This window comes from Cryobacterium flavum, assembly GCF_900103805.1.
Classification (GTDB): domain Bacteria; phylum Actinomycetota; class Actinomycetes; order Actinomycetales; family Microbacteriaceae; genus Cryobacterium; species Cryobacterium flavum.
Window position 1 is genome coordinate 1 of sequence record NZ_FNIB01000010.1, and the last position, 56,832, is coordinate 56,832.

General features: G+C 63.8%; 57 protein-coding genes and 1 tRNA gene (1 of these 58 only partly in view). 17 read left to right on the plus strand and 41 right to left on the minus strand.

Features of this window, described 5'->3' with window-relative positions; genetic code table 11:
* Nucleotides 1–79 precede the first annotated feature (79 nt).
* Nucleotides 80–220, minus strand: coding sequence for a hypothetical protein (locus tag BLS91_RS19985; protein WP_159433872.1), 141 nt, complete (start codon nt 218–220; stop codon nt 80–82).
* A 196-nt stretch (nt 221–416) separates the two neighbouring features.
* Here BLS91_RS19985 and BLS91_RS14400 point away from each other — a divergent pair, with 196 nt between their 5' ends.
* Complete coding sequence (locus BLS91_RS14400) at nt 417–626, plus strand: hypothetical protein (RefSeq protein WP_092341460.1); 210 nt, start codon at nt 417–419, stop codon at nt 624–626.
* A 31-nt stretch (nt 627–657) separates the two neighbouring features.
* On the opposite strand, the gene BLS91_RS14405 is transcribed toward BLS91_RS14400, so the two are convergent.
* From BLS91_RS14405 to BLS91_RS14415, 3 genes are all read right to left on the minus strand, one after another.
* Nucleotides 658–1,830, minus strand: coding sequence for an HNH endonuclease family protein (locus tag BLS91_RS14405; RefSeq protein ID WP_092341461.1), 1,173 nt, complete (start codon nt 1,828–1,830; stop codon nt 658–660).
* A complete protein-coding gene (locus BLS91_RS14410) occupies nt 1,827–3,026 on the minus strand; it encodes an adenine-specific methyltransferase EcoRI family protein (RefSeq protein WP_092341462.1) in 1,200 nt (399 codons plus the stop codon). The genes BLS91_RS14405 and BLS91_RS14410 overlap by 4 nt, the downstream gene beginning before the upstream one ends.
* Nucleotides 3,027–3,139: 113 nt before the next feature.
* Complete coding sequence (locus BLS91_RS14415) at nt 3,140–3,541, minus strand: hypothetical protein (protein ID WP_134505243.1); 402 nt, start codon at nt 3,539–3,541, stop codon at nt 3,140–3,142.
* A 205-nt stretch (nt 3,542–3,746) separates the two neighbouring features.
* On the opposite strand from BLS91_RS14415, the gene BLS91_RS14420 reads away from it, so the two are divergent.
* Complete coding sequence (locus BLS91_RS14420) at nt 3,747–4,226, plus strand: hypothetical protein (protein ID WP_092341464.1); 480 nt, start codon at nt 3,747–3,749, stop codon at nt 4,224–4,226.
* Nucleotides 4,227–4,506: 280 nt separating this feature from the next.
* Here the strand turns inward: BLS91_RS14420 and BLS91_RS14425 are convergent, their stop codons facing one another.
* The 7 genes from BLS91_RS14425 to BLS91_RS14455 form a co-directional block, all read right to left on the minus strand.
* Nucleotides 4,507–6,189, minus strand: a complete 1,683-nt coding sequence (locus BLS91_RS14425) for a UvrD-helicase domain-containing protein (RefSeq protein ID WP_092341465.1) — start codon at nt 6,187–6,189, stop codon at nt 4,507–4,509.
* A complete protein-coding gene (locus BLS91_RS14430) occupies nt 6,190–7,794 on the minus strand; it encodes an ATP-dependent nuclease (RefSeq protein WP_092341466.1) in 1,605 nt (534 codons plus the stop codon).
* 240 nt (nt 7,795–8,034) lie between these two features.
* Nucleotides 8,035–8,937 carry a type II secretion system F family protein gene (locus BLS91_RS14435; protein ID WP_092341467.1) on the minus strand — a complete coding sequence of 301 codons (903 nt, stop codon included), beginning with the start codon at nt 8,935–8,937 and terminating at the stop codon, nt 8,035–8,037.
* Between the two features lie 13 nt (nt 8,938–8,950).
* The gene (locus BLS91_RS14440; RefSeq protein ID WP_092341468.1) at nt 8,951–9,808 is read right to left on the minus strand and encodes a type II secretion system F family protein; all 858 of its coding nucleotides are present in this window, start codon (nt 9,806–9,808) and stop codon (nt 8,951–8,953) included.
* Nucleotides 9,805–11,037, minus strand: a complete 1,233-nt coding sequence (locus BLS91_RS14445; protein WP_092341469.1) for a TadA family conjugal transfer-associated ATPase — start codon at nt 11,035–11,037, stop codon at nt 9,805–9,807. Before BLS91_RS14445 ends, BLS91_RS14440 begins: the two co-directional genes overlap by 4 nt.
* 158 nt (nt 11,038–11,195) lie before the next feature.
* Entirely contained in the window at nt 11,196–12,005 is an 810-nt protein-coding gene (locus tag BLS91_RS14450) for a 3-hydroxybutyrate dehydrogenase (protein WP_092341470.1), read from the minus strand.
* A gap of 99 nt (nt 12,006–12,104) precedes the next feature.
* On the minus strand, nt 12,105–13,511 hold the full coding sequence (locus BLS91_RS14455) for an MFS transporter (RefSeq protein WP_092341471.1): 1,407 nt from the start codon (nt 13,509–13,511) through the stop codon (nt 12,105–12,107).
* A 159-nt stretch (nt 13,512–13,670) separates the two neighbouring features.
* Between BLS91_RS14455 and BLS91_RS14460 the strand changes: the two genes are divergently transcribed.
* The 4 genes from BLS91_RS14460 to BLS91_RS14475 all read left to right on the plus strand — a co-directional run bounded on the left by BLS91_RS14460 (nt 13,671) and on the right by BLS91_RS14475 (nt 16,231).
* Nucleotides 13,671–14,597 carry a LysR family transcriptional regulator gene (locus tag BLS91_RS14460; RefSeq protein ID WP_092341472.1) on the plus strand — a complete coding sequence of 309 codons (927 nt, stop codon included), beginning with the start codon at nt 13,671–13,673 and terminating at the stop codon, nt 14,595–14,597.
* 15 nt (nt 14,598–14,612) lie between these two features.
* Nucleotides 14,613–14,694, plus strand: a tRNA-Leu gene (locus BLS91_RS14465).
* A gap of 1 nt (nt 14,695) precedes the next feature.
* The gene (locus BLS91_RS14470; RefSeq protein ID WP_092341473.1) at nt 14,696–15,373 is read left to right on the plus strand and encodes a DedA family protein; all 678 of its coding nucleotides are present in this window, start codon (nt 14,696–14,698) and stop codon (nt 15,371–15,373) included.
* A 123-nt stretch (nt 15,374–15,496) separates the two neighbouring features.
* The gene (locus BLS91_RS14475) at nt 15,497–16,231 is read left to right on the plus strand and encodes a DedA family protein (protein ID WP_174774970.1); all 735 of its coding nucleotides are present in this window, start codon (nt 15,497–15,499) and stop codon (nt 16,229–16,231) included.
* Between the two features lie 22 nt (nt 16,232–16,253).
* Here BLS91_RS14475 and BLS91_RS14480 read toward each other — a convergent pair whose 3' ends face one another.
* The 4 genes from BLS91_RS14480 to murI form a co-directional block, all read right to left on the minus strand.
* Entirely contained in the window at nt 16,254–17,162 is a 909-nt protein-coding gene (locus tag BLS91_RS14480) for a cation diffusion facilitator family transporter (RefSeq protein WP_092341475.1), read from the minus strand.
* A gap of 75 nt (nt 17,163–17,237) precedes the next feature.
* Nucleotides 17,238–17,834 carry an RdgB/HAM1 family non-canonical purine NTP pyrophosphatase gene (rdgB, locus tag BLS91_RS14485; RefSeq protein WP_092341533.1) on the minus strand — a complete coding sequence of 199 codons (597 nt, stop codon included), beginning with the start codon at nt 17,832–17,834 and terminating at the stop codon, nt 17,238–17,240.
* Entirely contained in the window at nt 17,834–18,568 is a 735-nt protein-coding gene (gene rph / locus BLS91_RS14490) for a ribonuclease PH (protein ID WP_092341476.1), read from the minus strand. The genes rdgB and rph overlap by 1 nt, the downstream gene beginning before the upstream one ends.
* A 9-nt stretch (nt 18,569–18,577) precedes the next feature.
* A complete protein-coding gene (murI, locus tag BLS91_RS14495; RefSeq protein ID WP_092341534.1) occupies nt 18,578–19,447 on the minus strand; it encodes a glutamate racemase in 870 nt (289 codons plus the stop codon).
* A 42-nt stretch (nt 19,448–19,489) separates the two neighbouring features.
* On the opposite strand from murI, the gene BLS91_RS14500 reads away from it, so the two are divergent.
* A complete protein-coding gene (locus BLS91_RS14500) occupies nt 19,490–20,851 on the plus strand; it encodes a nicotinate phosphoribosyltransferase (protein WP_255410036.1) in 1,362 nt (453 codons plus the stop codon).
* Between the two features lie 8 nt (nt 20,852–20,859).
* Here BLS91_RS14500 and BLS91_RS14505 read toward each other — a convergent pair whose 3' ends face one another.
* From BLS91_RS14505 to BLS91_RS21195, 3 genes are read right to left on the minus strand one after another with little or no spacing between them, the layout of a single operon-like run.
* The gene (locus BLS91_RS14505) at nt 20,860–21,144 is read right to left on the minus strand and encodes a DUF3039 domain-containing protein (RefSeq protein ID WP_092341477.1); all 285 of its coding nucleotides are present in this window, start codon (nt 21,142–21,144) and stop codon (nt 20,860–20,862) included.
* A 25-nt stretch (nt 21,145–21,169) separates the two neighbouring features.
* A complete protein-coding gene (locus BLS91_RS14510; RefSeq protein WP_092341478.1) occupies nt 21,170–22,744 on the minus strand; it encodes a hypothetical protein in 1,575 nt (524 codons plus the stop codon).
* Nucleotides 22,720–24,183 carry an ATP-binding cassette domain-containing protein gene (locus BLS91_RS21195; protein ID WP_420838508.1) on the minus strand — a complete coding sequence of 488 codons (1,464 nt, stop codon included), beginning with the start codon at nt 24,181–24,183 and terminating at the stop codon, nt 22,720–22,722. Before BLS91_RS21195 ends, BLS91_RS14510 begins: the two co-directional genes overlap by 25 nt.
* Nucleotides 24,184–24,443: 260 nt before the next feature.
* On the opposite strand from BLS91_RS21195, the gene BLS91_RS14520 reads away from it, so the two are divergent.
* The 4 genes from BLS91_RS14520 (at nt 24,444) to idi (ending at nt 26,439) form a co-directional block, all read left to right on the plus strand.
* Entirely contained in the window at nt 24,444–25,163 is a 720-nt protein-coding gene (locus BLS91_RS14520) for a phosphocholine cytidylyltransferase family protein (RefSeq protein WP_255410035.1), read from the plus strand.
* A gap of 208 nt (nt 25,164–25,371) precedes the next feature.
* Nucleotides 25,372–25,557: a hypothetical protein gene (locus BLS91_RS14525; RefSeq protein WP_092341479.1), complete on the plus strand. Its 186-nt coding sequence runs from the start codon at nt 25,372–25,374 to the stop codon at nt 25,555–25,557.
* Nucleotides 25,554–25,829, plus strand: a complete 276-nt coding sequence (locus BLS91_RS19675; RefSeq protein WP_134505244.1) for a hypothetical protein — start codon at nt 25,554–25,556, stop codon at nt 25,827–25,829. The genes BLS91_RS14525 and BLS91_RS19675 overlap by 4 nt, the downstream gene beginning before the upstream one ends.
* A 52-nt stretch (nt 25,830–25,881) precedes the next feature.
* Complete coding sequence (gene idi / locus BLS91_RS14530) at nt 25,882–26,439, plus strand: isopentenyl-diphosphate Delta-isomerase (protein WP_241983096.1); 558 nt, start codon at nt 25,882–25,884, stop codon at nt 26,437–26,439.
* A gap of 242 nt (nt 26,440–26,681) precedes the next feature.
* On the opposite strand, the gene BLS91_RS14535 is transcribed toward idi, so the two are convergent.
* The 10 genes from BLS91_RS14535 to BLS91_RS14580 all read right to left on the minus strand — a co-directional run bounded on the left by BLS91_RS14535 (nt 26,682) and on the right by BLS91_RS14580 (nt 36,474).
* A complete protein-coding gene (locus tag BLS91_RS14535; RefSeq protein ID WP_420838509.1) occupies nt 26,682–28,031 on the minus strand; it encodes an MFS transporter in 1,350 nt (449 codons plus the stop codon).
* Nucleotides 28,032–28,118: 87 nt separating this feature from the next.
* Complete coding sequence (gene ygfZ, locus BLS91_RS14540) at nt 28,119–29,291, minus strand: CAF17-like 4Fe-4S cluster assembly/insertion protein YgfZ (RefSeq protein ID WP_092341481.1); 1,173 nt, start codon at nt 29,289–29,291, stop codon at nt 28,119–28,121.
* 64 nt (nt 29,292–29,355) lie between these two features.
* Nucleotides 29,356–29,907: a putative Fe-S cluster assembly protein SufT gene (gene sufT / locus BLS91_RS14545; RefSeq protein WP_092341482.1), complete on the minus strand. Its 552-nt coding sequence runs from the start codon at nt 29,905–29,907 to the stop codon at nt 29,356–29,358.
* Nucleotides 29,908–29,910: 3 nt separating this feature from the next.
* Nucleotides 29,911–30,411, minus strand: a complete 501-nt coding sequence (gene sufU, locus BLS91_RS14550) for a Fe-S cluster assembly sulfur transfer protein SufU (protein ID WP_092341483.1) — start codon at nt 30,409–30,411, stop codon at nt 29,911–29,913.
* Complete coding sequence (gene sufD, locus BLS91_RS14555) at nt 30,408–31,733, minus strand: Fe-S cluster assembly protein SufD (RefSeq protein WP_198412784.1); 1,326 nt, start codon at nt 31,731–31,733, stop codon at nt 30,408–30,410. Before sufD ends, sufU begins: the two co-directional genes overlap by 4 nt.
* Complete coding sequence (gene sufC, locus BLS91_RS14560; protein WP_092341484.1) at nt 31,730–32,506, minus strand: Fe-S cluster assembly ATPase SufC; 777 nt, start codon at nt 32,504–32,506, stop codon at nt 31,730–31,732. The genes sufD and sufC overlap by 4 nt, the downstream gene beginning before the upstream one ends.
* Nucleotides 32,506–33,969: a Fe-S cluster assembly protein SufB gene (gene sufB, locus BLS91_RS14565; RefSeq protein ID WP_092341485.1), complete on the minus strand. Its 1,464-nt coding sequence runs from the start codon at nt 33,967–33,969 to the stop codon at nt 32,506–32,508. The genes sufC and sufB overlap by 1 nt, the downstream gene beginning before the upstream one ends.
* Nucleotides 33,970–34,019: 50 nt before the next feature.
* On the minus strand, nt 34,020–34,340 hold the full coding sequence (gene fdxA / locus BLS91_RS14570; RefSeq protein ID WP_092341486.1) for a ferredoxin: 321 nt from the start codon (nt 34,338–34,340) through the stop codon (nt 34,020–34,022).
* Nucleotides 34,337–35,716: a SufS family cysteine desulfurase gene (locus BLS91_RS14575; protein WP_092341487.1), complete on the minus strand. Its 1,380-nt coding sequence runs from the start codon at nt 35,714–35,716 to the stop codon at nt 34,337–34,339. The genes fdxA and BLS91_RS14575 overlap by 4 nt, the downstream gene beginning before the upstream one ends.
* Complete coding sequence (locus tag BLS91_RS14580) at nt 35,713–36,474, minus strand: helix-turn-helix transcriptional regulator (protein WP_092341488.1); 762 nt, start codon at nt 36,472–36,474, stop codon at nt 35,713–35,715. The genes BLS91_RS14575 and BLS91_RS14580 overlap by 4 nt, the downstream gene beginning before the upstream one ends.
* Before the next feature lie 117 nt (nt 36,475–36,591).
* Here BLS91_RS14580 and BLS91_RS14585 point away from each other — a divergent pair, with 117 nt between their 5' ends.
* Entirely contained in the window at nt 36,592–37,113 is a 522-nt protein-coding gene (locus BLS91_RS14585) for a LysR family transcriptional regulator (RefSeq protein ID WP_276326813.1), read from the plus strand.
* Between the two features lie 26 nt (nt 37,114–37,139).
* Nucleotides 37,140–37,772 (plus strand): NAD-dependent formate dehydrogenase, encoded by a 633-nt coding sequence (locus BLS91_RS14590; RefSeq protein WP_276326814.1) that lies wholly within the window; start codon nt 37,140–37,142, stop codon nt 37,770–37,772.
* Nucleotides 37,773–37,942: 170 nt separating this feature from the next.
* Here BLS91_RS14590 and BLS91_RS19680 read toward each other — a convergent pair whose 3' ends face one another.
* From BLS91_RS19680 to mvaD, 8 genes are all read right to left on the minus strand, one after another.
* Nucleotides 37,943–38,098, minus strand: coding sequence for a hypothetical protein (locus BLS91_RS19680; protein ID WP_167552441.1), 156 nt, complete (start codon nt 38,096–38,098; stop codon nt 37,943–37,945).
* Between the two features lie 116 nt (nt 38,099–38,214).
* Nucleotides 38,215–39,744: a dipeptide ABC transporter ATP-binding protein gene (locus BLS91_RS14595; RefSeq protein ID WP_092341489.1), complete on the minus strand. Its 1,530-nt coding sequence runs from the start codon at nt 39,742–39,744 to the stop codon at nt 38,215–38,217.
* Nucleotides 39,741–40,601, minus strand: a complete 861-nt coding sequence (locus BLS91_RS14600; RefSeq protein WP_241983099.1) for an ABC transporter permease — start codon at nt 40,599–40,601, stop codon at nt 39,741–39,743. The genes BLS91_RS14595 and BLS91_RS14600 overlap by 4 nt, the downstream gene beginning before the upstream one ends.
* On the minus strand, nt 40,598–41,566 hold the full coding sequence (locus BLS91_RS14605) for an ABC transporter permease (RefSeq protein ID WP_241983100.1): 969 nt from the start codon (nt 41,564–41,566) through the stop codon (nt 40,598–40,600). The genes BLS91_RS14600 and BLS91_RS14605 overlap by 4 nt, the downstream gene beginning before the upstream one ends.
* Nucleotides 41,563–43,215 carry an ABC transporter substrate-binding protein gene (locus tag BLS91_RS14610; protein WP_092341490.1) on the minus strand — a complete coding sequence of 551 codons (1,653 nt, stop codon included), beginning with the start codon at nt 43,213–43,215 and terminating at the stop codon, nt 41,563–41,565. Before BLS91_RS14610 ends, BLS91_RS14605 begins: the two co-directional genes overlap by 4 nt.
* Nucleotides 43,216–43,342: 127 nt before the next feature.
* Entirely contained in the window at nt 43,343–45,625 is a 2,283-nt protein-coding gene (locus BLS91_RS14615) for a hydroxymethylglutaryl-CoA reductase, degradative (RefSeq protein ID WP_092341491.1), read from the minus strand.
* Nucleotides 45,622–46,620, minus strand: coding sequence for a mevalonate kinase family protein (locus BLS91_RS14620; protein ID WP_159433873.1), 999 nt, complete (start codon nt 46,618–46,620; stop codon nt 45,622–45,624). The genes BLS91_RS14615 and BLS91_RS14620 overlap by 4 nt, the downstream gene beginning before the upstream one ends.
* Before the next feature lies 1 nt (nt 46,621).
* Nucleotides 46,622–47,614, minus strand: a complete 993-nt coding sequence (gene mvaD, locus BLS91_RS14625) for a diphosphomevalonate decarboxylase (protein WP_092341493.1) — start codon at nt 47,612–47,614, stop codon at nt 46,622–46,624.
* Nucleotides 47,615–47,777: 163 nt separating this feature from the next.
* Between mvaD and BLS91_RS14630 the strand changes: the two genes are divergently transcribed.
* Entirely contained in the window at nt 47,778–49,253 is a 1,476-nt protein-coding gene (locus BLS91_RS14630) for a hydroxymethylglutaryl-CoA synthase family protein (protein WP_092341494.1), read from the plus strand.
* Between the two features lie 45 nt (nt 49,254–49,298).
* Here BLS91_RS14630 and BLS91_RS14635 read toward each other — a convergent pair whose 3' ends face one another.
* On the minus strand, nt 49,299–51,287 hold the full coding sequence (locus tag BLS91_RS14635) for an aconitate hydratase (protein ID WP_092341495.1): 1,989 nt from the start codon (nt 51,285–51,287) through the stop codon (nt 49,299–49,301).
* Between the two features lie 177 nt (nt 51,288–51,464).
* Between BLS91_RS14635 and BLS91_RS14640 the strand changes: the two genes are divergently transcribed.
* Nucleotides 51,465–52,265 carry an ABC transporter permease gene (locus tag BLS91_RS14640; protein ID WP_233197408.1) on the plus strand — a complete coding sequence of 267 codons (801 nt, stop codon included), beginning with the start codon at nt 51,465–51,467 and terminating at the stop codon, nt 52,263–52,265.
* 29 nt (nt 52,266–52,294) lie between these two features.
* Nucleotides 52,295–53,038 (plus strand): ABC transporter ATP-binding protein, encoded by a 744-nt coding sequence (locus BLS91_RS14645; protein WP_174774971.1) that lies wholly within the window; start codon nt 52,295–52,297, stop codon nt 53,036–53,038.
* A 2-nt stretch (nt 53,039–53,040) separates the two neighbouring features.
* Here BLS91_RS14645 and BLS91_RS14650 read toward each other — a convergent pair whose 3' ends face one another.
* Nucleotides 53,041–53,355 carry a helix-turn-helix domain-containing protein gene (locus tag BLS91_RS14650; RefSeq protein ID WP_092341497.1) on the minus strand — a complete coding sequence of 105 codons (315 nt, stop codon included), beginning with the start codon at nt 53,353–53,355 and terminating at the stop codon, nt 53,041–53,043.
* A 150-nt stretch (nt 53,356–53,505) separates the two neighbouring features.
* Between BLS91_RS14650 and BLS91_RS14655 the strand changes: the two genes are divergently transcribed.
* Nucleotides 53,506–54,351 carry a hypothetical protein gene (locus BLS91_RS14655; RefSeq protein ID WP_369827292.1) on the plus strand — a complete coding sequence of 282 codons (846 nt, stop codon included), beginning with the start codon at nt 53,506–53,508 and terminating at the stop codon, nt 54,349–54,351.
* 92 nt (nt 54,352–54,443) lie between these two features.
* Here BLS91_RS14655 and BLS91_RS14660 read toward each other — a convergent pair whose 3' ends face one another.
* The 3 genes in view from BLS91_RS14660 to BLS91_RS14670 are tightly spaced (at most 19 nt apart) and all read right to left on the minus strand, a layout consistent with a single transcriptional unit that may run on beyond the window.
* Nucleotides 54,444–55,718 carry a CDP-glycerol glycerophosphotransferase family protein gene (locus BLS91_RS14660; protein ID WP_092341498.1) on the minus strand — a complete coding sequence of 425 codons (1,275 nt, stop codon included), beginning with the start codon at nt 55,716–55,718 and terminating at the stop codon, nt 54,444–54,446.
* A 19-nt stretch (nt 55,719–55,737) separates the two neighbouring features.
* Nucleotides 55,738–56,625: a glycosyltransferase family 2 protein gene (locus BLS91_RS14665; RefSeq protein ID WP_092341499.1), complete on the minus strand. Its 888-nt coding sequence runs from the start codon at nt 56,623–56,625 to the stop codon at nt 55,738–55,740.
* A protein-coding gene (locus BLS91_RS14670; protein WP_092341500.1) for a CDP-alcohol phosphatidyltransferase family protein crosses the window boundary here: on the minus strand, nt 56,612–56,832 show its final stretch. 604 nt of this gene lie beyond the right edge of the window; 221 of the gene's 825 nt are visible here — the last part of the coding sequence; its start codon lies off the right edge, out of view; its stop codon occupies nt 56,612–56,614. The genes BLS91_RS14665 and BLS91_RS14670 overlap by 14 nt, the downstream gene beginning before the upstream one ends.

Below are 56,832 nucleotides of genomic sequence, written 5' to 3' on the forward strand. Positions count from 1 at the left end.
GGGCAGATCTGTTGGCCATGACTGGGCAGTTTTCATGGCCACCAGCGGGCATTTCTAGTGGCCGCCAGTGGGCCGTTCCTCATGGCCCTTGACACACCGGCTGGCTGTCGCGTTCGAGCTGCTCGAGAACGATGCGTCCGCCTTCAACGACGATGATGCAGGCGTCGTAGCGGTCGCTGACATCGATGAGCAGGGTGGGGTTGGTTTTACTAACGGTCATGCTGCGTCCTTTTACGAATAGAGAAGCGAGGCCGGATGGCCCCATGTGATCTCTATGCGCGCTCGCCAAAATCGGCTGGGAGTCGGGCCGGGTCGAGTTACGAGTCGCTGGTGATCTTCGGGCTGGGAGTCGGGCCGCGTTGCGGGTGTGTGCAGCTCAATTCCAGCCGATTTCGCGCTGTGCGCATAGAAACCGCATGGACACGATCACCGCACACATCATCCCCGAGCCCGGAACTACCAACATCGCTATCGCGGCATCTGTAGCCAATGCAACTCAGACGACGGCCGCAGCCGCGTGGGTGGCACGCACCCTTGCGACGGCGCCGCCCTTCACCGAAGAACGGCGGGCTCGGCTCGCCACCATTCTCCGACCGGCGCCGCTCACGCTACATGTTGTCGTGTGACCCGACTACGCGCGCGTTAGCGCGCAAGACCCTACCTGTTTCCTTTTGAACGGTTGTGGGGCACGCACAACATTTCGCAGTTCCCCGAGTCGGTCTTGCCGCCCTTTGACCAAGCCGTGACATGATCTGCATCCATCTCGCTCAGCTTCCATGTGCGCGCTCTGTTGGAGTTGGTGCTGATGGCGCAGTACGGGCAGTTCGAGACGTCCTGGGCTTTAGCCTTCGCGGCATCGGTCTGCTTTTTGTAAGCCAGCGCCTTGATTTTTTCGTCAAACAGCCGGATTGAAAGAAGCTGGGTCTTGATCTCGCCACCAAGTACAAACTCGTAGATATTCCTCCGAGTGTGGACATATGGATCGTCTCGCAACTCTTGAACCCGCGCCTCGACGGTGGACGCGCTGTAAGCCGTCGAATGCCATTGCTCGTAGAAGCTCCCCCAATCCAGCCCACGCATCTCCTTGTCGGGAGGGCGCGAGAAGACGTTACTCACCCAGTCGATCACCGCGGTGAAATACATCGTCAACTCGGTAATGTTCTCATCGTGGCGGTGTAGCGCTAGATATGCGTCGACACTGAGATCGGCTGAGGACGCAACCCAATGCAGCGCTTCGGCCAGAATTTCCTGGCGCTTGGGATCGCCAGAGATATAGGACTGCCACTTCTGCATCTTGGCGTTGTTCGAGTTGCTGTACGCGGCCTTAGCCGCCGTAATGAACGGGCCAGAGTAGATGGCATTGAGCAGCTCCTGCTTGTTGAGCGGCACGCCAGCAATGTTGATCGTTTCGAACCATTGCTTAATTTCGGCTTCGGTACCCTCGCATGTGTAGATGTCGAGCTTGGTATCCAGGATCTTTTGTTTCAAGTCGGCCGGCAGCGACGAGAACGTCTGTTCTTTCCCGTCCACCTTGATGGCGAAGTCACCCGTCACGAAGCGGCCGAAGCTGGTTATACGTTGCTGCCCATCGAGGACTTCGAACTGTTCGCCTTCGACGTTGAAGTAGATCAGCCCCAGGGGGTAATCCTTGAGCATTGAGTCGATGACCGCGACGTCGCGTTTGCCGTCGTTGTAGATATAGTTTCGCTGGTACTCAGGCTGAATGACAAGCTTGCCGTCTAGGCCGAAGAGGCCTTTCCCTTCATGTGCGTTGTAGATGAAACCTTCGAGGATCTCCTCGACCGTGTGATGTATTAGATTAGCTTTCACTTTGCATCCTTGCGGCGAATGAGAATGCGCTTGTACGTCGTGTAATAGCGGGGTTTCGTCAATCCGAGCTTGCGGTGACCGACGCTGATTCCACCGGTACCGCCTCCTGCGAAGTACGCTTGCACGAAGTCGGGACCGAGCATGGATACGCCCAGGTCTCGCATCGCGGCCATATCCTCGGCGCTGGCAACGATCTCAAATTGGTCCGGATTATATTTGTCCAAAAAGGTGATCGGGACACCCATGATCCCGTCGAAGTCACTAGGAATTGCGTCAACGTACGAAACCTCGATGGCATCGGGGAAGTTGTAGTACCGCTGGTACCCGACGCCGCGTATCTCCTTGTGCTTGCTGTACTTTATATGGTCTTCGATGGTCAAGAGCTGAAGTGGTTCGTGACGGCGGCCATGGTCAATATTCGTGAACCAACAGGCGTTGCCCAACCGCGTGAAGTCATGATCATCGTTCGGCGGGTACCCAAGCCTTTCAGCCTTGAGACGATCGGCTTCCTTGATAGTCGCGCCTTTCGGCACACCGAAGACCATGTCAGTCGCGTTGGCCGTGGCCCCCTTCCACAGTTTGTTTTCTTTTATCGGAGGAAAGATCTCGACGTATGTGGTGGCGTTGTTATTGCCGATTACCGAGAACTTTTTGCCCCCTTCCATTAGCCATCCGACGAAGTCACGAAAGAGGCTAAAAGGAGGGTTGGTGATCACAATGTCTGCTTCATCGCGCAAGGCAGTCACCTCGAGGCTGCGGAAGTCGCCGCTACCCTCCAGGTACTCCCATTGCAGGTCGTCGATGTTGACGACACCGTCCCCGTTGATGTCGTTGCGCTCCAGTACAAACTTCTTCCCGTTGAGACGCGTCTTGGTCTCGTCATACTTCGGATTTTCGGTCTCAAAAAGAGTCGGCTGGTAGAGGTCGCCTGCCGGATTACTTTCCGGCGCGTACGAAGTAGAGATGAGTTTCTTCAAGCCGAAGTCGACAAAATGGAGCGCGAAGAACTTCGCGAAGTTTGACCATTCCGGATCGTCGCACGGAAGTAACACCACCTTGTTGCGGAAGACATCAACGTCGTACTGGCGGTACGCGTTCATCTCCCGCTCGATGTCGGCCCACTGTGTGTAGAACTCGTCATTCTTCACAGCCTTAGCTGCGTTCAGGTTGGAAGTCTTGTTCTCTACTATCGACATGGCGCGGTTTCGATCCCCCGGTATGCGCACCAAAAGATTTAAGTGCGTTTCACGTCCTCATCCTATCGATGGTGCACGAGGCCGGCCTTGCATGCAGGTGCGATGGAGGCCGCCTAAAGGCCGATCCGCAGGACCCTGTTCGCTTCAAGGTAATAGGAATTGAGTGCGTCCGGATAGCCGGTGTCGGTGAGTGCTGCTTCCGTGAGCCGCACCGCAGCATCCTTCATGGATCTGGGGCCCAGGATGTACAGCGCCTGAATCGCCGCATGCACCACTGCAGGATCGGGAGGCGTCTGCCCAGCCTCCATGGCGTCTCGTAGATGATTTACAGCCGCAGCATATGCGGTGTACGCCGTGTACCGCTGCTCGCGCACCCATTTCGAGTGTTCCCGCCGCCCCTGGATGAAGGCGCCCAGCAGGCCGGCCAGTGCCACGACGAGAGCGCCGATGAGCGCCGACACCAGTGAAGTGGGAATTCCGGTCGTTGCTGCCGCATCTTGTGCTGCGTAAAACATGCGGTAATCGTACCCCCCTCTCCACAGCGGCATCGGCATCGTTCCTTCGGAGTAGCGACTTTCCGATCTCAACCTCAACGGACGCCTAGTACGAGCTGCAACTCCGGCGGAGGTTCGACCTGAGGTCAGGCTCACGGCTGCTTGTTGACGCGTGGACTGATCTGAGTTACAAGTCCTCGCAGGCGGACTCCAGTACGGTGGAGAGATGGAATGGGAGGCCGCCCAATGGACAGCGCAAGAGGCCGTCGACGCCATGCTGTCCATGCCATACGAGCCGAGCCGCAACTTCAAGACGATCTGGCCAAGCATGTGGTGCGAGTTCGCTTCCATAGCAATTGCTGAGGCACTCCGAGTGCGAGCACTCGGCGACTGGACCTTTGTTCAAGCCGGACGTCCCGGCGAGGCGTCGGGTCATGCCTGGCTGGAATATCCTTCAGATAGCGGCAAGGTCGAATACTCGATTGACGCGACCCTTCATCAGTTCGCTCGGTACGACGAGCCCTACTTCGGACCGGGACGCACGCCGGCTGCGGCCGAGTTCACCACGACCAATTTCAAGGGCGCTTGGCGGGATTGGCCGGCTCTGTCGTTCCAGCCCCTCTGCTATGCCTTCGCAGATGCAACACTGCGCCAAATGGGCGAGTTCAATCAGCAGAACTCGACACCGAGATTGGAGCCACCCTGAGGCGTTCGCAACCTGAGTACTCGTGCGTCTGGGGGCCACAGTTATTGACCTTTAAGGCCACTGGTCGATGTGGCCGCCAGCGCGCTCGGGGGCCACGAAATATTTCTGTTGGGGGCCGTCTGCTTAGCTCCTCCCGTCATGGGCACCAGGAGCATGCAGTCAAATATCTCGAGCGGCGATACCACCAGGCATCAACCGCTTCTTGCGCGCAGTGTTAACGCCGGGCCCTACACTTTCCGGGTGATCAAGAACCTCCATTAGACCCAGGGCTTGACAATCCTCAGCGGACCGAAATCGCTTCCCAGTCCGCTTCCCGGAACCACGTGACGAGGTCGGCCGCATTTAGCGGATTGCTAGAAGCAATCTGCGCGAGAAATCGAGACGGCTGTCGCGCCCGTGCATACCCAGCATTTGTTGGAACGGAAGTCGCTCGGCTCAAGATTGCCCCGTGCCGGGCGCGGGATACCATGACGGACAGGACCCGCGCCTCCTCCGTGATTTGGTCCGGCGTAGCCGCCATTGAAAACGGAATGAAGTCTTCCTCGACACCGACGACTACAACCCAGTCGAACTGTTGCCCTTTCCCGACGTGGCCGCTCAGCAGGTGAACTCCCGCGCTCGTAATAAGGGTGGATGCGTCGCCGATCTTGATGCGGCTACGGATGTCCTGAGGACTGACCGAAGCGTTTAGCAGGTCGTCCACCCATCCGAGCGCGTCGACGGTACCCTTCAGGATATCGACGTCCACGATCGTTTCGATGCCAGCTGCTTTGCGGAGGAACGCCATTTTGTCCGAGGCACCCGAATACCCTGCGAGATCGAATCTGGCGAGCATGGCCTTGATCAGCTTGGCCGTGTCCGTATCAAGAACCCCGTCGTCCCATCTGAAATGTGGGAGGTCAGTTTGAGCGATTGCCTCGTCGACAAATCGACGACGCGGTCCTGTGCGAGCGATCACCCCGATCCGTTGGCCGGGGGCGCGGAGAAGAAGAGCGCGCGCTATCTTCACGATCCAAGCAGCCTCCGCATCGGCACTCTTGTGAGCTACCGACCCGGCCAGGCCGCCGGATGGCCACGTTGCAGGGTCGGCGCATGTGAGCGCCTGGCCCGCCGTGAGCGACGCCAGGGAGTTCACCATGTTGATCACGGCCGGGGATGACCGGTGCGACTCGGAGAACTCAATAACAGTGGCGCATTCATCGCGGACTGCGCTGTCGATTTCCGAGGGGGCAGCACCTGCGAAGCCATAGATGCCCTGCGCCAGGTCGCCGGCATAGGTCGTCCGGCCGTAACCGATGTAGTTCACAATACGAAGTTGCTGGGGAGTAAGGTCCTGATATTCGTCGACGACGACAGCGCCAAAATGCGCGACGTATAGCGCGGCTACGTGTTCGTTGCTAAGTATGAGTTCGGCCAGTCGTGGCAGGTCGTCGTAAGTCAGCCGGCCTTCCACTTTCCTCAACTGCTCGATGTCCAGGGCCATGCCGATTCCCAAGCGTTCGAGTTCTACCTCGACTTGGTCATCGGTGAGCGCTTGCTGCTTTGTCTTCTGAAGCGCAGCCTTCACTTGGCTTTGATCGTCCCAAGAAGCGCGGCGAGTACGGAGTTGTTCGGAAACCCAATCGCTCTCGGGGAGCGTCAGCTCAGGGTCAAGACCGATCACGTTTGCATGCGCCCTGATTAATCGCGCCGCGAGCCCGTGGAAGTTCGCGACACTCACTCGGTCTCTCATAATGGACGGAGGCAAATACGCCTTGAGCCGCTCCTTTAGGTTGTCCCGGGCACGGTTGGAAAACGTGGTGACGAGGATTTTCTGTGGCGCGGAGATTTCCCCTCGGGTCAGTAGGCCCTGAATGCGGAGGGCGAGCGCTTCCGTTTTCCCGCATCCCGCGGGAGCGACGACGAGGAGATCTAGACCCGGATAGTCTCGGATTTCTCGCTGTTTTGGTGTTGGGGAGAACACCTAGACGCTCGCCGCCTCTTGCAGAATGTTTTCGATACTGGTGATCGCCACGGCAGTCGACTCGGTCAGCATGCCCGCAATGACAATGGCCGCCTCGACTTTGTACCGGCGACAGAAGGCAGCGACGTCTTGATCCGTGTAGGAGCCGTCGGCGCCGGTTGCGGCGCAGGCTTTGAGCTGGTTCGGGGTGAACATTGTTGACGCATGCAACGCAGACCACACTGCCGATGCACCGATTGCCCGCACGTACTCGTCTTCCAAATCGATCCGCGAGACCCAGACGGAGTGACTGGGTAGATCTGCTTCAGCCACGCCGAGGCGTTTGGCCGTGCTGACTTCGGCATCCTCGTCAACGAGCTGAGAGAGGGGGACGCGGAATCCCGTCGTCCCGAAAAGCTTTTCTACGGACGGCATGGCAGTTTTACTCCCCGCCTCGACGATCGAGACGCCGAGGCGGTCGAGATTGCGATCGGTGAGATCGGCAGCGCGCTCAAGGACGATGCGATCCGACGGCCCTTCGACGGCGAGCACCCGACGGGATGTAAGCGGCTCGAGGCGATCGCGCACCCACCAGCGCACGACCAACTTCTCGTCTGCGGACAAAAATCCTGCCGCGGGCTGAACGACCTCGCCGCCTGCGCGCACCACGACTATAGAATCGGCGTCGAACGCGCTGACAATATCCGATGAATGAGTCGCGATGATCTTTTGATTTGGATTGCTCTTCAGCAGTCGCGCGAGGCTGCGCTGACTCGTCGGGTGTAGATGCACCTCGGGCTCGTCGATACCCACCACATTGGCTCCGACGCTCATGAGGTCGTAGAGCGCAATCGCGTATAGCGCTCGGGTTCCGTCGGATTGCGCGGAGAGGTCGTGCGCGACACCATTCTTTCTTACCTGAAGACGCACATCACTGAGCGGATCATCGTCAGCGGCGGCTCCGGGAACGAACGATAGGTCGTCTCGATTGATCTTCTCGGGCAGTGCTTTCGAGAGCTGGCCAGCGAGTGAATTGCGCAGCTTTTTCAGCGTCTTTGAATCACTCAGCGTGGCTGCGAGGCTGGTAGCGATCGCCTCAAAGTTTTCCTTTTCACTCCCGAGGTCGACAGCTTTGAGTATGTCGTCAAGGGCGGATCTACGATCCTCTCGCAGGTCCCGAGTCTGAGCGGTCGCGCTGAGGAACTTCCAACCTAGCCCCACAAGTTGGTCACGCGACAGCTGGCGTCCCGTGCCACCCTCAGGTGCCGCACGTTCGATCGTCACAGTCTCACTGTCATCGACCGTCGCCGTCAGCCGAATGATGAGTCGCGAGGACGACGTCGCAGGGTCATGGTGAATCTCGTCGGGAAAAAGGGCCTGGTCGGCCGTTGTGAAATCCGCAAGCACCGCCTCGATCACGAAAGGTTGATCGGAATCTCTGAAGTCATCAATGCTGATCTGTGAGTAGAGCTGAGCCGTGCTCGCCCCGAGCAAAAACTCGAGGCAACGCAGGAGCGACGACTTGCCAACGTCGTTGGCACCCACCAACACGAGATGCTCCCGCACCTCAATTTGAAGATCGGCGAGCCGACGGTAATTCTCTACCTTAAGTCTTGTGAGCTTCATACGTCCGCTTCGCAATCCTGCGGGCCAAAACTTTGGAGCGCTGCTCCATGTTGTCGGGCATCTAAAAGATATCCAGGGGCGGGGATAGTCAGATGCACATCACATTTGGGCATAGCCCAGTATCCCATTCGCGACGATCCCGGCCAATTGGCTATAAGTTCAGACTTCGCCCGCCTTGTAATCAAGGTTGTTCACCGGATGCTTGATAGCTTCAAAGAAAATAGAGCCTCAAAAATCGCCTCATGATCCCCGTACCAGCGGCACGAGCATCGCGACTTCTTTCTTGCCGGCCAGCTCGAGCAGTGTGCGTTTGGTTTGGTCGCGGGAGTCCTGCGCCTGCGCTCGCAACACCTCGGCCAGCGGCGACCCACGGTCGAGTGCACCGGTGACCTGGTCGACAAACCGGGTCACCTCCGGCAACTGGATGCTGCGCGACAGTGACTGCAGCGCCGCCCCGATCGGCACCCCGATGTGCACGTCGGCGACGACCCCGGCGAATTCTCGCGACAGCTCCCCCGAGCTCGTACGCGACACCCGGCGGATCGAGTCCAGGATGCCTTCCCCTGCCGACAGGGACAGGGTGAGGAATTCCAGAATGGTCGGCAGTTCGCTGCGCATGCGCGCCAAGCGTGCGGTCGCTGCGCGCTGGAGCAGCCAATCCCGCAGCATCGCCCCGCCGATCGCTGCAACGAACGGTACAACCAGACGGGCGGGCAGCAAAAGTTCGGGCAGGGCAACGATGGTGACCACCGTTCCAACAGCGAACGCGAGCAACGCCCAGACCAATTGCACGGAGCGAAACTCCAGGACAGTTTTCGCCGAGCCGGACTGGTGCAGACGCCGGGCAACGGTGTCGCTGCCGCCGAGAAGACTCGACAGCCCCCGAGTGAGCGCGCCGAACAGTGGGGCGAACAGGCTGCCGAGCACGGGAAGCGGGTTCACCGTTCGCCGGGCCACAATGTGGCGCGCTTCCGGGGAAATATCGAGGATGTAGGGCACCACGCGGTCAATCAGTCGGGGCCGGGTCAGCCGCGGCGTCAGGCTAACGAGCGACCACAACCCCACACCGAGGCCGGTACCGCACAGTACGGCCCAGCCCAGTGCAGACGAACTCAGGGCAGACGAACTCAGGGCGGCGCTCATCGACGACACCCGCCTACGAAAACCATCGGCGTTCCTCCGGCAGACGGCCGAGGGCGATCATCACTCGGTAGGCGATGACAGACAGGGCCAGGCCGCTCGCGATCACCACAATGCCAGCCGGCGAGTTGTAGGCGATGGCGGCTTCGGGGCGGGAGGCGAGCAGAACCAGAATGATCCACGGAGCTGCGACGCCGAGGCGGGCCGCATTGACCACCCACGACTGGCGGGCTTCCACCTCGAGCCGCACCGCGGCATCCTGCCTGAGCCAGGCGGCAAGGCTGCGCAGCACGAGGGTGAGGTCGCTTCCGCCGACCTCTCGCGCCATCCGCAGGGTTTCCAGAATGCGATCGGCGACCGGGTCGGCGAGGGAACGTTTGAGCTCGTCAACGCAGTACGTGAAATTGCCGGTGGCGCGGTATTCACGCTCGAACTGCGCGAACGCGGTGCGCGTCGCCGGCGGTCCGGCCTGGGCGAGGCTGCTCACGCTGTCGGGCAACGCCAGCCCGGAGCGCAGAGCCGACACCAGATGGTCGACGACGTCGGGCCACACCGTGCGGTTGGCGCGACGCCTGGCCGCCGCCCGCCACGACACGATCAGCCACGGCAGCAGCAGCCCGACCAGCCCGGCGACCGCGCTGAGCGCGAGAACAGCGAAGATTCCGTGCACCAGGGCAGCGGATGCCACCCCCGCGATCGCAGACAGCGCCAGGAACGCCGGCACCGGCACCGACCGCAGGCCGCCCTGAACCAGGCGCACCCGCATCCGCTCCCCCACTCCGGCACGTTTGGGCGTGGATCCGGCCGGCCAGAGGAACGGGGCGAGAACGAGCACGAGACCGCTACCCAGCAGGCACCCCAGTACGAGAGTCATGCGGCCCCCTGCCGCAACACCGACGCCGGGTCGACGCCGGCCGCACGAAACTTGGCGAGCTTCGTGGGGTGCGAACCGGTGGGCTCGAGGTGCCCGTGCGGCGAGAGGAACAGCGGGCTCGCCTCGATCGTCGACCCCGCCAGCTGGCCGCTCGGGGCGATGATCTCGGTGACCCGCCTTCGGCCGTGCCGGTCGATTTCGCAGTGCACCACGATATCAATGCAGCCTGCCACGGTCGGGAGCACGAACGAGGAGTCGATGTTGCGGCCGGCCAGCAGCGGCAGGGTCGAGAGCTTCGCGAGCGCATCCCTGGCACTGTTGGCATGAATCGAACACATCCCGGGCAGACCACTGTTGAGGGCGATGAGCAGGTCGAGACTCTCAGCCTCGCGCACCTCGCCGACGACGAGCCGGTCGGGGCGCATCCGCAGCGACTCCTTGATCAGGCGCCGCAGGGTGATCTCCCCGGTGCCCTCCAGGCTCGGCTGGCGGCACTGCATGGCGACGACGTCCCGCGCCGACAGATCGAGTTCGAAGGTTTCCTCGACGGTCACGATGCGTTCGCCTGGCCGGGTCGAGGAGAGCAGAGCGTTCAGCATCGTGGTTTTGCCGGTCTGCGTGGCACCGGACACCAGAATGTTCTGCCCGCCGAGCACGCAGATCCGCAGAAAATCAGCGGCCTGCTGGGTGAGCGCACCCAGCCCGACCAATTGGTTGAGGTCGCGGATGCGCCGGGTGAACTTGCGAATATTCACGGCCCAGTATTTGCGCGTTATGTCGGGGATCACCACGTGAAGACGGGAACCGTCGGGCAGGGAGGCGTCGACGAAGGGCGACGAGAGGTCGACGCGGCGGCCGGAGGCCTGCAGCATCCGCTCGACCAGGTCGCGCACGTCCTGCTCGGCGAGCAACAAAGTCGTGAGCTCTGGCACGCCGTCGCGCGCCACGAATACTCGGGCCGGACCATTGATCCAAATTTCTTCGATCTCCGGATCGTCGAGAAACGGCTGCAGCACGCCGAAGCCGGTGAGCGCTGCCACAACCTCGCGGGCGGCCTGGTGCTCGTCAGCGATCATTGGGGCGAGCCCGCCTAGCGCCCGCTCACTGTAGCGGCGCAGTTCGTCGCGCACATACTGCTCCACCAGGGTGTTGTTCGCTGCCAGGTCGACGCCTTCACGGCGCACCCGCATTCGCACTTGCTCTGTGATGATACGAACGGCTTCGGTCATCCCCGAATGATGGCCTGTTTTAAGAATTCTCGGGCAAGTTATGCACAGGGCTTGTTTTTCTGTTCCCTGAACAGCAAAAATAATCGCAACGGATGTCGGGCATCCGTTGCGATCATCCGTCAGGGCCAGCCTGGCCGGTGCAGTATGTCGACTCAGCGTCAGCGGGCCGACCAGCCGCCGTCCATCGTATAGCTCGAACCGGTGACCATGGCGGCGTCGTCGGAGGCGAGCCAGGCCACGAGCGAGCCGACCTCGGCCGGTTCCACCAGCCGCTTGATCGCGCTCTCGGTGAGCATGATCTTGCTGAGCACCTCGGCCTCCGGAATACCGTGCACGAGTGCCTGGTCGGTGATCTGCTTTTCGACCAGGGGCGTGCGTACATAGCCCGGAGCCACACAGTTGCTCGTAACCCCGTGGGCGCCGCCCTCGAGCGCGGTCACCTTGGACAGGCCCTCGAGCCCGTGCTTGGCCGCCACGTAGGCGCTCTTGAACGGCGAGGCGCGAATGCCGTGCACCGACGACACGTTGATGATGCGTCCGAAATTGGCCGCGTACATCTGCGGCAGCACTGCCCGAATCAGCAGGAACGGCGCCTCCAACATGAGGGTCAGAATATTGTGAAAATCGGCCGGCGCAAAGGACTGGATCGGATTGATCCGTTGGATTCCGGCGTTGTTGACCAGAATGTCGACGCCGTTCAGTGCCGTGGCCAGGGCCTCGTCGCTGAGGGCCTCGGTGTCCATCAGGTTGACGGTCCAGATCGACCCGCCCACCTCCTCGGCCAGTGCCGTAGCACTAGCCGTGTCGATGTCGGCGACGACGACGTGCGCGCCGCGGGCGGCGAGCGCCCGCACGACGGCGGCGCCGATGCCGCTCGCACCGCCCGTGACCAGGGCGCGACGCCCCGCGAGGGGCTGTTCGGCGGTGGGAATAGCGCTGACGCTGACGGCGTCGGTGAGATCAGTCATGATGTTCCTTAGATTGCACGATCGCTGCACGGGGCGGGTCGGCGAGAGGCGGGGCACCAACGGCGCCCCGCCTCTCGGACCGGGGTTACACAAGCCGGGTCAGTTGCCGGTACTCACGGGCTCGAGCCCGTGCTTGCGGGCGTCCACGGCGTCGACCTCGCGCAGCGACACTCCCTTGGTCTCCTTGAGAGTGACTACGGCGACCACCGTGATCGCGCAGGCGACCATGATGTAGATGGCAACCGGAACCCAGGTGTTGTACTGCTGCAGAAGGGCGGCCGCGATGATCGGCGCCATGGAGCCGGCCAGAATCGACGTGACCTGGTAGCCGAGCGACACCCCCGAATAACGCATGCGGGTCGGGAACATCTCAGCCATGATGGCGGGCTGGCCCGCGTACATCAGGGCGTGGAAGCACAAGCCCACCGTGACGGCGAGGATGATGAGCACGGGGTTCAGCGTGTCGAACATCGGGAAGGCGAAGAACGCCCAGGTGGCACCGAGCACAGCACCGGCCAGGTAGACGGGCTTGCGGCCGATGCGGTCGGAAAGCCGGCCGACCTGCGGAATCACGATGAAGTGCACGACGTGCGCGATGAGCAGGGCGATCAGCAACTGCCCCGTGTCGTATTCGTGCACGGTCTTCAGGTAGACGATCGTGAAACTCACGATGATGTAATACAGGATATTCTCGGCGAACCGCAGCCCCATGGCTCCGAGAATACCCTTCGGGTACTTGCGCACGACCTCGAGCACGCCGTAGTTGATGGCCTTCTCAGCTTCAACCTGCGCGCGGGCCTCGAGAAAGATCGGGGCTTCGCTGACATGGGTGCGAATGTAGTAACCGATCACGACGATGATCGCAGAGAGCCAGAAGGCCACACGCCAGCCCCAGCTGAGGAACTGCTCGGGCGGAAGGATCCACGTCATAGTGAGCAGCACGAGCGTGGCGAGCAGGTTGCCCAACGGAACGGCGGCCTGCGGCCAGCTCGACCAGAAACCGCGGGACTGGTTCGGGCTGTGCTCGGCGACCAGGAGAACGGCGCCGCCCCACTCACCACCGACGGCGAAGCCCTGGATGAAGCGGAGGGCCACGAGCAGCGCCGGAGCCCAGTAGCCGATGGTGTCGAAGCCGGGCAGACAGCCCATCAGGAAGGTGGCGGCACCGACCATGATGATCGTCACCTGCAGGGTGTGCTTGCGTCCGAGCTTGTCCCCGATCTGACCGAAGACGATGCCACCAAGCGGGCGGGCGATGAATCCGACAGCATAGGTGAGGAACGCGGCGATGATGCCGTCAAGCTCACTGCCGGCGTTAGGAAAAAAGACCGTGCCGAAAACCAGGCTGGCGGCAGTCGCGTAGAGGAAGAACTCGTACCATTCCACGACCGTGCCGACCATGGAAGCGGCGACAATCTTCTTGAGGCCGGATTTCTCGGTTTCGCTGCCAGCGGTGCGCGTGGCCTTGCCGGAACCGGCAGCCCCAACGCGTTGATTGACACTCATTATCTGTCTCCTTTGTGTCGTCAATGACACGTACTTGGCGTGAGGTGTGCGGGAAGGATTCGGTCGTCTACAACAGAAGCACGACTTGACTGAGTATTCACGCACGACGGTCGGGCAACAAGAGCCAAAACGACAGAACGCGTGTGCATAATTGCAGATATGACCTTTCCAGCGATAGGTACCGCTCCCAATCCCGACGATCTGCTCATCTTTCTGGCCGTCGCCCGCACCGGCCGGTTCACCACCGCGGCGGAGGGCCTGGGCCTGAACCACACCACCGTGTCGCGGCGCATCGCGGCCCTCGAAAAGGCCCTCGACGGTCGTCTGCTGGCGCGCGCCGTCGGCGGCTGGGAGCTGACCGAGCTCGGAGAACGCGCACGCACCGCGGCCGAGGGAGTGGAATCCGCCGTCACCCTGCTGCGTGGCTCCGACAGTGAAGCCCAACAGATCTCCGGCGTGGTGCGCATGTCGGCGACGGACGGCTTCAGCGCTTACATCGCGGCTCCGGCCGTGGCAACCCTGCAGCGACGGCATCCGCTGTTGCGGGTAGAAATCGTCACCGTCACCCGCCGCGCCCTGCAGCACCGTTCGGGGCTGGACATCGAGATCGTCGTCGGTGAACCCCAGGTGCACCGGGCCGAGTCCATTCTGCTCGGCTACTACAACCTCGGAATGTACGCCTCACGCCAGTACCTGAAGACCCACGGCACACCGACCACCATCGCCGAGCTGACCGAGCATCCGCTGGTCTATTTTGTGGATTCGATGCTTCAGGTCGACGACCTCGACGCCCCCCGGCGGCTCGTCCCGCAGATGCGGGAGTCGCTCAGCTCCACCAACGTGTTCGTGCACGTCGAGGGAACCAGGGCCGGCGCCGGAATCGGATTCCTACCCTGCTTCATGGCCGATCAGCACAGTGATCTAGTGCGCCTGCTGCCGGAAGATTTTCAGGAACGACTGCCGTACTGGATGGTCCTCCGCACCGAGTCACTGCGGCTGCCGGCGGTGGCGGCGCTCGTCGCTGCGCTCCGCGCCCAGATGGAGTCCTATGCGGCAGCGCTGCTCGGCAACGACCCCACCATCTAGACTAGGAACACACCCGCGGGAGTGGTGGAATTGGCAGACACGCAGGATTTAGGTTCCTGTGCTTTCGAGCGTGGGGGTTCAAGTCCCCTCTCCCGCACATGGTCCCTATTTCAGCACTCGACAGCACGTTGAACGACGTACTCTCACATACGGGCGCCGTTCTTTTCTACCTGCTCATTTGGGGTCTGGTCTTCGCCGGAACAGCACTTTTTCTGGGCGTGTTCATTCCGTTCATCACCGGTGACTCGCTGTTGTTCGGTTCCGGCCTCGTGGCCGCTTCCACGGGCAACATCAACATCGTGATCCTGGTCATCGGCACCGGCATCGCGGCGTTCCTCGGCGACCAGGTCGGGTTTCTGCTCGGTCGTCACTACGGGCGCGGTTACCTCGAACGTCACGGCGGTCGACGCACCCAGGCCGCGATCATCAAAACCGAATCCTTCTACCGCAAGTTCGGCTGGTGGTCCGTGGTCATCGCCCGATTCATGCCGTGGGCTCGGGTCTTCGTTCCGGTGGTCGCCGGCGTCGGCCGCATGAATTACTACAAATTTCTCACCAGCAATCTGCTCGGAGCGCTATCCTGGGGCGTCGGGCTCACCCTCACCGGCTATTACGCGGCGACGATCCCCGGCGTCAAGAGTGCGGCGTACATTATCGCTGGCGTGCTCATCACGGCGTCGATCGTGGTCGGGTTTCGCACCTGGCGCATCGACCGCGCCCAGCGTAAAGCGGATGCCACGGCCAGAGACCTCGAAATCAGCCCCCCAGTCGGCTGACCTACCCCCTGTTTCAGGGGGTGGCGGCCCGGCATTTTCTCACCATGAGGCGATACCCTGTGTCTCGGCATCCGCCGTCGTTACCCGAACGTCTGCCCCCCGCCGACTGGAGTTCCCCGCGTGATTCACACCGCACTGATTCCCTGGCTCGACCCGACGCACATCATCGAGTCGGCCGGCCCCTGGGCCCTGCTCGTCGTCTGCGCGATCGTCTTTGCCGAGACCGGCCTCCTGGTCGGGTTTCTGCTGCCGGGCGACACCCTGCTGGTCATCACCGGACTGCTCGCCTTTCCCGCCGCCGGCGTCATCCGGATCGACATCTGGTGGGTGGCGCTGGCAATCGGCTTCGCGGCCTTCCTCGGCGGTGAGGTGGGCTATCTGATCGGGCATAAATTCGGTCCCCGCGTCTTTGAACGCAAGGAATCCGGCCTGTTCAGCATCAAGAACGTAGACCGCACGAACGCATTCTTCGTGCGATTCGGCGGCGTCGCCGTCATCGTCGCCCGGTTCGTTCCGATCGTGCGCACTTTCGCACCGGTCGCCGCCGGCGTCGGCCACATGGACTACCGTAAATACACCCTATACAACTTGATCGGCGCACTGCTCTGGGGGGCCGGCCTCACCTTCGGCGGATACTTCCTGGGCTACATTCCACCGGTGGCCGAATTCGTCACGAAGTACATCGACCTGATCCTGCTCGGCGCAGTGGTCGTCACCCTCATCCCCACGGTGTACCACTACGTGCAGTCCGTCGTGAAGGCCCGCCGGCTGCGCGGCCAGCCCACGAGCGAGACCGGCAGCCACCTGCTCGACCCCGAGACGTTCAAGACCAACCACAACGGGCGCCACGAGGGCTGATCGGCTCAGGGCTCCAGCAAATTCAACGGTGCTGGTGGTCTTCGTGCTCGGCGTGCTCGGTTGGTTCCAGCTGAAACGTCGAGTGTGCTACGTCGAAGTGTGTGCTGAGGCATCCGGACAGCTCATCGAGCAGAGCGTCAGTGCCGCGTGCGAGCACCGTCGCCTCCACGACAATGTGTGCGGTGAACACATGGGCTCCGCTGGTGATGGCCCAGACATGCACATCGTGCACGGCGACCACACCGGCAGTGCCGAGGAGATGGCGTCGAATCTCGCAAATATCGGTGTCGGCCGGCGTCGATTGGCTGAACACGCGCACCACGTCACGAAGCAGCACAAAGGCGCGCGGCACGATCATGGCGGCGATGACCAGCGAGGCGACGGCATCCGCCCCGGTAAAACCGGTCAGGAGGATGACGATGGCCGCGACGATCACGGCGACCGACCCGAGCGCGTCCCCGAGTACCTCGAGGTAGGCGCCGCGCATGTTGATCGACCCAGCGGCCGCCGGGCGCAGCAGCATTATTCCGGCGATGTTCGCCGCCAGCCCGATGATGGCGACGATGAGCATGGGAGTGGGCAGCACCGCGCTCTCGCTCGGACTAATGAGACGCGCGATCGCGGCGACCGAAACGGCGCCGGCCACGCCGAGCAGAATCAGACCGTTGATCAGCGCGCCGAACACCTCGGCCCGTTGAAAGCCAAAGGTGGCCCGGTCGGTCGCCGGACGTGCCGCGACCACGGTAGCGGTCAGAGCGACGATGAGCCCGAACAGGTCGGAGAGCATGTGGCCAGCATCGGCCAGCAGCGCGAGCGATCCGGTCAGAGCGGCACCGATCACTTCGAGCAGCAGCACGGACGCCACGATGCCGATGGCGAGGGTCAGTCGCCGCCTGTTCGAGCCGGTGCCGTGCGCGTGATCGTGGCCCATGGCTCAAGATTAGGGCGGGGAGGGGCCGGTCGCCAGCCGCTGGGCTAGTTGGGAATGAATGCCGTTCTCAGCACGCTAGGCCTGACCGAGCACCTCGCGCAGCACCGGTACGAGACCCTCCAACGCGATCGCCCGATGACTGACCTGGTTCTTCACGTGGGCCGACAACTCGGCGGCCGAAATGGCGTAGCCCTCGGGCAGAAAGATCGGGTCGTAGCCGAACCCGTTGGCGCCGGCCGGTTCGAACAGAAGCTGCCCCGGCCATTCGCCGGTCACGGCCCGCTCGGTACCGTCGGGCAGGGCGAGGGCGGCCACACAGGTGAAGTGGGCGTCGCGGTGTTCCTCGGACACGTCACTAAGCTGCCAGAGCAGCAGGCGCAGGTTCTCGCCGGCGTCCTTGGCTGGCCCCGACCAACGCGCCGAGAAGATTCCGGGTGCGCCGCCGAGAATGTCGACGCAGATGCCCGAGTCGTCAGCGATCGCCGGCAGTCCGGTGTGCGCTGCGGCGGCACGAGCCTTGATCAGGGCGTTTTCGGTGAAGCTGATGCCGTCCTCGACCGGTTCGGGGCCGTCATAGGCGAGCACCTCCACACCGGGAAGTTGCGGGGCCAGAATGCGCCGAAGTTCCTCGACCTTATGGGCGTTGTGGGTGGCCAGAACGATCTGCACGATCAGCTCGCCAGCGCGCTGGTCTGGAATTCGGTCAAGGTGACGGCGCCCTTCAGTGCGAGGTCGAGCAGAGTGTCGAGCTCGCTGCGGTCGAACGGCGCAGCCTCGGCGGTACCCTGCACCTCGACGAACTTGCCGCGCCCGGTGACGACGACGTTCATGTCGGTGTCGGCGCGCACGTCTTCGGTGTAAGCGAGGTCGAGCATGGGCACCCCGCCGATGATGCCGACGGACACGGCCGAGACACTGTCGATGAGCGGCTGCGCCTTCTGCGAGATGAACTTCTTGGTGCGTCCCCACTCGAGGGCGTCGGCGAGGGCTACGTAGGCGCCGGTAATGGCTGCGGTGCGGGTCCCGCCATCGGCCTGAAGAACGTCGCAGTCGAGCACGAGGGTGTTCTCGCCGAGCGCCTTCATGTCAACGACGGCGCGCAGGCTGCGGCCGATCAGGCGGCTGATCTCGTGGGTGCGACCGCCGATCTTGCCCTTGACCGATTCGCGGTCCATGCGGCTGTTGGTCGAACGCGGCAGCATCGAGTACTCAGCGGTGACCCAGCCCTTGCCCTTGCCGCTCATCCAGCGCGGAACGCCATTGGTGAACGACGCGGTGCAGAGCACCTTGGTGCGGCCGTAGGAGATCAAGGCCGATCCTTCGGCCTGGTCGCTCCAGCCACGCTCGATCGTGATCGGGCGCAGTTCGTCGTTGCTGCGCCCGTCGGCGCGCAGGGTTTCGGTCACGGTGTACTCCTAATGTTTCGGGTGTAGTGGGGACTGTGGGGGCAGGCCACTGGCTGCTGCCAGGTCGGCGAGGTTGAGCGTGCCGGTCTCGATCAGGTCGACCCGGCTGACCTCCGGCCCGATCAGGCGATGGGCGAGGGCCAGAAAGTCCTCGGCGCTGTCGCCGGTGGCCTCGTACCGGTAGCTGGGCGGACTGGTGCGTGAACGTTCCAGGCCTTGGCTCACGAGCACCCGATAGACGTCATTGGCCGTTTCGGTGTCGCTTGAGACGAGGGTGACGCCCTCCCCCATCACGTAGGAGATGGCGCCGCGCAGAAAGGGATAGTGGGTGCAGCCGAGCACGAGGGTGTCGACCTGCGCTGCGCGGAGCGGCGCGAGGTATTCCTCGGCGACGGCGAGTACCTCGTCACCGGTCGTGACTCCGGCCTCGACGAACTCGACGAAGCGCGGGCAGGCCTGGCTAAACAGGGTGATCTGGGGCGCGGCGGCAAAGGCATCGTTGTAGGCGCGCGAGTTGACGGTGCCGAGGGTGCCGATGACCCCCACGCGCTGGTTGCGAGTGGTGGCGACGGCGCGGCGCACAGCGGGCTGAATAACCTCGATCACGGGCACGCTGTAACGTTCGCGGGCATCCCGCAGCATCGCTGCTGAAGCGGTGTTGCAGGCGATCACGAGCAGTTTCACGTCGTGCGCCACGAGATCGTCGAGCACATCGAGGGCGAATCCCCGCACGTCGGCGATCTTCTTCGGCCCGTACGGCGAGTGGGCCGTGTCACCGATATACAGAATGGATTCGTTGGGTAACTGGTCCTTGATCGCCCGGGCGACGGTCAGGCCGCCCACTCCGGAATCGAAAATACCAATCGGTGCATCCGTCACGGTGATCAAGCCTAGCCCGACCAAGCGGATAAGCTGTGCCGGGTGACCCCGTCCCCCGCGTTCCTCGCTCCAGCACACCGTGGCCCAGCCGGCCTCACACCAGCACTGCGCACCGATCGGTACGAGCTCACGATGGTGGATGCCGCCATCCAGAGCGGCACCGCCGATCGTGCCTGCATGTTCGAGGCCTTCGCCCGCCGCCTGCCAGCCGGTCGCCGCTACGGCATCGTTGCCGGCACCGGTCGCCTGCTCGAGCTGATTCGTCAGTTTCGCTTCGACACCGACGAGCTGACCTGGCTCGCCGAGAACTCGGTCGTACGCACTCCCACCCTCGACTATCTGGCCGATTATTCCTTCAGCGGTAATGTCTGGGGCTACCAAGAGGGTGAAGCCTATTTTCCCGGATCGCCCCTCCTACTGGTGGAGAGCACCTTCGCCGAGGGCGTCATTCTGGAGACCCTCATTCTCAGTGTGCTCAACTACGACATCTCCGTTGCCAGCGCCGCCGCGCGCATGGTCTCGGTGAGCCTGGGCCGCCCGATCGCCGAGATGGGATCCCGGCGCACCAACGAGCACTCGGCGGTCGCCGCCGCCCGCGCCGCTTTCATCGCCGGCTTCGCATCGACCAGCAATCTGGAGGCCGGCCGCCAGTGGGGTCTGCCGACCATGGGTACCGCGGCCCACTCGTTCATTTTGCTGCACGACAGCGAGGAGGAAGCGTTCCAGGCGCAAGTGGATGCCTTTGGTTCCGCCACGACACTTCTCGTTGACACCTACGATGTACCGGCCGGCATCGCCCTGGCGGTCAAGATCGCGGGGCCGGACCTCGGCTCGATTCGCATCGACTCTGGCGATCTGCCCACCGTCGTTGCCGCAGCACGCGCGCAGCTCGACGCACTCGGCGCGGTCAACACGAAGATCACGGTCACCAGCGACCTCGACGAATTCGCCATCGCGGCCCTGTCCGCCAGTCCGGTGGACGCCTTCGGCGTCGGTACCTCCGTCGTCACCGGGTCGGGCGAACCGGCCGCCGGCCTGGTCTACAAGCTGGTCGCGCACAAGGGCCACGGCGACGACTGGATCTCCGTCGCGAAAACGTCGACCGCGAAGCTCTCCATCGGCGGCCGCAAGAATGCACTCCGCCGAGTGGATGCCGTCGGTACCGCCCAGGAAGAAATCGTGCTGCTCGGCGACGGCCCCGGTAGCCCGTCCGACTCCGGCAGCGGCCTGGAGCGGGCGCTGCTGGTTCCGCTGATCCAGGACGGCCGTGTCGACGAACGGTACCTGGGAGCAGCCGGAACGCTGCGCGCACGCGCACACAACGCATCCGTTATGCAGGAACTGCCAATCGAGGCTTTTCGATTGGGGCGCGGCGAAGCCGTTATTCCCACCTCATACCGCTAGCCGCGGAGCTACTTGGCCTTCATCTTCTCGTAGATGGCCTTGCAGGTCGGGCACACCGGAAACTTCTCCGGGTCACGGCCCGGTAGCCATTTCTTGCCGCACAGGGCTTTAACCGGCTTGCCCGAAATGGCAGATTCGAGAATCTTGTCTTTCGGGACGTAGTGCGAGAACCGTTCGTGATCGCCGGGCTCGATCTGCTCCTGGTTCAGGAGTTCTTCGAGCTCACGGTCGAGCGTGGACGTTCCGCCGCCGGGCTGGCCGGGTTCTGCAATGCTCGCACGAATTTCAGTCATGAGAACAGTCTAAGCAGTCGGCCGGTCAGGCGCGCTGGGCGGAGGCGAGCATCTCCGGACCGCGCCGGTCGAAGGCGCGAGATCCGACCCAGATTCCCACGACCACGGCGAGGAGGCCGAGGCCAAGGCCCGCGCCGAGCGCGCGCAGATGCCAGGCCGGATCCTCGAAGATTCCGAGGTAGGCGAAGATGAGCGCGGGCAGCGCCACCACGATCGATCCGGTGAAGGTCAGCGACTGCACCAGCGCCGAAGCGGTTTCTGAGGCCTGCGGCTGGGCGAACGGGCTGTCACCGGGTTTGGTCACCGGGTACGGAAAGCGGGTGGACGTATAGCTGGAGAAACCCAAACCAGCCAAGAGGATGCACGTGCTCACCCCCAGCATTGACGGCAACACCGACCAGTCTCCGTAGAACGAAATACTGACGGCCGAGCCAATACCGATGAGCAGGATGCCCATGACGAGCGCGGGAACGAGCCGGCCGATACGGTCGGCCAGGCCGCGCGTTCCGGAAGCCACGTGCAGCCAGATGGCCGTGCTGTCGTAGGCAACGTCGTTGTGCATGGTCCAGCCGAGAAAAATGCACATGAGCGGCACTGGCACGAGAGCGAGGTAGTGCAGCGGCACGCCGACGATACTCAGCGGCAGGATCGCGATGATCGGAACGATCGGAATCATGATCAGCGACACCCAATACCGCGAGTCGCGCGCCCAATAGGTGAAGGTGCGTGCGGCGATCGCGCCAACGGAACTGTGCGGCAACCGGTCGAACCAGCCCAGCCCTGAGTACTTTTTCGCCGCGGCCTCACGGCCAGGCGAGACCAGCATGCGGGCAACGACGAGCTGCCAAATGAGCCACAGGGTGTAGGCAGAAACCGCAGCGATGAGCAGCTTGAGAATGGCAGCGCCCCAGGCGCCTGTGGAGGCATCCCCTGGAGCAGCCCACGCCGCGCCGAGCGGCGTCCAGCCCAAAATCGTGGCGAGGGTGGCCAGCAGGCCACGGCCATGGCGACCCCAGTCCGTGCTGAGCAGCACCACAACGAGTGGAGAAATCACGACCAGCAGGACGACACCGATCATGCCGGTAAACTCCCGCGAGCGTCTGGTCGACAGGAGGAAGGCTGCCAGGGATGCGCTCACCCGCGACAGCAGAATGCAGGTCGCGAGGATCAGCGCGGCGGATACCAGAGCGAGCAGGGTCTGTCCGATGCCGCGCGACCAGGTGAAAACGGTGCCGAGCAGCACGATCGAAAGGGTGAGCGCCGGAACGCCGATCAGCGCCGAGCCGGCTAGACCGAGCGACAATGAACGGTTGGAAATTCCGAGGAACGCAAACTTGCGTGGGTCCATGCTGTCGTCGATGCCGACCACGATCGGGATGACCAGAAAGCCCAGCGCCACGGCCGATCCGGCCACAATAAGCGAATCACGAATGAGTGCGGGGTCTCCGACGAACCGCAGGGCGATCAGCGCAACGAAAATTGTGATGGCGACGCCGAGGCCGTAGAGCAGTCCGACGACGAGGCCGACGACCTGCCAAGGACTACGACGGAACAGGTTGGCGAGCAGCCGGAGTTTCAGTCCGAAAAATTGTGCAACCATTCCATGCCCTCCGCGACCTTGCGCCCGCCGGCGAGTTCGACGAACCGATCTTCCAGCGTCTTCTCTCCACGCACCTCGTCGACGGTTCCCGCCGCCAGGACACGGCCCTGCACGATGATGGCAACGTGATCACAGACGCGCTGGATCAGGTCCATGCCATGGCTGGACAGCACGACGGTTCCGCCGGCGGCGACGTACTTCTGCAAAATCTCGGTGACGTTGACCGCGGAAACCGGGTCGACCGACTCGAACGGCTCGTCGAGCACGAGCACACGCGGGGAATGAATCATGGCGCAGGCGAGGGCGATCTTCTTGGTCATTCCGGCGGAGTAGTCGGCGACCAGACGGTTAAGGGCGTCCTCGAGGCCGAACGCTGCTGCCAGGTCGGCCGAGCGGGCGCGCACGGTGTCGTTGTCGAGGCCGCGCAGGGTGCCCGCGTAATAGAGGAGTTGTGCGCCGGTGAGGCGGTCAAAGAGGCGAAGTCGGTCGGGCAGAACGCCCATCACGCGCTTGGCCTCATTGGGCCGGGCCCAGACGTCGATACCGTGGACCAGGACTTTTCCGGCGGTGGGCCGCAGCAGCCCGGTGATCATCGATAGGGTCGTGGTCTTTCCGGCCCCGTTCGGCCCGACGATGCCATAGAACGAACCGGCTCGAACGCTGAGGTCGAGATCGGAGACCGCGACGTTGTGACCGTACCTCTTCACGAGTCCGACGGCTTCAATGACGATCGGGGCTTGCACGATCGAAGTCGCATCGGCGGCCGGCTTCACGGTCGGCTTCACGTCTCGGGGGCTAACGGACTTCACGGCTGGCTGTGCGGCCGTGCTGAGAGTGTCCGTGGTGGGCGTTGTCTGGACGGCCGGATCGCTGGTCGGTTCCGGCAGCGGTGCCACCGGCGTAGCAAGCGACGCTTCCGCTTCGATCGTGACGAGCGCATCGCGGGTCGCGTAGGGCCGCGTGGTTTCGTCGGTGGAATTCTCGGCGAGCGTCTGTTGATTCGGCCTGACCGACCCGGCAACGGCAGGGGATTTCGGCGTCGTCGGTTTCTTCGGCGTCGTCGACGTGCTCACGGTCGGCTTGCGCACCGCTGGTTTACGCACCGCGGGTTTGCGCGCTGCTGGTTGACGCACGCCGGCAGCCGGCCGGACAGTAGCCGCCTTGGTCACCGCAGGCTTGGCAGCAGGCTTCACCGCTGCCGGTTTGTCGGCAGTCGGCTTGGCAACAGCAGGCCTGGCAGCAGCTGGCCTGGTAGTCGCCGTCGTGCGCACGGCTGGCTCACGCACCGCCGGTTTGCGCACGGCTGGTTTGCGCACGGCTGGTTTGCGCATGGCTGGCTTGCTGGCCAACGGCTTAGCGGCGAGCGGCGCCGTCGACTCGGCTGCGCGGTTCGCGACAGACTCGTCGTCACGTTCGGGGTGGGGCGGCACAAAAGTCACTCCGCTAACCTACCAAGGACCGCTGCCCCGGGGGCGCGGAAGACGTCGCAGCCACCGTTTCAACCTGTGAGCACGCTCCACGCCGGGTCACGAAATGGACACGTGCTGAGCAGATTCTTCCTATGGAACGACCCAACAGGTTATGGTGAGATTGACATAACGGTGTGTCTTTACGTGAACATGTGGGTGAATCCTAAGCAAACTCTTCGCAACTGAGTGGGTTTTGCGGCGTGGCCCCAACCATTCTTGAGGAGATAATCGTGACGACGCAGGCAAAAGTGCGCGCAGTCAAGACGCAAGTTGTCATTCTGGCGGCCGGCATGGGCAGCCGCCTTGGGCGTTCGCTGCCCAAGCCGCTCACCGAACTGAACGACGGCCGCACGATCATGCAGCAGCAGTTCGACAACATCAACCACGCCTTCGGCAACGCTGCCAAGGTCACGATCGTCGTCGGGTACAAACTCGAGCACATCATCGAAGCGTTCCCGCAGGCCTCCTTCGTCTACAACGAAGAGTACGATCAGACCAACACGTCGAAGAGCCTGCTACGCGCCCTGCAAGCGTCGAAGCCCGGCGGAGTGCTCTGGATGAACGGCGACGTCGTCTTTGACCCGGCCATTCTCGACCGCGCGGCCGCCATGATGGCCCGCGACCAGTCTTTCGTCACCGTCAACACCGACAAAGTGTCCGATGAAGAGGTCAAGTACACCACGAGTGCCGAAGGCTACATCAAGGAACTCTCCAAGACCGTCAAGGGCGGCCTCGGCGAAGCCGTCGGCATCAACTACGTGTCGAGCGCCGACAAGGCCACCCTCATCCGCCAGCTAAGCAAGGTGGCCGACCAGGATTACTTCGAACGCGGCATCGAGCTGGCCATCGAGCAGAACCGAATGCTGGTGGAGCCGGTGAACATCTCCGATTTCTACGCCGTCGAGGTGGACTTCGCTGAAGACCTTGAGCGCGCCAACTTGTTCGTCTAACCGGCACACCACACGACAAAACCCTCACGCTTCGGCGTGGGGGTTTTGTCGTTCTGGAAAGGTTTAACCGTTGCCATCGTGCCCACACTTCGCGGGTACAAGACGCCCCGAGTGAAGCCGGTGCTGATCGCGACGGGACCCATGCACGTGCGGTCGTGTTATGCCGACGTCGGCATAAGTCGTGGGACATTGCCGATCTGCGCACTCCGTGGCGGGGGAAGCCTTCAAGGCCCACTCGATCTTCGACATCTGGTCTCGCAAGATCGTCGGCTTCCGGGTCGAGAAGCGCGAGAGCAACCATCTAGCGGTGGACATGTTCGAGACCGCGTGGCGAGAGGCCGACCTCAAGCGTGAGCTCACACTACACGCCCACCACCAGAAGAACCCGGAATGATTCCGCACACAACCGAAAACACCCGCGCGAGCTGGCGTCGTCGGGATCAATTTGCCCGAGAAAATCGCCAGAAATCAACCCAAGTGACTCAAAACAGCTTGACGTTGATACTTGAAACAGCCGTTCGGGGCATGACCCTCAACTTGGCTGTCGGCCCCGCGAAGGGTCTGTCTTTGCTTTCGGCTTGCCCGGCGGATGCCGGATTCGCTCCACGCAAGGCAGAGAATGAAGGTGTCGAAGTGGGTCGACAGAACGATCGAACAAAAATGTGAGCGCGCCGCTGGCGTAGATTTGAACTAGGAGACTTTCAGAGGATGGACCGACGTGGCGAAGGATAGCTTGACCGACGACCGCAACACTCTAGAGGTCGAGACCGTGGTGTTGGTCGCCGAGGACGGAACGCCCATCGGTACGGCCGACAAAGCGCTCGTGCATGACCTCGATACTCCCCTGCACCTTGCTTTTTCCTGCCATGTATTCGATGAGCACGGGCGCATTTTGGTCACCAGACGGGCGCTGATAAAAAAAGCCTGGCCCGGCGTGTGGACAAACTCCTTCTGCGGTCACCCGGCACCCGGTGAAACCCTGGCGGATGCTGCCCTACGCCGGGCGAGCCATGAACTCGGCATCGGGCTGACCGAACTCACCCTGGTCTTGCCCGATTTTCGGTACCGTGCAGTCGACGCGTCGGGAATCGTGGAAAACGAAATATGCCCGGTTTTCACGGCAGTCACGTACTCGACGGTTGAGCCCCGTGCCGACGAGGTCATGGAATGGCGGTGGGTGACTCGCGACGACCTTGTGATGGCGGTGCGCACCACCCCGTGGGCGTTCAGCCCCTGGCTAACCCTGCAACTTCCCCTGCTCTTCCCTCACGACTAGTTCGGCCCGATCGAACTCAGTTGTTTCACCCGCGAGCGTCAGCCCGGGACGAAAATGGCCACGTGAACGCTGCATCGGCATCCGGAGTTGCCCGCAATGTTGTGGTCAGTGCGCCGCTGCACGCTTTGGCTCGAGATCATTTTGGTGACCATCGACATCGGCCTGGCCGCCCACTGTTTTGCGCGAGTCGGGCGCGCCCGACTCTAACCGGTGTCAACAGCAGCTCGCGGCTACGCCGCCGATCATTCTACCAGAGCCTGGCCTCGTTTCTCAGGGAGTCCGAAGGTGCCGAGCGCGGCAACCACGAAGAACCCCGCGAAAACTGCAAAAAGCAGCCCCGTCCCGCCGGCCTCGCGCAGTAGGGGCACGGCCAGTGGTGCAAGGATGGCGGCAATGCGGCCATTGCCGGCCGCCCACCCCGCGCCAGTAGCCCGAATGCGAGTGGGATAAACCTCCGGTGTCACCGCGTAAAGTGCTCCCCACGCTCCGAGGTTGAAGAACGAGAGCAACATGCCCGCTGCGATCACTTGGCTGCTATCCGTTGCGATGCCAAACAGGGCAGCCGAACTGGCGGAGCCGATCAGGAAGACAGCGAGGGTGCTACGTCGGCCCCACCGTTCGATCAGATACGCCGATGCGGCATAGCCCGGAAGCTGCGCCACGGTGATGATCAACGTATACGCGAAGGAACGCACCAGCGAGAAGCCGGAGGCGACCAGCACGGTAGGCAACCAGATGAAAGCACCGTAATAGGAGAAGTTCACGCAGAACCAGACCAACCACGGGGCGGCCGTGCGGCCACGCAGGCTCGGCGACCACAGCGCGGCGAAGCCCCCTGTGGAATCTTTTCGTTCGACTCCGCCCTGAACGGCCGGGTCCGATTCTGGGGGTGGAACCGTTACTTTGGCCGAGAGTTCGAATCGGCGAACGGTCGACTCTGCCTTTACAAACCGCCCACGCGACTCGAGAAAACGAACCGACTCCGGAAGTCGCAGGCGCACGAACACGGCGTAGAGTGCCGGGGCCGCACCGACAGCCAAGGCCCAGCGCCATCCGTTCTCTGATGACGGCACGACGAGAAATCCGATCACGGCCGCTAGGGTCCAGCCAATCGCCCAGAACGATTCCAGCAGCACGATGATGCGACCGCGAATCCGTGGCGGCGCGAACTCGCTAACGAGGGTCGAGGCGACCGGAAGCTCGGCTCCCAGGCCGAGCCCCACGAGGAATCGCCAGGCGATCAGCACGGCCACCGATCCGGAAAGAGCGGATGCTCCCGTCGCCACGCCGTAAACGAGGAGGGTCAGCGCAAATACCTGGCGGCGTCCGATGCGGTCGGCCAATAGTCCACCGAGAACGGCGCCCACTGCCATGCCGACGAAACCGGCGGACGCGATCCAGGATAATTCCATGCCGGTCGTGTTCCATTGCACCGCTAATTGGGCCAGCACGAAGGAGATGAGCCCCACATCCATGGCATCCAACGCCCAGCCCAGGCCGGAGCCGACCAGAAGACGTCGATGTTCCCGCGTAAACGGCAGGGCATCCAATCGGGCGGTACGCGTCAATCGTGCCGGGACGTTCACGGGCACTGCTCGATTGACATTTGCGGGAACTTCGGCCACACGGTTTCCACTTCACTTGGACCAGAACAATCAACCAATATTTTACGCGCGTGATTACCGTGGCACCGAGCCCCGGCGCGGCAGCCGAGAAACGGTTACTGTGGCTGCGGCGCCCGCGTCTGGCGGGACGATCACGACTTGCCTGGCCGGAATATCGCAGCCGGCCGTTCGCACCAAAAGTTCGGCCGTTGGATCGGTGCCGCGTTTGATGACCGCGAGCGCGACCGTACCTAATTCAAAATGCCGGGCGACCGAAGTCACCCGCCCGACGATCTGGTCCGCACCGTCTTTGTTCGGTGCCACAACTTCGTCGCCGCGCGAGGGCCGCACACTGTGTTTATCAACACTGTGCGCATCTTCCGGGTAGAGCATCACGAGCCGGCGCGGGGGATGCCCGATGTTGTGCACCTTGGCCACCGTCTGCTGGCCGCGATAACCGCCCTTGTTCAGGTGCACGGCTGTGCGCAACCAATCAAGTTCATGGGGAATCGTCTTTTCATCAACCTCCGAGGAAAAATGCGGCCGCCAGGCTGCTATGCGCAAGGCCTCGAGGGCGTCCAGTCCAGCGACAGGAATATCGGAGGCGACGATCCCCGCCAGGGCGCTTCGCGGCACCAATACCTCGCTGTAGGTCCAGCCCGCCGCCGGATGCCTGGTCGCCTTCGCGTACTGAAATCCACCCGGGCCAACGCTCATCCACCGGTCCCGCCAGACCACGGGAAGCCCATGAGGGGCCGTCACCGGAAGCGTCGGCTGGCCGAGGGTGCCGATGGTCGCGAATTCGATGGAACGATCCAGCAGTTCTACCCGCAGCGCGAATTGCATGCTGCCCAACCATGTGAGCAGCCCTGCTACTTCGTTTCGCTCCAGCAGCAGCCACAGATCGGTTCCGTCATCAAACAGGCGCACCGCATAGTCGATCCGCCCGGTCATATTGAGTAGAAGGGTCTCCGAGGATTCGCCCGGCGCCAAACCGGCGACACTCTGGCTGGTCAATGAATTTATCCAGCTGAGGCGATCTGGACCGCTGATGGTAATCACGGCCCGGTGTGAGAGGTCCACGATCGCGGTTCCTGCAGCCAGTGCGCGCTGCTCGGCGAGCGGGTCCCCATAGTGGGCGGCCACTCCGGCATCGACCGCCTGGTCGGCACCGACCGCGCCGGGCCGGTTCAGAAATTCGTTGAACACGACCGGCGCGTTCCCGACGGAGATCTGCGGAGCGAGCATTCCCTGCGTTGAATTCATCTGTCTCCATTGGGCGCCATCAACTGCCCGATATTGTCGTGCCTGGTTAGTACATTCCGAGTTGGAGCCGAGCGGCTTCCGACATCCTGTCCTGGCCCCACGGTGGGTCCCAAACCAGTTCGATATCGATCTCGCCGACGCCCGGAACCGCCTGAATTGCGGTGCGGGCATCCTCTTTGAGCACATCGCCCATGCCGCAGCCCGGAGCGGTCATTGACATGTTGACTTCGACCCGGTGGGTGCCATCGGGCAGCGGCTCCGCCTGGCACAGATAGATCAGACCCAGATCGACAACATTGATCGGAATTTCCGGGTCGAACACGTTCTTGAGCGCATCGAGCACCTGGTCCAGGTCAAACGGACCGTCATTCATATTCACGGTTTCGGCGACCGGTCGGCTCAGACCGAGCGCGGCCGAGTCTTCGGCACTGATCCGAACGAGGTAGCCCATTGCGGTTTGGACGGTGACGCTCGCACCGAGGGTTTGCGTTATGACAACCTGCTCGCCGGCCTGAAGCAGCATCGGCTGCCCGCCCGGAATCACCGTCGCCTGGCAGCTGTGTTCGAGTTCGACGATCTTGTATTGGCCTGAGTCCATCGGCTACTTCTCCGTCCCGACGACACGGCTGCCGTCCGCGCGGTCGTCACCTTCCAGCGCATTGCGCAACGCCTGCCAAGCCAGGGAGGCGCACTTGACCCGGGTCGGGTACTCCCATACGCCAGAGAGCACCGCGAGCTTGCCCACCTCGGCCAATGCCGCTTCCCCCTCGGATTCGCTGGTGAGCATGGTGTGCACGCGAGCGAACAGCGTCAGGGCTTCCTCCTCGGCCAGACCCTTGACGGCCATGGTCATCATGGAAGCGGATGCCTGGGAAATAGTGCATCCGCTCCCCGTGAAGGCAACGTCGGTGATGACGCCGTCGGTGAGTTGAATGGCGAGAGTCAACTGATCGCCGCATAGCGGGTTAACGGCCTCGATCGAGCACGTCGCACGGTCGATTGTGCGAAAATTCCGTGGCCGGCGGCCATGGTCGATGATCATTTCCTGGTAAAGACCCGCGATTCCCGCACTGACCGAAGCGATCCCTGGGCCGGCCGTCATGGAGCGACCACAGTGGCGTCACTCCCGAACCGGGTGGCGACCACGCGTTCCAACTGGGCGCGCAGTGGATCCAACTCGATCCGGTCCACCATTTCGTGTACAAACGCGTAGATGAGCAGGCCCCTGGCCGCTTCCAGCGGGATGGCACGCGTCTGAAGGTACAGCAGAGCCTCCTCATCCATTTGGCCCACCGCAGCACCGTGCGTGCACTTCACATCATCGGTATAGATTTCCAGCCGGGGCCTGGTGTCGACTTCGGCGCGGTCGGAGAGCAGTAAGTTCTTGTTCTTCTGGTTCGCATCGGTACCGTCAGCGCCATGACGAACCATAATGTGGCCGTTGAACACACCGTGTGCCCGGCCGTCCAACACTCCCTTATACAGCTGGTGGCTGGTGCAGTCCGTCGCGGCGTGATCGACGAAGATCGTGTTGTCGTGGAGTTGATCGCCCTGGGGCAGGTAGACGCCGTCGAGGCTGACCTCGGCGCCGACGCCATCCAGTTGAACTCGCACCTCGTGCCGGGCGATGCTGGCGCCGAGCATGATGGAACGGGAAGAGAATCGGCTGCCCCGCCCTTGCCGCACGGACAGCAGCGCCACATGGAAAGCACTCGTCGGCTCGTTTTGCACCTTGTAGTGCTCAATGTGGGCGTCTTCGGCGAGGAGGAGTTCGGTGACGGCGTTGGTGCAATACACGTCGGAATCGACCCCGGCGTAGGTCTCGACGATCGTGGCACGAGAGTGCGAATCGGCGATTATCACCGAACGTGGACTGAATATCAGCGGGACTCCACCGGTGTCGGAGAAGTAGACCAGCTGAATCGGCTCGTCCACGATGGTGCCGCTGGGAAGATGAATGAATGCGCCATCCTCGGCCAGAGCGTCATTGAATGCTGCGAAGGCGTGACGCACTCCCGGTGCATGCGCGAAAAAGGGTTCGAGGCGGTCAGGCCCGGCTGCCAGCACCGCGGCCAGGGTCGTGACGACCGCACCGGCCGGCACCCCGGTCACTCGCGAGAATTCGGACGAGAAATGGCCGTTGACGAAGACCAACCGTGGACCACCGAGATCGACCGCAGCCTCGTCGATCATTTCTGCCGTCACCCGGATGCCAGATGCCACCGTGGCGGCATCGAACGGTACGGCGAGGATCGGGGCCAACCCGGTGTATTTCCAGTCCTCATCCTTGTGGGTCGGGAAGCCGTGCTCACCCACCCACTGGAGGGCGGCTACCCGCGCCTCGGCGAGCCAGGCGGGATCACGCGCGCCGAGCCGAGGTTCGAAGCCAGCGAGCACTCCGCTGGCCGCGCTCAGAACGGTCATCGCGATATCCCGGCCGTGCTCAATCGACCTGCGTCAGCTTCCTGGGTACCGGTGTAGCCGTGCGCTTCGAGCTCGACGGCCAGGTCCTTGCCCCCGGAACGCACGATCCGGCCGGCGGTCATCACGTGCACCTGGTCGGGCACGATGTAGTCCAGAAGGCGCTGGTGGTGCGTGATGACGAGCATGCTGCGGCCTTCGCTCCGGAGGGCGTTCACCCCGCTGGCGACCACCCTTAGAGCGTCGATGTCCAAACCGGAGTCGGTCTCATCCAAAATCGCGAGTTTGGGTTCCAGGATCGCCATTTGCAGGATCTCGTTGCGTTTCTTTTCACCGCCGGAAAATCCCTCGTTGACCGAGCGATTCATGAAGGTCTGGTCCATCTCAACGAGCTTCATCTTCTCCTGAGCCAGCGCCAGAAAGTCCACCGGATCCAGTTCTTCTTCTCCACGCTGGCGGCGCAGGGAGTTCAAGGCGGTGCGCATGAAGTACATGTTTCCGACGCCGGGAATCTCGACCGGATGTTGGAAGGCCAGGAATACACCGGCGGCAGCGCGCTCTTCCGGTGACAAGGTCAGCAGGTCCTGACCCTCATACGTGACGCTGCCAGAGACCTGGTACCCCTCGCGGCCGATCAATACACTGGCCAAGGTGCTTTTTCCCGAACCGTTCGGGCCCATGATCGCGTGCACCTCACCCGGTTTCAGTTGCAGATTCACCCCTCGCAATATTTCTTTGTCCTCGATACTGGCGTGCAGTTCTTCGATTTTCAGCATTAGCCAACGCTTCCTTCCAGGCTTACGGTTAACAGTTTTTGCGCCTCAACGGCGAATTCCATGGGCAGCATCTTGAATACTTCACGGCAGAAACCGTTCACAATCATCGACACCGCCTCTTCTTCCGGGATACCCCTCTGCCGGCAATACAGGAGTTGTTCCTCGCCGATTTTGGAGGTCGATGCCTCGTGCTCAACCTGCCCGGTCTGGTTCTTCACCTCGATGTACGGAAGCGTGTGTGCACCGCTGTCCTTGCCGATCAACAGCGAATCGCACTGGGTGAAGTTGCGGGCTCCGACGGCCGAATGTCGCATGTCCACCAGACCGCGGTAGGTGTTCTGCCCGTGACCGGCTGAAATAGCCTTCGAGATGATGGTGCTCTTGGTGTTCTTGCCGATGTGCACCATCTTGCTGCCGGTATCCGCTTGCTGACGTCTGGCCGTCAATGCCACCGAGTAGAACTCGCCGACCGAGTTGTTACCCTTAAGAACCACGCCGGGGTACTTCCAGGTGATCGAGGAGCCGGTTTCCACCTGGGTCCAGGAAATCTTTGCATTGCGGCCGGAAGCCATACCCCGTTTGGTGACGAAGTTGTACACGCCGCCGTTGCCGTCGGCATCTCCGGGATACCAGTTCTGCACCGTCGAGTACTTGATCTGGGCATCGTCCAGTGCCACCAGCTCAACCACGGCGGCGTGCAGCTGGTTCGTGTCACGAACGGGTGCCGTGCAGCCCTCGAGGTAGCTGACATAAGCGCCCTCTTCGGCGATGATCAGGGTTCGCTCGAACTGGCCGGTGTCGGCGGCGTTGATGCGGAAGTAGGTGGACAGCTCCATCGGGCAGCGCACGCCCTTAGGGATGTAACAGAACGAACCGTCGGTGAACACCGCAGCGTTCAGGCAGGCGAAGAAGTTGTCGTTGTACGGAACCACGGAGCCGAGGTACTGACGCACCAGATCCGGATGCTCCTGAACGGCTTCCGAGAAGGAGCAGAAGATCACTCCAACCTCGGCCAACTTGTCTTTGAACGTCGTGGCAACCGAGACCGAATCGACGATCGCGTCGACCGCCACGCCGCTGAGACGCTCCTGCTCACCGAGCGAAATGCCGAGCTTGTCGAACATCTCCCGCAGCTCCGGGTCGACCTCGTCCATGCTCTCCACGCGTTTTTTCGGCTTGGGAGCGGCGTAGTAAATGATGTCCTGGTAGTCGACCGGCCCATAGGTGACGTGCTGCCAGGTCGGTGCCGTGAGCGTGGTCCAGTTCCGGTAGGCACGGAGCCGCCATTCCAACAGCCAATCCGGCTCATTTTTCTTGCTCGAAATCAGTCGGATGATGTCTTCGTTCAGCCCGCGGGGTGCGACGTCAGTTTCGAGATCGGTCACAAATCCATACTGGTATTCCTGGTTCGCTAATGCGCGGACCTCGTCAGAGATACCAGTCGAGGTTGTGGGTGCACTCATTTCGTCTCCATGTCAGTTGTTGTTGGCTGCGAGCAGCCCGATCGTTTCGGTCAGCGACGCTGTGAGGGAAGTGCCGCGATCAGCGGGTGATCCTTGGCGTATGGGCCGACCTTGGCCGCTCCACCCGGGGAGCCGATGTCGTCGAAGAACTCAACGTTGGCCTTGTAGTAGTCGGCCCACTGCTCCGGCACGTCATCTTCGTAGAAGATCGCCTCGACCGGGCAGACTGGTTCACAGGCTCCGCAGTCGATGCACTCATCGGGGTGGATGTAGAGCGCCCGGTCACCCTCATAAATGCAATCGACGGGGCATTCATCAATACATGCCCTGTCCTTGACGTCCACGCAGGGCAAGGCGATGACGTAGGTCACAGTACCTCCACCCCGAACACCGCCGGGACCTGGTCGAGAGCGTTGAGCAACACGGTGATCTCGGCGACCGTGTTGTAGGCCGCGAAGGTCACTCGCGTGGTCGCGGCCACGTCCAGACGCTGGTGCAATGGCCAGGCGCAGTGGTGGCCGACTCGCACCGCGACTCCGGCATCGTCGAGGATTTGGCCAACGTCGTGCGCGTGCACGCCGTCGACCACGAAAGACACCACACCGGTACGCTCCGCACCGTCGGCCGGTCCGACGACACGGATCCAGGGGCGTTGGGCCAGGCCGGCCAGCAGGACTTCGGTGAGGGCCTGCTCATGGGCGCTCACCCGCGGCATCCCCAACCGGGTCAGGTAATCACAGGCCGCAGCCAGGCCAACGGCCTGCGCGGCCACCGGGACACCCGCCTCGAAACGTTGCGGCGGCGCGGCGTAGGTTGAGCCTTCCATGTGCACGGTGTGGATCATCGAGCCTCCGGTGAGGAAGGGGGGCATGGCTTCCAGGAGGCGAGAGCGGCCCCAGAGCACACCGACCCCGAGGGGGCCGAACATTTTGTGGCCACTGAAGGCAAGAAAGTCCACGTCGAGATCGACGACGTCGATCCCCAGGTGCGGCACCGACTGGCTGGCGTCGAGCACGGTCAGAGCCCCGATCTTCCGGGCCCGAGCCACAATGGACGAAACCGGATTGATGGTACCCAAAACATTGGACACGTGCGTGAAGGCGACCACCTTGGTACGGTCGCTGATGACCGTCTCCAGATCGTTCAGGTTTAAGCGACCGTCATCGGTGACACCGATCCACCGCAGGGTAGCGCCGCTGCGCCGGGCAAGTTCCTGCCAGGGAATGAGATTGGCATGATGCTCCATCTCGGTGATCACGATCTCGTCGCCCACGCCGAGCTTGAACCGCGCCGCGACATCCGCTTCGACGCCGTCCATGGCCCCGGTAGCGGCCGCGTTGCTGAACGAATACGCCACGAGATTCAGAGCTTCGGTAGCGTTCTTGGTGAACACCACCTCGTTAGTTTGTGCGCCGATGAACCGTGCAACGGTCGCGCGCGCCGATTCAAATGCTTCGGTGGCTTCCTCGGCCAGCTGATGAGCACCACGGTGAACCGCGGAGTTGTGTTGCTCATAGAAGGTGCGTTCGGCATCGAGTACCTGGTGCGGTTTGTGTGACGTGGCCCCGGAGTCGAGGTACACCAATGGTTTTCCGCCACGCACGAGACGCGAGAGAATCGGAAAATCGCTACGGATGGCGGCCGACTCCTCGATGCTGAATGCCGCGTTCGCGCCGACGTCAGAATTGATGGCCTCGGGGCGGGTGATCGGATGCACTCCCGTGATTAGTCCTGCACTGGTACTCATGCATTTGTCCCGTCGTTACAATTATTCGTGTCCGAGCTGGTAGTCGTGGCCAGAGCGTCAAGGGGGATGAACGTCGCGCAGCTGTGTGCGCCCCCAGCCAGAGTCGTGCGTCGTTGAACCGGAACTCCGAGCAGCCGGGAGAATGCCTCGGTCTCAGCGTCGCAGAACTCCGGAAACTCGGCCGCGACATGCAGAACGGGGCAGTGCCCCTGACACAGCTGCACACCATTCGCTGGCAGGTCAGCTCCGACCGGCCGGATCGTCGCCGCGAAACCTTCATCGCTCAGTACCGACGCCAGTGCCTCTGCACGGGCGCGGACATCTCCGCCGGTCGAGGGCAGTTGTGCGGCGTAGCCTCGCTCGAGTTGTGCGCTGCGTTCACGGGCGAACTCGCCAACGGCATCCGCTCCGGCGCGTTCGGCGAGAAAGCGTAACGCCGAGGTCGCCACATCGGCGTAGTCAGCCCCCAGACCGGCATGACCGGACGCGGAGAGGACATAGGCGCGGGCCGGCCGGCCGCGGCCACCTGACGTAGCGGGCACGTGTTCTTCGACGGCCCCTTCCTCGGCGAGCTGGTCGAGGTGGCGGCGAACGGCGGCGGGCGTCAGTCCCAAGCGCGCGGCCAGATCGGCTGCGGTCAGTGGGCCATCCTCGGCGAGCATCTGCCGCACGCGGTCCCAGGTGCGTTCCTCCAGACCATTCGCTCCAGGGTTCGACCCGTCTGTGCCAGCGGTTCCACGGCGGTGAGCTATTAACATGACATAAGCATGTCCTAATTCAGCTCGGCTGGCAAGTCAACGCGCCGGTCCACCGTCTGGCAGCAACTAGAGTCGAGCAGGCGGTGGGGTCGTTACCCTCGAGTCAAAGGAGAACGCGTGCTTTTTCGCCAACTGGAATATTTTGTCGCTGTCGCACGGGAACGACACTTCGCGCACGCGGCTGCGGCCTGTCACGTTTCCCAGCCCGCCCTTTCCGCGGGAATCAGCAAGCTGGAGCAGGAACTCAATGTCTCACTGATCAACCGTGGTCATGCTTTTGAGGGGTTGACGCCGGAGGGCGAACTCGTGGTGATGCGGGCCAAACGGATTGTGGCGGAGCGTGACACGCTCAAGGCGGAGGTTCACGCTCTCAAATCCGGCGTGACCGGCGTACTGCGTCTTGGCGTCGTGCCCAGCGCATCGACAACGGTCGCGCTACCGGTTGCGGCGTTCTGTGCCGCGCATCCGCTGGGCGCGACACCTGCCAAACCGGCGTCACAGAAAAAGGCCACATGGCCAAGATTCTTCTCGTCCTCTACCCAGATTCCGTCACCGGGTACCCGCCGCAGTGCGCACGCGACAGCATCCCTGTACTTGATAACTACCCAGAACGGGAGCTCGCGAGCGCTGACATCGTGATTTCCCAACCATTCTAGCCGGCCTATTTGACCGCAGAAAGGATCGCGAAGGCGCCAAAATTGAAGCTCGCGATCACGGCCGGCATCGGTTCGGATCACGTTGATCTCGACGCAACAATCAGCCACGGCATCACCGTGGTCGAAGAGACCTATAGCAACAGCATCAGTGTCGCCGAGCACGCTGTTATGCAAGTCCTCGCTCTCGTTCGCAACTACCTCCCCTCGCACGAAGGGGTCGTCAATGGTGGCTGGAACATAGCCGACAGCGTCGAGCGCGCCTATGACATCGAGGGAATGAACGTCGGTGTCATCGCGGCCGGCCGCATCGGTCGTGCCGTTCTGCGCCGACTCGCACCCTTTGATGTTCACCTGCACTACACCGACAAGAACAGGCTGTCCCCCGAAATCGAGCGCGAACTTGCGCTGACCGTCCACCCGGATGCGGCCTCGCTCGTGCGGGCCGTCGACGTGGTATCGATCCATGCACCGCTGCATCCACAGACGCATCACCTCTTCGACGACGCCCTGATCTCATCAATGAAACGAGGCTCGTACATCGTGAACACGGCCCGAGCCGAGATCGCTGACCGCGACGCGATCGTTCGCGCGTTGGAGTCCGCGCAAATCGCCGGATATGCCGGCGACGTCTGGTATCCGTAGCCGCCAGCGGCCGACCACCCCTGGCGCACGATGCCGCACAACGGCATGACCCGCCACGTGTTTGGGTCGACTCTGTCCGCTCAGACAGCGAGAGCACCGATGTAGTACTGGGGAACGCCGCGGTGACTGCGGTGGGATTCCAATCCGCTGGTTTGGAACTGCTGCCCGGGTCAGAGCGTGGTCAGCACCTGCTCACGCACCTGTTTGCGCAGGATCTTGCCGAGCAGGCGCGCGGGGTTGCATCCACCGGTGATAGTGAGTGCCTTAGCGCGGTCGACGATCGTGGGGAAGCCGTCCTCGTCGACGGTCGCGACGTCCCCGGTCACGACGCCAGCCGCCCGGGAACAGCGTGGTTCTCTCCCAGGTCGTGGCACGCGTTCCAACCAGTGCCGCGGTCGCAAACACGTGCCGCGAGCGCCGGGTCACCGCAGAAACGCCGGTTTTACCGGTGGGCGGCGAGCAGCTCGCGGGTGAACGGATGCTGCGGCGCCGCAAAGAGATCGACCGCCGGCCCCTGCTCCACAACAACGCCCTCCTTCATCACGAGGATCTCGTGGCTCAGTGCCCGGACCACGGCGAGGTCGTGCGAGATGAACACCATGGCGAGTCCGGTGGATTCCTGGAGAGAGGCCAGCAGCGCGAGCACCTGGGATTGAACCTGCGCGTCGAGCGCCGAGACCGGCTCGTCGCACACCAGGATGCTCGGCCGCCGTGCGAGCGCCCTGGCGATCGCCACGCGCTGCCGCTGCCCGCCGGAGAGCTCGTGCGCGCGCCGGCCAAGCAGCCCTGTCGCCAGCGCCACCTGCGCGAGCAATTCCACCGCCCGAGCCGTGCGCCACCGGCGTGGAATCCCGTCGAGAGCGATAGCCTCCAACAGAATCTGCAGCACCGTCGACCGCGGGTCAAAGGCGCTCAGCGAGTCCTGGTGGATGATCTGGAGACATCCCCGCCGGGCCCGGCGCTGGGATTCCGGCAGGCCGCTCCAGGGCTCGCCGTGCAGCAGCACCGAACCGTGGTCGGGCGACTGCGTGCCCAGCAGCATCCGTGCCACGGTGCTCTTTCCCGAGCCTGACTCGCCCACGATGCCCACGGTGTGGCCGGCTCGCAGTTCGAACGAGACCCCGTCGACGGCCGTCAGCGTTCCGTATGCCTTGGCGAGGTCGTGTGCGGCGAGCACCACGGGGCGCAGCTTCGGCGCCGTGGCCGTGCCCAGCGCGGCAGCGGCCAGCAACTGACGAGTATACGGATGCTGCGGCGCGGCAAACAGGGCGTCCGCGGCCTGCACTTCCACGAATCGGCCGTCCTTCATGACCGCCACCTGGTCGGCCAGCTGGCAGATGATCGACAGGTCATGGCTGATCAGCAACAGGGCGAGGCCAGATTCCTTCAGCTCACGCAGCAGTCGCACGACCTGCGCCTGCACCGTCGCGTCGAGAGCTGTCGTGGGTTCGTCGGCGATCAGCAGCGACGGCGATGCCGCCAGTGCCGCGGCGATAAGCGCGCGCTGGCGCAGCCCGCCGGAGAGCTCGTGCGGGTACTGCCGGGCACGCCGGGCCGGATCGGGCATGGCCACCTGCCGGAGCAGCTGCAGCACGCGGCGAGAACGGTCGACACGGCCGAGCTGCGGTTCGTGCACCTCGAGCGGTTCGGCCACCTCGGCGCCCACTCGGCGCAGCGGGTCGAGAGAGACCAGAGCGTCCTGGCTCACGAGCCCGACCCGCGCCCCGCGGAGGCCCCGCCAGCCTTGAGGGGAGAGGGCGCGGGCGTCGACGCCGGCCACCGTCAGTTCGTCAGCGGTGACCCCGGTGCCGGCGAGCCCGATCAGGCTACGCGCGGTCAGGGTCTTACCGGCACCGGACTCCCCCACGATGCCGAGGCACTGCCCAGCCTCGATGCGAAACGACACCCCATCGACCACGGCGGCCCCGCCCGGCACGACGACGCGCAGGTTGCGCACACTCACGACGCTCATCGTTGCCGCCCCGCCGCGCTGGCCTGCAGGTGCCGTCCGAGAACGCTCGTCGAGACCACGGTCGCGGTGATCACGATTCCAGGGAACACAGCGATCCACCAGGCTGTAGCGAGAAAGTTGCGTCCCTCGGAGAGAATGAGCCCCCACTCCGGTATGGGCGGCTTCGGTCCGAGGCCGAGAAAACTGAGGCCGGCGGCGGCCGTGATGGCCGTGCCGATTCCCATCGTGGCCATCACGAGCAACGGCCCGAGCGTGTTCGGCACCACGTGCCGCAGCACGGTGACCGCCGGCGACACCCCGAGTGTGCGGGCGGCCTCCACGTAGCCGGCCCGCTTCACCACCAGGGTCTGTACCCGGGCGACGCGGGCATACGACGGAATCACCGCGATGGCGACCGCGATCAGCAGACTCGCCTCCCCCGGCCCGATGATCGCTATCACGATCAGCGCTAGCAGAAATTCCGGAAACGCCATCACGATCTCGATCGCCCGGCTCAATACACCGTCGCCGACCCGGCGCATCAGCCCGGCCAGAGAGCCGATCACCAGGCCCGCCAGGAGGGCAATCAGGGTAGCCCCGAAGCCGATCGCGAGCGAGTAGCGCGAGCCATAGATGACACGTGCGAACACGTCGCGGCCGGCCTGGTCGGTTCCAAACGGATGCCCAGGGCCGGGCGCCAGCAGCGCAGCATCGATGTCCGTGCGCACGGCATCAGCCCCGGTGAACAACCGAGGAAACAACGCGGACAGCAAGAGGAGCAGTAGGAAGCCGGCGGCCACCCAGAGGGCCGGTGTGGGCATCCGGGTCACGCGTCGGGTGCGGGCGGTTCGGGAGCGCGCGGCGGCGAGAATGCTCACGCGTAGGCCTGCTCGGTCGCCAGGCGCGGGTCGAGACGGTCGGCCACGAAGTCGACCAGCAGGTTGACCAACGAGAACGACACTGCGGCGAGCACAATAATGCCCAGCACCACAGGCACATCCCGATTGACGATGGCGTTCAGGGCCACGCGTCCGAGTCCGGGACGGGCGAAGACGGTCTCTACCAGCACCGAACCGCCGAGCAAGGAACCGACGATGTAACCCGTGAGGGTGACGCTGTTCGCTGCGGCGTGGCGCAGGGTATGCCGCAGCACGAGGCGGGTCTGGCTCGCTCCACGGGCGCGCACGGTGTCGACGAAGGGCAGAGCGGCCGCGTCGTCGAGGCCCTGGCGCAACACCTGGCTGAGAATGCCGGCCACCGGAATGGCGAGGGTCACGGCGGGCAGCACGAGCGCGCCGAACCCGGCGGTGGCGACCACGGGGAACCAACCCAGTCCGAAGCCGAAAACACCAATCAGCACCAGGCCGATCCAAAACGTGGGCGAGGACACCGCCACGAGCTCGAGCAGGCCAGCCACCGGGCCGGTGCGCCTGCCGCGGCCGAGCAGCGCCGACCCGAACGCGAGCAGCACGGCGAACGAGATGGCGAGGCCCATCAGTTGCATCGTCGGCGCGAGTTGCTGGCCGATCACCGCGGCGACGGGTTGCTGCATGCGATACGACGTGCCGAGGTCACCCTGCAGCAGGCGGCCGAGGTAGTGGAAATACTGCAGGAGAAGCGGGTCGACGAGGCCCCAGTCTGCTCGGATCTGGTCGCGCACTCGCTGCGACACGTTGCCGAGCCCCACGAGCACGTTCACCGGGTCGCCGGGGATCAACCGCAGCGAGAAGAAGCCCACGGTGGCGGCGCCCCACACCACGAGGATCATGCCGCCGAACCGGCCGGCCAGGCGGGCGCCCGGTCGGCCGGATCGACGCGCACGGCCCTCGCGGTGCGCGGTCACGGCGCGGTCGTGAGGGACGCCTCGTAGAAGAGCGGCTGCCCGTACAGATCGAAGCTCAGGTTCTCGATGGTCTTGATGTAGGCGGTGATGGCGGTGGGTACCGTGATCGGCACCATGACCACATGGGTCGCGTTCCACTGCTGCAGCTGCTGGTAGAGCGCTTCGCGTTCGGTCGGATCGCTCGTGGCGATGGCGTCGTCGAGCAGCTGGTCGACGACCGGGTCGGCCGTAGACGAGCCGTTTTTATAGCCGCCGCTGTGCAGGTGGGCGCGCAGGACGTCGGCGTCGACGCTGGGGAAACTCCAGTCGGACAGGTCATAGTCGCGTGCGTCGAAGGCCTCGTAGTATTGGGCGATCTCACGGTTGTCGCGCACGATTTCGAACCCGATGTCGCGCAGGTCAGACTGCACCACGTCGCCGAGGCTTGCGTTGGCGTCGGAGACCGGGGTGTAGGCGAGCCACTGGGCGCTCAGTCGGGCTCCACCTTTGGTGCGGTAGCCCTCGGAGTCGCGCTCGGTCCAGCCGGACGCATCAAGCAGCGCATTGGCCTGGTCTGGGTCGAACGCCCAGCTGTCTTCGAGGCTCGGGTCGTAGGAGTTGGGCGTGGCCGGGGAGAGGATGCTCCAGGCGCGCTCCGCTTGTCCCTGGTAGATGGTCTCGACGGCCGGACCGATGTCGACCCCGAGCGCGAAGGCACGGCGCACGTTCTCGTCGGCGAAGACGCCGTGCGCCTCGTTCAGGAACAGGGTGTACGGCAGGCCAGGCATCGTCACGTTCTGGATGGAGAAGTCGTCGCCGATCTGGCTGACTGTGTTCGGAGTGATGTCGCTGGCGATCTGCGCCTGGCCGCTCGTGAGGGCGCCCGTGCGCACCGAGGATTCGGGAAGGATGCGGAACTCGAGCGTGTCGATGGCGGGCGCGCCCTGATGGGAGCTGCCCTCCGGCGCCCAGTCGTAGTTTTCATTTGCGGTGAAGACGATGCTCTGGTCTGGCGTATATTCGCTCAGCACGTAAGGTCCGGTTCCCACCGAATTGCCCGGTCCACCGGCCGAAAGCTGCGCCGCGTTGTCCCGCAGAGTGGCCGGCGAGTAGAAGCCAAGCTTGGCGGTGCTCACCGCCTGCAGGAATGGCGCGTACGGCTGGCTGAAGTTCACCCGAACGGTGAATTCGTCGATGACCTCGGTGCCAGCGTAGAAGCCGCCGGTTTCGGCGTACCCGATCAGACTGGCAGCATCCGCTGACGCCGTCTCTGGGGCGACGACGTGCTCGAAATTAGCCTTGACGGCCTCGGCGTTGAAGGGTTCGCCGTCGTGGAACGTGACCTCGCCCCGCAGATCGAACGTGTAGTGCAGGCCGTCGTCCGAGATCTGCCAGGACGTGGCGAGCCATGGCACGAACGAGCCGTCGGCTTTCTCATAGACGAGGGAGTCGAAGGAGTTGCGCATCACCAGGGCGGTGGCCTGGAACGCCGACGAGTGGATGTCCATCTTGCCGCCGCTGAGCGTGCCGCCGTTGATGGCGTAGGTCAGCGTGTTCGCGTTGGCGGGGGCACTCGGGGAGGTGGCAGCGCATCCGGAAACCAGAGCGATGGCGGCAATGACGGCGGCGGCGGCGCGAAGTCGGGATGTTGAATGTGCGCGAGTGCGCATAGGTGGGGTCTCTTCTCAGATACTGGTCGAACGGTGACGCATGTTGACTCCGCCTAGCGGTGGGCTATTAACATGACGTAAGCATGTCCTAATTTAACAACGACAGCAAATGACCGTCACCAACTATCTACCGAATCTCGGTCAGGTAGGTGGTGTAACCGGCCCCGCGCAAGGCGGCACGGATCGGTTCGGCGCCAGCGGACCCAGCCACGGCGATCATCGCGCCGCCTCCGCCTCCGCCGGTCAGCTTGGCACCGAGGGCACCGGCCCGGCGGGCGATGGCGACCATCTGCTCGAGCTCGGGACTCGAGACTTGCAGGGCATTGAGCAGGCCCTGGTTGATGTTCATCAGCTCGCCCAGTTCGACAGTGTCGCCTCGGCGCAGGGCGTCGGCCCCCTCCCCGACCAGGGAGTCGATCTGATCGAAGATCGCATCGTAACGCGCGGGGCGCTGCTGCCACGCCGCGCGCACGGCGGCCACGGTGTGCGAGGTCAGGGCGTGCATACCGGTGAGACCGATCACGATCGGAATCGGATTCGGTGTGACGATGTCGCGGATTTCGTGACCACTCGGAGCATCCGTTTTTTGAAAAAGAATCGGCCGACCGAACGTGGCAACGGTGTTGTCGATGCCGGACGGTGTGCCGTGCACGATCTTTTCGCACTCAAATGCCAGACTCGACACTTGCTCGTCGCTGAGCCGAATGGAGAAGCACTCGGCGGTCGCCCGGATGAGAGCGACGGCGAACGCGGCCGACGCCCCTAGACCGCTCGCTCGCGGCAGCTCAGAAAACACGTCGACCCGAACGCCGGATTGCGGCAAACCCAGACGTGCGGCGATCAACGTGGCGACCCGGTGTGAGACGTCGGCGCTGATCGGTTCCTGCACCGAACCATCCGCGTCCCAGTCGGTGATGATCGGCGCCTGCCCAGGCGTACCGCGCCCGACCTCGGCGCGCACCGTGAGGCCGATGGGCGCGGCGATGGCCCGCCGACCGTACACCACGGAGTGTTCCCCGAGCAGGATGATCTTGCCGTAACCGACGTGCCCGGCCGCACCCTGCGGTGCACGCGTGGGGGGCATGGCTGTTACTACGGCGGCGGGGGCGCTGGCGGCCAGCGGCGGGGCTTCAAGGTCTGCCAGAATTTGCCGCGCCTTCCACACCTTGATCTCGCCGCCGACGACGAGCTGCTCCACAACCTCATCGAAGCGCGCCGGGCTGGTGCCGGCGGCCACCGCGACCGCCCGGGCGTGCAAGCGCATGTGCCCGTGTTGGATTCCCGTGGTGGAGAGCGCTTTGAGCGCGGCCAGGTTTTGGGCCAGCCCCGCCGCCGCCATGACCTCGGCCAGTTCGCGCGCCGACCCGATTCTCAGGATGCTGTGGGCGATTCGCACGGCCGGGTTTGATTCCACCTGCCCGCCGACCGTACCCACCTTGAGCGGCATCGTCAGCTCGCCGACCAGGTCACCAGCCGAGTTCGCCCGCCAGGTCGACAACGGCGCGTAGTGCTCACCGCGAGCGGCATAGGCGTGGGCGGCCGCTTCGATGGCTCGCCAGTCGTTGCCGGTCGCGATCGCGACGGCGTCGATGCCGTTCATGATGCCCTTGTTGTGGGTGGTAGCCCGGTAGGGATCCAGCTCGGCGAATTCGGCAGCCAGAATGATGCCGTCACGAACGCGGTCACCGGAGTACTCCCCGGTGGCCAGCGCTACCTGCGGGATGACCGCGCGGGCACGCACGAGGGCACGATCAGTCAGGTTCGAGAGAATGCGCAGGAACACCCGCCCCGTGCTGATTCGCTCGACCAGGGGCGCAATGCTCTCGCACATTGAGTTGACGAGATTCGCCCCCATCGCATCGCGGGTGTCGACCAGCAGGTGCACGACCAGCAGCTCACCGTTCTGCGCCGTCGCTCCCCGCAAATACACCTCGACACCGCGCGCGCCGCCGCCGCGGGCGACCATCTTCGCGTGGCCGCTGTTGGCGAGCCGCAGAATTTGTTCCGTCTGCGCGAGCAGAGCTAGACGCGCCAACGCCGGGTCGGCGACGTCAACGACCTGCACCTGGCCGATTAGTAGCGGCTCATCGGCCGTGCTGGTAAAACCGCCGTTTTGGCGCACCAGAAGCGCGGTGGAACTGACCGCCGCCACGATGGACGGTTCCTCCACCACCATGGGAATCAGGTAGTCGCGACCGTTGATCTGAAAATTGAGCCCGAGCCCCATCGGCAGGGAAAACACGCCGATCACGTTTTCGGTCAGTCGGTCAGCGGTTTCGGCGTCGAGCAGCCCGGTACCCGGCTGCAACATGGCATAGTCGGCATCGTTCAACGTGCCGCGTTTGTGCAACAAATCCAGTCGTTTCTGCACCGACAGCTGATAGAACTTCGCGATGCGGGAGCCGGTCATAACCGGGCCCCTGGCGCGCCGAATTCCAACGGCACAACGGATGCCCCGGCGTCGGCCAGCGCACTTTCGAGGCGTTCGGCGGGCGCGCCGCTCGCGCTGAAGGCGAGCCCGACGTCGCCGCCGCCGGCGCCGGAGGTCTTGAACACGCCGCCAGCACGCTCGGCCACCGCGCGTAGCTCAAGGTGGCGCTCGGTCACGATGCCGGCCTGGGCGTGGGCGTCGAGCAGGGCCAGCGCCGTGAAGTAGTCATCGACCAGGCGCAGAAAACCGTCGCGGTCGGCGAGCGCTGAGTGCGCCGAGTGGGCGAGGCGGATCAGGCGCGCCAGGTCCTGGTCGTGCTGCGCCGGATTCTGCACGGCAAAATCGTTGACCCGACCGACCAGATCGGTCGTCGCCGAGCCAGCACCGGTAATCACGGCCACAAGGCTGAGGTCGCTGGGCCACTGCATCTGCACGGGCGGAGTCTCGACGGTGTAGGAGAGCAGACCGCCGTACACGCTCGCGGCGACATCCCCGCCGCTGCCCGTGCCGTGTTGCGCGGCCCGATGGGCCGAATGAGCCAGAGTGAACAGCGCCTGCCGATCGAGGTGAAGCCCGGAGGCCTCTGCCAGGGCCGCAGTGAGCGCGCTGGCCACCGCGGCGCTTGATCCGAGCCCCAATTTATGGCCATCGCGCACGAATGACGAGCTGTCCATGCTGATCTCGAACGGGCCAGAGCCGGCTGTACACGCCCGCACCGCCACACGCACCGCGTCGAACAGGCGCAGGGTCGAACGGGTATGCGCGTCGAGGGTGGCGGGAAGGCGACCTTCCTCATCGAGGTCGAGATGCTGGATGCCCACGCTGGGGGCGTGCAGCCGCCACGACCCGGCAGGTATGACGGTAACGGTCACCCGACGATCGACGGCTGCCAGCAGCGCCGGCGCCCCGTGCAAGACGGCATACTCCCCAAGCAGAAACAATTTTCCGGGTGCCGACGACGAAAAGGATGCCACGTCAGTCCAACCGGTAGGCGCTCGGGCCGAGAGCACTCGGGCGTACCTCGTGCACTCCGGCAACGTTCGACAGCGCCTCCTGAACCAGGGGCACATCCCCGGGTAGGCAGAGCACCTTCAGCTGCGGCCCGGCGTCGATGGTGAAGTAGGCCGGCACGCCGGACGCGCGCAGATCCCGAACGGCGTGCATCGCCGCGACCGTCGCGGCGTTCCAATAGATCAGCGCCGGCCGGGTGGTCAGCATCAGGGCGTGCAGCTTGAGGCAGTTGTACTCGGAGAGTTCGCCCAGCCGCACGAAGTCGCGGGCGGCGATCGCGGCCCGCATATCAGCGAGATCACCGGGGGCCGTCGCCAGCCAGGCCGGATAGAACGGTGAACTGGCAGCGCTAGCCCCCATTCCGACGGTGGAGGTGATCGTTTTCGCACCCAGCTCGGTAATGACGACAACCACGGCGAGCGGCCAGTCCGCGCCGGTCAGCAGCTGCACGGCGTAGGAATCCGAGCCGTCAGCGGCGCTGCCGGCATGCATCTGGGCGTAGCCCCCGAAGATGGAACGGGCGGCCGAACCGGAGCCGTGCCTGGCCAGAATCGACAGTTGCCGGTCGGTGAGCGTGAGCCCGGCAGCGCCACTGGCAGCGACGGCGAGAGCGGCGAAACCGGATGCCGACGAGGCCAGCCCGGCTCCGGTCGGAAAATTGTTCGCGGACTCCACGACGGCGAACAGGTGCGTTCCTCGGGCCTGACGCACGAGATCGAGAACGCGGGCGACCTTGGTGGCCTCCTGCCGGCATCCGCTCAGCCAGAATTCATCGGCAGCGAGACCCGAACGAAAGGTCACCCGGGTATCAGTGAAGAGGGCATCGAGGGTGACGGAAATCGATCCGACCGCTGGGGTATTGAGAACGACATCGTTCTTACCCCAATATTTGACCAGCGCGATATTGCTATGTGCGCGGGCGCGCGCCGTAGCGCCGGCCTCGAGGGTCTGTGACACAGGGCTGCTCCGATCGGTTCTGCCTCTATTTTAGCCGGGAGCCCCGACGGTATCCGGCCGAACCAGCCCGCGCCGGACTACTCGCAGCTTCGCCGACTAAAATGACGGTGTGTTCACGACCCGGTGCGGTCAAGCAAGCACCTGAAAAGTTAAGTAGACTCAGTTGGCTCCTGGAATAAGTGGTTTTTCCCTCTATCTCCCGCCGTATCGCGTGCAGCTCGAAGCGTGGTGTGCCTGGAATGACCAGCCTTGGGAGAAATTCCGCTCGGTGGTCGGCCGAAGTTTTCGCATGCGCGCCCCCGCGCAGAGCGTGTACACCTTTGCCGCCAATGCGGTGTGGCGCCTGATTCGGGACTACGACATCGACCCGTCCCAGGTTGGGCTGCTCGCGCTCGGCACCGAGTCGAGCACCGACAATTCTGCCGGCGCGGTCATCGTCAAGGGCATGGTCAATGAGGCCCTGGCCGCGGCCGGCCTGCCTCAGTTGGCTCGGGACTGCGAAGTGCCCGAATTCAAACAGGCCTGCCTGGGCGGCGTCTACGGCGTGAAAGCTGCGCTGCGCTATCTGGCAACGGATGGCCGCGGTCGCCAGGCCATCGTGGTGTGCGCCGATATTGCGGAGTACGCGCGCGGCGGCAGCGGAGAGCCCACGCAGGGTGCCGGCGCGGTCGCGATGCTGCTGGAGAGCGACGCGCGCCTGCTCGAAGTGGACCTCGCCGCAGCCGGCAGCGACTCCGACTACCGCGTGGCCGATTTTCGCAAGCCGTTTGCCCGTTTTCGCAATCAGCCGGCGCGCGATGACGGACAGGTGCAGGATCTGCCCATGTTCAACGGACACTATTCCACCAGCTGCTACATCGATGCCACCCACCACGCCATGACGGCCATGCTGGAGAAACGCCCCGGCCGAAGCCTCGACTATTTTCACGACATCGACGCGGTTTTCATGCACCGCCCATACCACCAGATGCCAACGACCGGGTGGGTCATGGCCTTCCTGTTCGCTCTGGCTCATGATGACGACGGCCATGACCAGTTGCGCGCACTCGCTGCCGACGCCGGTGTCGATGCCGATCTGCTCCTCGAGGAGCTGCTCGCGCCATCACCGTTTCACGGTAACGGCGCCGATCTCGCCGAAAACACCGGCGACGTTTTTCCCCTGGCCCGCAAGGTGCGCAACCAGCTGCGCAAAACCCCGCTCTGGGACACGCTCGTCGAGGACAAGCTCAGGCTGGGCTCCGAAGCCATGCGCGACCTCGGTAATCTTTACACCGCTGCTCTTCCGGCCTGGCTCGCCGCTGGCCTGCAGCAGGCCCTGACCGATCGCATCGAGCTGACCGATCAGAACTGGTTGGCCCTCGGCTACGGCAGTGGCGACGCTGCGGAGGCGCTGCCACTGCGCGTTGTCGCCGGCTGGCAAGAAGCGGCCAGGCGAATCAATTTTGAGTCAGCCTTGGTTGGCGCGATCGATCTGAACGAAGCGCAATACATCGATGTGCACGAGGGACGCCGCATCGAAAATATCGCCCCGCCCGCCCGCGATGAGTTCGTGATCGATCACGTCGGCACGTCGAATGGGCCGGACTTCTTCGATGAGGGCGTCGAGTACTACCGCTACGTCGTCGGCAGCGCCGAATGAACCAAACGGGGCAGACCTGCGCCGACCGCGTTCTGCCTCTCGCTCCTACTCGGTCGTGCCGATCGCGGGCTCGCCCTGCGCGTGCCGGGCACGCAGCCACGGAATGAGGCCGCCGACCAGGAGCATCTCAATCTGGCGGGTCGAAAGCTCGTGCCGCACGGAATAAGTCTCATCGCGGGTGGTGTTGCGAACGATAATCTCGGTGCCGTTGGTGAGAGCCTCGCGAATACCGTCGAGCACCAGCACGTCGCCCTGGCCAATGCGGTCGTGATCGGCGGCATCCGTGAATTGCAGCGCGAGCGCGCCGAAGTTCGCCAGATTCTGCCAGTGGATACGCGCAAACGAAACCGCCAGCACAACCCGCAGCCCGAGGAATCGCGGGGTGATCGCTGCGTGCTCGCGAGAAGACCCTTGCCCGTAGTTCGCCCCAGCGACGATCATGTGACCGGTCGTGTCCCGGGTGAGTGCGGCGCGGGTTGGGTAGGTAGGGTCGACCTGATCAAAGGTGAATTCGGCGAGCTTGGGAACGTTGCTGCGAAACGGCAAGACACGCGCACCGGCCGGAAGAATCTCATCCGTTGAAATATCATCGCCGACAATCAGGGCAACGGGAGCCTCGATGCGTTCGGCGAGCGGACCGAAGACGGGCAGCGACGAAATGTTTTCGCCCTTGACGAGCGCGACGGTGAGCGATTCCGCAGCGGGCAGCGGCGCCTCCAGCATAGTCAGGTTGACGCTGGAGAACTCCGGCAGGGTGATCGACGGATAGTCCATGTTAAACAGGTCAGCGAGATCTCTCGGGTCGGTGATTTTTCCGGTCAGCGCGGCTGCAGCCCCGGTCTCTGGGGAGCAGAGGTAAACCGAGTCTTCTTGCGTGCCCGAGCGGCCTGGGAAGTTGCGCGGCATGGTGCGCAGGCTGATGCTGCCGTTGGCCGGGGCCTGTCCCATTCCGATGCACCCCATGCAGCCAGACTGGTGCAACCGCGCACCGGCCCCGATGAGATCGAGGGTGGCGCCCATCTTGGTCAAGTCCTGCAAAATCTGGCGGGAGCTTGGGTTGACGTCGAGCGACAGCCCGGGGAACGACTGCCGCCCCTTGGTGATCGCCGCGACGATCGCGAAGTCTCGCAGACCTGGGTTAGCGGATGACCCGATCACCACTTGCTCGACCGGTCGGCCAGCGACTTCGCTGACCGGAACGACGTTGCCCGGCGAACTGGGCAGGGCGATCAGGGGAACGATCGAGGCCAGGTCTATCTCCTCGGTCACGTCGTAGGTCGCATCAGCATCGGCGAGTAATTCCACGAAGTCGTCCTCGCGCGCCTCGGCGCGTAAGAATGTGCGCACCTGGTCATCGGCCGGGAACACTGTCGAGGTCGCGCCGAGTTCGGCACCCATGTTCGCGATCACGTGCCGATCCATGGCGGTCAGGGTGGCCAGCCCCGGTCCGTAATACTCGACGATGCGGTTGACGCCGCCCTTCACACCGTGGCGACGGAGCATTTCGAGAATGACGTCCTTGGCGCTCGTCCACGGCGGCAGCTGCCCGGTCAGGCGCACGCCCCAAATTTGGGGCATGCGAATGTAGAGCGGTTCGCCGGCGATGGCGAGCGCCACTTCGGTGCCGCCGACGCCGATGGCGAGCATGCCGAGCGAGCCGGCCGCCGGGGTGTGGCTGTCCGAACCGACCATGGTCTTGCCGGGGATGCCGAAGCGCTGCATGTGCGTCGGGTGCGATACCCCGTTACCGGCTTTGGAGAACCAGATGCCGAAGCGTTGGCAGGCGGATCGCAGAAAGTCGTGGTCTTCGGCATTTTTGCTGTCGGCCTGCAGCAGGTTGTGGTCCACGTATTGCACCGACACTTCCGTGCGGGCATAGTCGAGACCGAGTGCCTCCAGTTCGAGCATGACCAGGGTACCGGTCGCATCCTGGGTCAGGGTCTGGTCGATTCGCAGGCCGATTTCGGTGCCGGGAACCATCTCCCCCACTACCAAGTGCGAGGCGATCAGTTTCTGAGCGACGTTGTAGGCCATATTGACTCCCTTGCTCTTGTGCGGGTCCGGTGTCGACAATCACGCATCGACGTTGTGCGCAGAGTCTCAATCTACGCGAATGCGGGATTAACGACCAGCGTTTGAGGGCGTGTGAGCAAGAGACCAGTAAGGGCCGGCTGGCAAGGGACCAAGTCAGGCTCCCATACGATAGATCACGTGAGTAGTTATGCCCAGGTGCGCCCAGAACAGCGCACGCCGATCGCACGGTATCGGCATTCGCTGTGGTTGCTGACCGAGCGCGACCTGCGCGTGCGCTACTCCACCTCGGTGCTCGGCTACTTCTGGTCCATTCTCGATCCGCTCGTGATGGCCGGCATCTACTGGTTCGTCTTCACTCAGGTGTTTGACAAAAACGTCGGCACCGACCCGTACATCGTGTTCCTGCTGGCCGCCCTGCTGCCCTGGATGTGGTTCAACGGCGCCGTCTCGGACTGCACCCGCGCTTTTCTGCGCGAGGCAAAGCTCATCCGTTCCACCCGCATCCCCCGCACCATCTGGGTGAACCGCCTCGTACTCTCCAAAGGCATCGAGTTTCTCGCCTCGATTCCGGTGCTTGCCCTGTTTGCCATTCTGTACGGCGCCGAGCTGAACGCCGACGCGCTGTTCTTTCCCCTCGCCATTCTGATTCAGGCCGCCCTGACCGCGGGTGTCGGCCTGCTGGTCGCCCCGCTCGTGGTGTTCTTTCGCGACCTGGAGCGGGCCGTCAAACTCATTTTGCGTTTTCTGTTCTACGCCTCCCCCATCATCTACAGCACCACGGACCTGCCGCCCGAACTGCACTTCTGGGCCGCCTTCAACCCGTTGAACGGCATCTTCAGCCTCTACCGGGCAGCGTTCTTTCCCGAGCAACTCGACTGGTTCGCGGTCGCGATCAGCGCAGGTCTGTCCCTCCTCTTTCTCGGGCTCGGACTCCTGGTCTTTCGCCGCACCGAACGCGCCGTTTTGAAGGAGATCTAGTGGCCCAGGGGAAAGCGCCCATTCCAGGAATGCCGGTGATCTCGCTACAGGATGTCGGCATCCGCTTTCGCAGGAATCGGCGCGGACGTCGCAATTTCAAGGATCTCTTCGGCGCCAGCAAACGCCGCAGCCGGCCGGGCGAATTCTGGGCCCTGCAGCACGTCACCTTCAGCGTGCAACCGGGCGAAGCCATCGGTGTCGTCGGGCGTAACGGGCAGGGCAAGTCCACCCTGCTCAAACTCGTCACCGGCGTTGTGCTGCCCGACACGGGTACGGTGCACGTGATCGAGGGCGTCGCGCCGCTGATCGAAATCACCGGCGGGTTTGTCGACGACCTCAGCGTGCGCGACAACGTGTATCTGACCGCGGGCCTGCACGGCATGACCCGCAAGCAGATCGCCGCACGCTTTGACGAGATCATCGAATTCGCCGAGATCGCCGATTTCATCGACACCCCGTACAAGCATTTGTCGAGCGGGATGAAGGTGCGCATCGCCTTCGCGGTGATCTCCCGGCTCGAAGAACCCATTCTGCTGGTCGACGAGGTGTTGGCCGTGGGCGACAAGGCTTTTCGGGAGAAATGCTATCGCCGCATCGAAGAACTTCTCGCGGGTGGTCGCACCCTGTTCATCGTCTCGCACAATGAACGCGATCTGCGGCGATTTTGCACCCGCGGTCTCTACCTCGACAAGGGGGACTTGGTGCTCGACGGGCCGATCACCGACGTGCTCGCTCGCTATAACACCGACTACGGCGTCAAGCCTGCAGCCTGACCCTACCCAAGTCGCCGAGTCGCGAGAGCTTCCTGGGAACGACGAAAGTCGATCGCGATGTAGGCGTCGCGAGTCGGCGGTAGCTGCTCAACTGCTAGACCGGTCACGAGCTCACTCAATTCGAGTTGCAGCACGGCCGCCAGCCGAATAAGAGTGTACATCGTCGGGTTGCCGTGACCCCGGTCGATGCGGGCGTAATTCGAAACGTTGAGTCCGGCGAGCAGAGCGACGGACTCCTGATTGAGCCCGAGCGCCAGGCGGCGCTCCCGCAGGCGGAGGCCGAGCAGTCGGGAGGCTTCTGATTTGGGCTCAAGCATTCCTCAGTTGTAGTGGCACAGAGGACTCTTGACTAGCGGGTGGACATTTGGCGAAACATAGTATTTGTAGTTCGGCGCCCGCCCGCGCGTCCAACGCGCGCCCCTCTGCACCACGTACACTCAACGAGACGCAACCGAGGAGAGCGAGCAATGGCCAGGAAGAGCACACCGATGCTGTCGTCGACCGGCGGTACTCCACAGGGCGGCGCGCTGCCGAACGGGTTCGTCAGGGGCTTCGATCGGGTTCTGGCCGTTCACCGACCGGTTGTGCTCGCCCATATTCGCAGCATCCGACGGCGCAATCCCTACGCCTCCCCCGAGCAGATCGTGCGCATTCTGGAAAAACGCTATCTGGCAGCCGTCACGGCCGGCGGCGCGGCTGTGGGCGCCACCGCGGTCATCCCCGGCGTCGGCACCGGCATCACGCTCGCCCTGTCTGGAGTGGAGACCGCCGGCTTTCTCGAGGCGACCGCGCTGTTCACCCAGTCGGTGAGCGAGGTACACGGCATCGCGGTCGAAGACCCGGAGCGAGCCCGCGCCCTCGTCATGACCATGATGCTCGGCCGTGAGGGCAGCGATCTGGTGCGGCAGCTCGCCGGGCAGGTGACCGGCGCGGGAACCGCACGAAACACCTACTGGGGTGAGCTCATCACCAACAGCCTGCCCCGCGCAATACTCGGCCCGCTGACCGACCGGCTCAAGAGTGCTTTTCTGCGCCAGTTCGCCACCCGCGGCAGCGCCAGCCTGCTCGGCAAGGCCCTGCCGTTTGGCATCGGAGCCGTGATCGGCGGTGCCGGAAACCACATTCTGGGCAACAAGGTCATGCACGCCTCACGCCTCGCCTTCGGCCCGGCACCGGCCGGTTTTCAGCCGGATCTGGAGCCCCGGGTGCGCGAGATCACGGTACGCGAAACGCGACGGGGCAGGTCGGTGGCCGCCGTGCCGACCGCGCCGCCGGCATCCGCTTCGTGGCCGACGGATCCCTCAGCCACGTAGCGTCGCGCGCCCGACTGCTGCACGCGCTGTGAGCGGATGCTCGCGCTGCCGGCCTGCCACGCGCGCGTGCAGCACCTGGCCGCGTCGCTTCACTACTCGGCGTCGGGAATCGACGCCGGGTCGGGCACAATCGCGATATCAGCGTCGTGCACGGCCGCGAACCGATCCCACTCCTCCATCAGGTGCGCAACGGCCGCGTGCAGTCGCTCCGTCGCGACGCCCGGCGTGGTGTCGCCGAAGTAGCGCTGCACCCACCCCTGCAGGCGTTCCACCACAGCCTCATCGTGCGTGAGCCGTTCGACGGCAGCCGCGATGCCGGCGGCGTTCTCGGCGTGCAACCACTCGCAGTCCGAGAGATACCCGCTGGTGTCGATCACGGCCGTCGGGTTCACCGGACGGGTGATGATGAGCGGCTTACCGGTGGCGAGTCGGTCGTAGACCATGGCGGAGATGTCGACGATGGCGACATCCGCTGCGGCCAGTTGCCAGCCGAGGTCAGGGCCCGCGTCGTAGACGTGCTGCGCGTGCGGGTTGCGGGCGTTGGCCGAAGCGATGGCGGCGATGATGCTCTTGTTGGCGGCACCGTAGGTGTGGTCGACGACACCGCTGCGCGGGTGCGGCCGGTAGATGACCCGGTGGGTGCCGGTAGCCAACAGGGCGGTGACCAGGGCGACCCCGTGGGTCGCGACTGACCCGTAGGCGGCAGCGCCCCGGTCGCCCTCCCAGGTGGGGGCGTACAGCACGACCTGGCGTTCATCTGGAGTGTACGGCAGTTCACCACTGAAGTAGTCGGCCTGGGGTCGCCCGATCTTGATGGCGCGCTTGTCGAAGTCGTAGTCCCAGAGCACTCGGTCCAGCCGGGCGAGAGCGGCGTCCCCGGCGACGAAGGAATAGTCGTAAGCCTTGAACTGATTGGTGATCATGTACATCTTGTCGCTCTCACCGTGGTTGATGAAAACGTGCCAGCAGCGCCCGTAGCGCATCATCTGGAAGTTGCGCGGGTTCTGGTTGACGTAGAACACGATGCGAATGTCCTGCTCGGCCACAATCTGCTCGAGCTGTGGAACCGTGCGCACATAGGCAACGGGAACCGGTGACTCATCCATGAGCTTGAGGGTGCCGCCACCGGTACGGCTGAGCAGGAGCACCGGCCAGGTCTTGGCGAGTGTGGCGAGCGGCTGGTACCACTGCCGCATCTGGTACATGTTGACCGGCCCGTCGGCAAAGTAAACGGCGATCTTGAAGTGATTATCTTCGCGCAGCTCGCGCGCCTTCAGCGGACCCTGGAGTCTGTGTTGGGCCTTGCGGGAGGCCACAACATCCTTGAACAGTTTGACTGCACGCCTGACGTCTTTCCGAATTACCACCGAACAAGACTACCTTCCGTTAAATGATCGGCGGGCGTCCGGCGCGGGTCATCCGCCAGACCGTGCGGGCTCGGAGCGGATGCCGCGGCCCCGGATCGCTCTGCCACCCTTCGCGCCAGCCGCCGAACCAGGCGCGCAGCGCCGGCCGGTTGCGGGGCGCCCAGCGCAGCACCTGAATGGCCGTCCACGAGCCCACGTACAGAGGTACCAACAGGGCGGGCAGATTGCGGCGGGCCAGCCAGACCCGGTTGCGGGCGTTCAGCCGGTAGTAGTCGGCGTGCCTGGTGGGCAGTATCACCGGGTGGTTGGCGACCAGGTCGCCGGCATACCAGGCGACCCGGCCCTGGTCCCAGACCCGCCAGGCCAGTTCAATTCCTTCATGGGCGTAGAAAAACGGTTCGGCCCAGCCGCCGGTCGCGTCGAAAACCGCGCGCGGCAGCAGCACAGCCCCCTCCCAGACCGAGAACACCGGTCCGGGCGTGGTCGCTTCACCCTTACGGATGCGGGGAATCCACCGCCGCGGCGATTCGATTCCGGCCGGGTCTTCGACGCGGGGCTGCAGCAGCCCGATCGTCGGGTCGGAGCGCAGCTTGCCGATCGCCTCGATCAGAAAATTCGGGTCGGGAATGCTGGCATCGTCGTCGAGAAAAAACAGGTACTCGCCGGTGACGCGCGACACCCCCCGGTTGCGGCCGGCCGGAATGCCGAGGTTGCTGGGGAGCCCGAGCGTCTGCACGCCGGCCGGCAGCTCGGTCGGCTGCCAGCCGTTGCCGACACAGACCACGTCGAGCGTCACGCCCTGCTGTGCCAGCACCGAGCGGATGCCCCGGTCGAGGTCGACCGGACGGGTGCCCTGCGTGAGCACGACAACACCGACCGTCGGGACGGCCTCGTTAGGAACGGACACGTTTGGACGCCATGATGGCCACGAAATGCCCGATGAGTGACAAGAAAGCGAGGGGAACCAGAACGGCCAGCACGGCCCGGTCGACGAGCGGCTGCCCGACGAACAACCCGATCACGGCCGCGGCGAAGATCACCATGGTCAGTTCGACCGAGTGGTACAGCCGGTGGAATGGTACGAAGCGGGCCAGCCGGCGCACCCGGGCGATCA

What these genes read in the sequence shown, in the direction of transcription:
- BLS91_RS14440 (WP_092341468.1), bottom strand. Translation starts at nt 9,808, where the DNA reads ATGACTCTCGTACTGGGGTGCCTGCTGGGTAGCGGTCTCGTGCTCGTT.
- BLS91_RS14445 (WP_092341469.1), bottom strand. Translation starts at nt 11,037, where the DNA reads ATGACCGAAGCCGTTCGTATCATCACAGAGCAAGTGCGAATGCGGGTG.
- BLS91_RS14655 (WP_369827292.1), top strand. Translation starts at nt 53,506, where the DNA reads ATGGCCAGGAAGAGCACACCGATGCTGTCGTCGACCGGCGGTACTCCA.
- BLS91_RS14480 (WP_092341475.1), bottom strand. Translation starts at nt 17,162, where the DNA reads ATGGGCCACGATCACGCGCACGGCACCGGCTCGAACAGGCGGCGACTG.
- BLS91_RS14400 (WP_092341460.1), top strand. Translation starts at nt 417, where the DNA reads ATGGACACGATCACCGCACACATCATCCCCGAGCCCGGAACTACCAAC.
- BLS91_RS14410 (WP_092341462.1), bottom strand. Translation starts at nt 3,026, where the DNA reads ATGTCGATAGTAGAGAACAAGACTTCCAACCTGAACGCAGCTAAGGCT.
- sufT (WP_092341482.1), bottom strand. Translation starts at nt 29,907, where the DNA reads ATGGACTCAGGCCAATACAAGATCGTCGAACTCGAACACAGCTGCCAG.
- BLS91_RS14575 (WP_092341487.1), bottom strand. Translation starts at nt 35,716, where the DNA reads ATGAGTACCAGTGCAGGACTAATCACGGGAGTGCATCCGATCACCCGC.
- BLS91_RS14450 (WP_092341470.1), bottom strand. Translation starts at nt 12,005, where the DNA reads ATGACTGATCTCACCGACGCCGTCAGCGTCAGCGCTATTCCCACCGCC.
- BLS91_RS14415 (WP_134505243.1), bottom strand. Translation starts at nt 3,541, where the DNA reads ATGTTTTACGCAGCACAAGATGCGGCAGCAACGACCGGAATTCCCACT.
- ygfZ (WP_092341481.1), bottom strand. Translation starts at nt 29,291, where the DNA reads ATGCTCGCTCCGCAGATCTCCGTCGGGAACGCGCCGGTCGTGTTCAAC.
- BLS91_RS14460 (WP_092341472.1), top strand. Translation starts at nt 13,671, where the DNA reads ATGACCTTTCCAGCGATAGGTACCGCTCCCAATCCCGACGATCTGCTC.
- BLS91_RS14420 (WP_092341464.1), top strand. Translation starts at nt 3,747, where the DNA reads ATGGAATGGGAGGCCGCCCAATGGACAGCGCAAGAGGCCGTCGACGCC.
- BLS91_RS14595 (WP_092341489.1), bottom strand. Translation starts at nt 39,744, where the DNA reads ATGAGCGTCGTGAGTGTGCGCAACCTGCGCGTCGTCGTGCCGGGCGGG.
- BLS91_RS14435 (WP_092341467.1), bottom strand. Translation starts at nt 8,937, where the DNA reads ATGAGCGCCGCCCTGAGTTCGTCTGCCCTGAGTTCGTCTGCACTGGGC.
- BLS91_RS14580 (WP_092341488.1), bottom strand. Translation starts at nt 36,474, where the DNA reads ATGTTAATAGCTCACCGCCGTGGAACCGCTGGCACAGACGGGTCGAAC.
- BLS91_RS14510 (WP_092341478.1), bottom strand. Translation starts at nt 22,744, where the DNA reads ATGGTTGCACAATTTTTCGGACTGAAACTCCGGCTGCTCGCCAACCTG.
- sufC (WP_092341484.1), bottom strand. Translation starts at nt 32,506, where the DNA reads ATGCTGAAAATCGAAGAACTGCACGCCAGTATCGAGGACAAAGAAATA.
- sufU (WP_092341483.1), bottom strand. Translation starts at nt 30,411, where the DNA reads ATGACGGCCGGCCCAGGGATCGCTTCGGTCAGTGCGGGAATCGCGGGT.
- BLS91_RS14455 (WP_092341471.1), bottom strand. Translation starts at nt 13,511, where the DNA reads ATGAGTGTCAATCAACGCGTTGGGGCTGCCGGTTCCGGCAAGGCCACG.
- BLS91_RS14645 (WP_174774971.1), top strand. Translation starts at nt 52,295, where the DNA reads ATGCCGGTGATCTCGCTACAGGATGTCGGCATCCGCTTTCGCAGGAAT.
- BLS91_RS14430 (WP_092341466.1), bottom strand. Translation starts at nt 7,794, where the DNA reads ATGAAGCTCACAAGACTTAAGGTAGAGAATTACCGTCGGCTCGCCGAT.
- BLS91_RS14615 (WP_092341491.1), bottom strand. Translation starts at nt 45,625, where the DNA reads ATGACCGGCTCCCGCATCGCGAAGTTCTATCAGCTGTCGGTGCAGAAA.
- BLS91_RS14650 (WP_092341497.1), bottom strand. Translation starts at nt 53,355, where the DNA reads ATGCTTGAGCCCAAATCAGAAGCCTCCCGACTGCTCGGCCTCCGCCTG.
- BLS91_RS14635 (WP_092341495.1), bottom strand. Translation starts at nt 51,287, where the DNA reads ATGGCCTACAACGTCGCTCAGAAACTGATCGCCTCGCACTTGGTAGTG.
- BLS91_RS14470 (WP_092341473.1), top strand. Translation starts at nt 14,696, where the DNA reads ATGGTCCCTATTTCAGCACTCGACAGCACGTTGAACGACGTACTCTCA.
- BLS91_RS19675 (WP_134505244.1), top strand. Translation starts at nt 25,554, where the DNA reads ATGATTCCGCACACAACCGAAAACACCCGCGCGAGCTGGCGTCGTCGG.
- sufB (WP_092341485.1), bottom strand. Translation starts at nt 33,969, where the DNA reads ATGAGTGCACCCACAACCTCGACTGGTATCTCTGACGAGGTCCGCGCA.
- BLS91_RS14505 (WP_092341477.1), bottom strand. Translation starts at nt 21,144, where the DNA reads ATGACTGAAATTCGTGCGAGCATTGCAGAACCCGGCCAGCCCGGCGGC.
- sufD (WP_198412784.1), bottom strand. Translation starts at nt 31,733, where the DNA reads ATGACCGTTCTGAGCGCGGCCAGCGGAGTGCTCGCTGGCTTCGAACCT.
- BLS91_RS19985 (WP_159433872.1), bottom strand. Translation starts at nt 220, where the DNA reads ATGACCGTTAGTAAAACCAACCCCACCCTGCTCATCGATGTCAGCGAC.
- BLS91_RS14610 (WP_092341490.1), bottom strand. Translation starts at nt 43,215, where the DNA reads ATGCGCACTCGCGCACATTCAACATCCCGACTTCGCGCCGCCGCCGCC.